Source organism: Streptomyces sp. 150FB (assembly GCF_000818195.1).
In the GTDB taxonomy this organism is placed as follows: domain Bacteria; phylum Actinomycetota; class Actinomycetes; order Streptomycetales; family Streptomycetaceae; genus Streptomyces.
In genome coordinates, this window is the sequence record NZ_JTHL01000001.1 from 4,884,206 (window position 1) to 4,925,105 (window position 40,900).

At 71.3% G+C, this 40,900-nt stretch carries 22 protein-coding genes and 1 pseudogene; 15 read left to right on the forward strand and 8 right to left on the reverse strand.

Annotation, left to right across the window (positions count from 1 at the left end; genetic code table 11):
• The 11 genes from eccD to QR77_RS20970 all read left to right on the forward strand — a co-directional run.
• The coding region (eccD, locus tag QR77_RS20920) for a type VII secretion integral membrane protein EccD (RefSeq protein ID WP_040023564.1) at nt 1-701 on the forward strand (701 nt) is incomplete at its 5' end.
• A gap of 100 nt (nt 702-801) precedes the next feature.
• Entirely contained in the window at nt 802-2,427 is a 1,626-nt protein-coding gene (gene eccB, locus QR77_RS20925; protein ID WP_040023566.1) for a type VII secretion protein EccB, read from the forward strand.
• 177 nt (nt 2,428-2,604) lie between these two features.
• The gene (locus tag QR77_RS20930) at nt 2,605-2,946 is read left to right on the forward strand and encodes a hypothetical protein (RefSeq protein WP_040023568.1); all 342 of its coding nucleotides are present in this window, start codon (nt 2,605-2,607) and stop codon (nt 2,944-2,946) included.
• Between the two features lie 119 nt (nt 2,947-3,065).
• The gene (locus tag QR77_RS20935; protein WP_040023569.1) at nt 3,066-3,386 is read left to right on the forward strand and encodes a WXG100 family type VII secretion target; all 321 of its coding nucleotides are present in this window, start codon (nt 3,066-3,068) and stop codon (nt 3,384-3,386) included.
• A 216-nt stretch (nt 3,387-3,602) separates the two neighbouring features.
• Nucleotides 3,603-4,052 carry a type VII secretion system-associated protein gene (locus QR77_RS20940; protein WP_040023570.1) on the forward strand — a complete coding sequence of 150 codons (450 nt, stop codon included), beginning with the start codon at nt 3,603-3,605 and terminating at the stop codon, nt 4,050-4,052.
• Nucleotides 4,053-4,203: 151 nt separating this feature from the next.
• A complete protein-coding gene (locus QR77_RS49815) occupies nt 4,204-7,350 on the forward strand; it encodes an AAWKG family protein (protein ID WP_040023572.1) in 3,147 nt (1,048 codons plus the stop codon).
• An 86-nt stretch (nt 7,351-7,436) separates the two neighbouring features.
• Complete coding sequence (locus QR77_RS20950) at nt 7,437-7,913, forward strand: YbaB/EbfC family nucleoid-associated protein (protein WP_040028370.1); 477 nt, start codon at nt 7,437-7,439, stop codon at nt 7,911-7,913.
• Nucleotides 7,906-8,256: a hypothetical protein gene (locus QR77_RS20955; RefSeq protein WP_040023574.1), complete on the forward strand. Its 351-nt coding sequence runs from the start codon at nt 7,906-7,908 to the stop codon at nt 8,254-8,256. Before QR77_RS20950 ends, QR77_RS20955 begins: the two co-directional genes overlap by 8 nt.
• A 6-nt stretch (nt 8,257-8,262) precedes the next feature.
• Entirely contained in the window at nt 8,263-26,529 is an 18,267-nt protein-coding gene (locus QR77_RS20960) for a hypothetical protein (RefSeq protein WP_040023575.1), read from the forward strand.
• Nucleotides 26,522-27,157, forward strand: a complete 636-nt coding sequence (locus tag QR77_RS20965) for a type VII secretion system-associated protein (protein ID WP_078876963.1) — start codon at nt 26,522-26,524, stop codon at nt 27,155-27,157. The genes QR77_RS20960 and QR77_RS20965 overlap by 8 nt, the downstream gene beginning before the upstream one ends.
• Nucleotides 27,154-28,443, forward strand: a complete 1,290-nt coding sequence (locus tag QR77_RS20970) for an RICIN domain-containing protein (protein WP_052488945.1) — start codon at nt 27,154-27,156, stop codon at nt 28,441-28,443. Before QR77_RS20965 ends, QR77_RS20970 begins: the two co-directional genes overlap by 4 nt.
• A 123-nt stretch (nt 28,444-28,566) precedes the next feature.
• Here the strand turns inward: QR77_RS20970 and QR77_RS20975 are convergent, their stop codons facing one another.
• From QR77_RS20975 to dnaK, 7 genes are read right to left on the reverse strand one after another with little or no spacing between them, the layout of a single operon-like run.
• Nucleotides 28,567-28,830 carry a UBP-type zinc finger domain-containing protein gene (locus QR77_RS20975; RefSeq protein WP_040023577.1) on the reverse strand — a complete coding sequence of 88 codons (264 nt, stop codon included), beginning with the start codon at nt 28,828-28,830 and terminating at the stop codon, nt 28,567-28,569.
• Complete coding sequence (trxA, locus tag QR77_RS20980) at nt 28,827-29,318, reverse strand: thioredoxin (protein WP_052488946.1); 492 nt, start codon at nt 29,316-29,318, stop codon at nt 28,827-28,829. The genes QR77_RS20975 and trxA overlap by 4 nt, the downstream gene beginning before the upstream one ends.
• A gap of 5 nt (nt 29,319-29,323) precedes the next feature.
• The gene (clpB, locus tag QR77_RS20985) at nt 29,324-31,990 is read right to left on the reverse strand and encodes an ATP-dependent chaperone ClpB (protein ID WP_052488947.1); all 2,667 of its coding nucleotides are present in this window, start codon (nt 31,988-31,990) and stop codon (nt 29,324-29,326) included.
• Nucleotides 31,981-32,376, reverse strand: coding sequence for a chaperone modulator CbpM (locus QR77_RS20990; RefSeq protein WP_078876965.1), 396 nt, complete (start codon nt 32,374-32,376; stop codon nt 31,981-31,983). Before QR77_RS20990 ends, clpB begins: the two co-directional genes overlap by 10 nt.
• Nucleotides 32,373-33,335, reverse strand: a complete 963-nt coding sequence (locus QR77_RS20995; protein ID WP_040023578.1) for a DnaJ C-terminal domain-containing protein — start codon at nt 33,333-33,335, stop codon at nt 32,373-32,375. Before QR77_RS20995 ends, QR77_RS20990 begins: the two co-directional genes overlap by 4 nt.
• Nucleotides 33,336-33,341: 6 nt before the next feature.
• Nucleotides 33,342-33,968, reverse strand: a complete 627-nt coding sequence (locus QR77_RS21000) for a nucleotide exchange factor GrpE (protein WP_040023580.1) — start codon at nt 33,966-33,968, stop codon at nt 33,342-33,344.
• An 8-nt stretch (nt 33,969-33,976) separates the two neighbouring features.
• Nucleotides 33,977-35,914, reverse strand: coding sequence for a molecular chaperone DnaK (dnaK, locus tag QR77_RS21005; protein ID WP_040023582.1), 1,938 nt, complete (start codon nt 35,912-35,914; stop codon nt 33,977-33,979).
• A gap of 294 nt (nt 35,915-36,208) precedes the next feature.
• Between dnaK and QR77_RS21010 the strand changes: the two genes are divergently transcribed.
• On the forward strand, nt 36,209-38,011 hold the full coding sequence (locus QR77_RS21010; RefSeq protein WP_107068963.1) for a helix-turn-helix domain-containing protein: 1,803 nt from the start codon (nt 36,209-36,211) through the stop codon (nt 38,009-38,011).
• A 37-nt stretch (nt 38,012-38,048) separates the two neighbouring features.
• Here QR77_RS21010 and QR77_RS21015 read toward each other — a convergent pair whose 3' ends face one another.
• Nucleotides 38,049-39,068: an LLM class flavin-dependent oxidoreductase gene (locus QR77_RS21015; RefSeq protein WP_040023584.1), complete on the reverse strand. Its 1,020-nt coding sequence runs from the start codon at nt 39,066-39,068 to the stop codon at nt 38,049-38,051.
• Nucleotides 39,069-39,344: 276 nt separating this feature from the next.
• On the opposite strand from QR77_RS21015, the gene QR77_RS21020 reads away from it, so the two are divergent.
• From QR77_RS21020 to QR77_RS48885, 3 genes and pseudogenes are all read left to right on the forward strand, one after another.
• Complete coding sequence (locus QR77_RS21020) at nt 39,345-39,587, forward strand: hypothetical protein (protein ID WP_040023585.1); 243 nt, start codon at nt 39,345-39,347, stop codon at nt 39,585-39,587.
• Nucleotides 39,584-40,384 (forward strand): ABC transporter ATP-binding protein, encoded by an 801-nt coding sequence (locus QR77_RS21025; protein ID WP_078876967.1) that lies wholly within the window; start codon nt 39,584-39,586, stop codon nt 40,382-40,384. Before QR77_RS21020 ends, QR77_RS21025 begins: the two co-directional genes overlap by 4 nt.
• Before the next feature lie 2 nt (nt 40,385-40,386).
• Nucleotides 40,387-40,900: pseudogene (locus QR77_RS48885) on the forward strand (ABC transporter permease); the annotation flags it as partial.

The following is a 40,900-nucleotide window of genomic DNA, read 5'->3' on the forward strand; positions in this document are numbered from 1 at the left end:
ACACACCGTTCTTCCTCGCCACCGCGCTGGTCTCGGCAGCCGCCGCGATCTCCGGTGTGCTGATGAGCGTGCTCGACGTGGCGGTGGACGACGCGGCGAGTGTGGTCGCCGGCCTGGTGGTCGTCGGCGGCGGCTTCGTACCGGCCCTCGCCTTCAAACTGGCCGGCATGCGGATGCCCGCACTGCCCACCACCGCCCAGCAGTTGCAGGAGAACATCGATCCCTACAACGGCCGGGACGTCGCCACCCGCACCGAGCTGGCGAGCGGCTGGATGACGGCGCTGTACGCGGCGACCGGGACCATCTGCGGCGCCTGCCTCATCGCACTGGCCAGGCGGCCCGACCTGCCCGAGGCGCTGACCGCCATCGCGCTGACGCTGCTGCTCCTGCTGCACGGACGCGGCATGGTCCACGTGTGGCAGCGGCTGACGCTGGTGGTGCCCGGCGCCTGGGGCGCGTTCCTGATGATCGTCGGCGCGGCCGGCTCGCTCGGCGCCTCCGACCGGCCCGCGTTCGTCGCCGGCCTGCTGGCGCTGGCCGCCGTCCTCGCCATCCTGTCCTGGACGGTGCCGGGCCGCCGGATGCTGCCGTACTGGGGCCGCGCGGCCGAGATCCTGCACTCCCTGCTGGCCGTGGCCCTGCTGCCGCTGACGCTGTGGACGCTCGGCCTCTTCGGCTACCTGCGGTCGATCATGGGCTGACAGCGGAGCGCGGGGTACGGCGGACAGCCGCCGGCGGTCGTCCGACCGGCCGCGGGCGGGCAGTCGGGTAACACACCAACGGAGCGGCAGGCGGAGCGAGATGCAGTCCAAGCGCGACCAGGTCCAGGCGCACAGTTTCATCATGAGCCGGCTGACGTCCGGGATGCTGCTCGCCGATCCCGACGCGGCCGACAGCCCGCTCGGCCGCACCACCCGGGGCTTTCTGGTGGGCATTCTGATCGCCGTCATGGTGTCGGCCGGAGCGTTCGTCTTCGGACTGCTCGTGCCGGGCGGCAAGACGTCCTGGAAGACCTCGGGCGGCCTCATCGTCAACAAGGACACCGGCGGCCGTTACCTGTACCTCGACGGTCGGCTGCGACCCGTACGGAACTACGCGTCGGCCCGGCTGCTCGGCGGCTCCGACCTCAAGGCGACCGACGTCGGCACCGCCTCGCTGCGGGACACCCCCGTCGGCGTACCGGTCGGCATCCCCGGCGCCCCGGACAACATCCCGGGCGCCGCCGACCTGGACAGCGGTGCGTGGCAGGTGTGTTCCACGGTCGTGACGACCGTGGACCAGCAGGGCGGCGCCCGTACGCCGACCCCGCTGACCTCCGTGGTCGCGGGCAGCGCCGAGGCCGGCGAGGGACTCGGCACCAGCCAGGGCGTCGTGGTGACCGGGCCCGACAAGACCTCGTACCTGGTGTGGCAGGGCAGCCGCCTCAAACTGGACAAGGCGACCGGCGCCGCCGTCTCCCTCGGCTACGGCTCCGTCGCACCGCGCACAGTGACCGCCGCCTTCCTGGACGCACTGGTCTCGGGCCCCGCGCTCGTCCCGCCGGCCGTGCCGGGCCGGGGCGGCGCCGGACCCCGGTTGGAGGGCAACGCCAGCACGGTCGGCCAGGTCTTCCAGGTGCGCGTACCGGGCTCGACGGCGCAGTACTACCTGCTGCGCGAGGAGGGCCTCGTACCCCTCACCGACACCGGCGCCGCGCTGGCGCTCGGCGATCCGGCCACCCGCGAGAAGGCGTACGGCGGTGACTCGCCCCGCGCCGCCGTCCTCGGCACCGACGCGCTCAAGCAGCACCTGGCGCCCGGCAGCGAAGGCACCTCACCGGCCACCGACGGGCTGCCCGTCTCGCCGCCGAAGGCGGTCGACGTACCGGCCGGTGCCTCGGCGTGCGCGCGGGTCGAGCCCGGGACCGGCGGCGGCACCCGGGTGACCACCGTGCTCGTACCGACGGGCCTGCTGGCGCCGGTGGCACAGGTGTCGGGCGCCGAGGTGACCCAGGCCTGTCTGCGCGTCGACGCCGTGATCGTCCGGCCGGGACACGGCGCGCTCGTCCGGGCGCTGGGTGCCGGTGGTACCACCGTCGGTGACACCACGTACCTGGTGGGGGACACCGGGGCCAAGTACCGCGTCCCCACCGCCCAGGCGCTCTCGGCGCTCGGGTATCAGGAGTCGCAGGTACGGGCGCTGCCCTCGCCGCTGCTGGCGATGCTGCCGACCGGACCCGACCTCGACCCGAAGGCGGCCTCCGGCGCCGTGAAACCCACTGTCACGGCGGGGGATTGCGGTTCGGCGCGGGAGGGCACACTCGTGCCGGGCGGGCTGTCCGGCGGTTCGACCTCGGTCCCCGGCAACTCGGTCGCCGGCACCTCGGCCGTGGCCGGCTCCGCCGCCGTCGCGGGCTCGGCCTCCGTACCCGCGAAGAGCGCCCACTGAGACCCGTGGAAAGACCCCTGGAGAGCTGGAGTGCGCCAAAGATGTGGGTTTCCTGGAATGTTCAGCTCCATTTTGGCGCCCAGGCATCATTGCGATTCGAACTCCTGTAACTCTAGGCTCATTTACTAGCTCCGTCCGAAGATTCCGACGCACACCGTGCACGACGAGAGGCACACCATGGCAGGCGATGGCCAGCAGTCAAATGAACAGGCGACCAGGAACGGAATCCAGGCCCTGGAGTCCGCGTTCAGCGGCATCCTGAAGTCCCGGCAGGACGTCGACGGGACCCGCGCCACACTCTCCAGCGGCTACCAGGGCAGTGACGGTGGCCAGTTCGGCCAGCTTCTCCAGCAGTGGGACGACCAGGCCAACGTCATCCTCAAGAACCTTGAGGACATGATCGACAAGCTCAACACGAGCCTCCAGCAGCACAGCAAGACGCAGGGCTCGTCGAACGACGCGATCAACCAGGCGTACAACCAGTCCGACTCGGTCTTCCACCAGCTCACCGGAGCCTGACCGGACCGGAGCCTGACCGGACCGGGTCGCCGGGAGCGGCTCTTCGGTGCCGTCGCGACCCGCCGTTACGACCTGCTGTTACGACTTGACGTCATGACCCGAGACGAGACGAGATCATCATGCCTGACCTGACCGACGGTTCCATCTTCGTCGACTACGCCCACATGGAGAACGCCGCCGACGACATGGTCCAGCAGACCAAGGCGATCGCCAACACACTGTCGTCGCTCGAGGCGGAGCTGGGCGAGCTGAAGAAGACCTGGTACGGCGACGACGCCACGGTCTACACGCAGAAGCAGGCGGCCTGGGACCAGGCCGTGAAGAACATGGAGCAGTTGCTGACCTCGCACTCCAGCCTGCTCTCGGACATCTCGGGCAACTACAAGTACAGCGAGAACTCGCTCTCGCAGATGTGGTCCGAAGTCACCATCGGCCGCTGAGTCTTCGGGTACGGGACCCGGCACCGGGGACCCGCACCCGGGACCCGCACACCGAACAGCACACCGGAAACAGCACACCGCAACAGCACACGGGACCCGCACTCCCACCGGCACCACCGCGCACCGAACGACTCGGTACGGAGTCACTGAACTGTCACCGCCCTTTGCCGCCCGGACTCCGTTGCGCGACGGCGGGCCCAGAAGCAGGAGGATCACATGGCGGATCTGACGCACCTCGACTCGAAGGGGCTTCAGACCTTCGTCGACAACGACGTGGACGGCTTCATGAACGAGCTGGAAGCGATTCGTAAGGACGACCCGGCGGGTGTGCGGGCGCTCCAGAGCATCCTGGCCGGCCGCACCACAGCGGACACACTCCAGGAGAACCAGGTCCTCGCGATCGGCCTGATGGCGGCCGACGACTCCGTCAACGGGAGTTCGCTGATCTCCAAGGTGAAGGACTCGGCGCAGTCCGTGGACGACATCTTCGTGTCGCAGAAGACGCTGTTCAAGGACGTCGACCGGGATCTGCGGGAGACCATCAAGACGCTTCTCAAGACCCAGGGCACCAACCTGTCGTCGATCGAGGGCGAGAAGCTGCTCGACATCTTCTCGGATGTGGACGGCGATCTCGGCGGCGGATCCGGCGGCGGCGATGACAGCTAGCAGCAGCCAGGCAGCACACAGCAAGCCCGTAAGCCCGTAAGGCAGCTCGCCCGCACGGCCGGCATCGCCGGCACCATGAGCGCCGTCCCGTACCGCCCGGTCCACCGCAGGGCCGGCATCCCGATGTCCCCCACCGCACGGAGCCCTCGCCATGCCGGTCACGAACGACCCAGACGACTACTGGGGCAAGGCTGTCACGCTCCTCACCGGTTACGCGATGCCGAGCCGGAAAACGCTCTTCGACAAGCTGAAGAGCAAAGAGGGCATTCCGCTGTTCCGGATGGACATCCAGAGCATGGACATGCGTGCCGTCGCGCCCGAGGACTTCACCGCCATCAGCGGCTGGAACACCCACGACGGCGAGGACTACGACCTCGCCTTCTACACGGCGGGCGGGAACGGCGCTCATGACGGCGGGGTGCAGATGCACCGCGCGCGCATCGTGTTCATCGGCATCCCGAGCGTCGACGGCAAGGGCCACCTCCTCGACACGGGCGAGACCTGGGAGGCCGGCGCCTTCACCGGGCACTACGGCGACGAGTGGGACCTCGGCCCGCTGTCGCAGTACCTCGGCGGTCCCAAGGCGGCGCTGAACGGGCTGCTCGGCGGGACGACTCGCGACGTGTCGTTCAGCGGGCTGGACGTGGCCGACGCCGAGGCGGTCGACCTCGCCTCGTTCGAGCGCACCGCCCAGGCGTTCGACCGGGCCACCCAGTTCTTCATCGATCACGCGAAGACACTGGAGGCCTGGGAGAACTCGATCGGCACCGAGCAGTCCGCGTGGCGCGGGCAGGCGGCCGGGGTCTTCTGGCACCTGATCCACCAGCTCCACAAGAACTACGACAGTTACGTGGACCAACTCGGCGGCACCGACTACCAGTCCAAGAACCAGATGCAGAGCGGCTACCGGCCGAAGTCGCTGTTCGGTGACTCGCTGGCCGGCGCGCAGCAGAACCTGATCACCCAGGCGAAGGCGCTCCAGGACGCGTGGAACACCTGGTCGCAGACGTACTTCTACGACCCGCACCGCATGCTGCTGACCGCCCTGGACGAACTCACCAAGTGGGTCATCGCCAACAACGTGCCCTACATCCAGTCGCACTCGAACATGTCGTACGCCCCGACGTACTCGACGACGGACCAGTTCCAGGAGAACAGCCCGTACGGTCCGCTGAACGACATCAACACCTTCAAGAAGCTCGCCGAGAAGGTTGTCACCGACTGGAACACGCATGTCGACAGTGATCTCGGCAACCCCGCCCAGACGGTGATCTCGACCCTCGGCAATGACTGGAGCGATGCGGGCGGCGACTTCGACGATCCGCTGACGACCAAGGACACGACGACGCTCAGCGAGTCGTACCAGACGGAAGCGGCGGAGATCGCCCAGGAGAAGGCGGACCAGAACCAGCAGGATCTGAACGACAGCCTCGACGGCCTCGGTGACGACCTCAACAACGGGCTCGACGGTCTTGGCGACAACCTGAACGACCTGGGTGACGGGCTCGGTGACAACCTCAACGGCCTGGGCGACAACCTGAACAACCTGGGCGACGGGCTCGGCGACAACCTCAACGGTCTCGGCGACAACCTGAACAACCTGGGTGACGGCCTCGGCAACAACCTGAACAACCTGGGCAACGGGCTCGGCGACAGCCTCAACGGACTCGGTGGTCCCGGACCCGGCACGAACCTCAACGGCGGCGGCCCCCCGCCGGACCTCAGCAACCTCAGAACGCTCAACACCCCGCTCAACGGCCCCGGCGGCCTTCTGGGCGGCGGCCCCGGCGGCGACCCGGGCGGTGGTCCCGGCATGCCGCTCCCGCTGACCAACAACCTGCTCGGCGGGCCGAACGGCACCCCGCCCCCCGTCAGCCTCAACGGTGGCTTGAATCTCCCCAACAGCCGGGTGGACAGCCTCACCGGCCCCGGAGGCGGTACCACCAAGCTGAACGCCGACGGTTCGCTGGAGACGACGTTCCCCGACGGCAGCAAGTCGGTGGTCAACCCGACCGACGGCACGGTGACCACGACGACACCGGACGGCAACAGCACCACCTCGCCGCTCAACTCCGGTGACTCCTTCAAGAATCCGGACGGCAGCACCACCACGCTCAACCCGGACGGGACCCTCACCACCAGGTCCCCCGACGGTACGAGCACCACGATCAACCCGGACACCGGCGCGACGACCACCACCAACCCGGACGGCTCGACCACCACGTCGAACCTGAATCCGCAGGTGGGCAGCTTCTCCACACCGGGCGGCGGTACGTCACACCTCAACCCGGACGGTTCGCTGACCAACACCCTCCCGGACGGCACCCAGGAGACGATCAACCCCACCAACCACACGGTGACCACCACAACACCGGACGGTCACAGCACCACGTCGCCGCTCAACACCGGTGACGCCTTCAAGAACCCGGACGGCAGCACAACGACACTGAACCCGGACGGGACCCTCACCACGAAGTTCCCCGACGGCACGATCGACACGGTGAACCCGGCGACCGGTGAACTCAACACCACGTCCCCGGACGGTACGCAGCACACGTCGAACCTCAATCCGCCCGGGATCGACGGGCTCCCCGGCCCGAAGGACCTCACGAACAACCTGAACAATCCGCCCAGCGACCTCGACCTCGACAACCACCTCCCGGACTCGCTCAACCTGAACTCCCTGGGGAACAGCGGCAATCTGCCCGGCGGCGGGCTGCCGGACTCCACCTCGCTGCTGAACTCCGGCGGGGTCGGCGGGGGCGGTGCGGGGAGCGGGCTGAACGGCTTCGGCGACCCGTCGCTCGACGACTTCGAGGACTACGACTCCACCCCGTTCACCGGCGGCCCGCTCGGCGGCACGTCCAACGACCTCTCCGCCCTGATGGGCGGGCAGCAGGCGCAGCAGGGCCCCGCAGGCACACCGCTCAACCCGATGAGCGGCGGCGGTGGCGGCGGCATGGGCGGCGGCGGTGGCATGGGTGGCGGAGGCGGCGGCGGCTCCAACAACAACGAGCGCGTCAGGAACGTCCTCGGCGGCGAGACGGGCGGCGCTTCGCTGCGCCGGACCAGCTCCAGGGGGGTGCCGGAGGAGGGTGAGGACGTGGTCCTCTCGCGGAGCGGCCGGCCCACGACCAGTTCCGGGAGCCCGATGTACCCGGGCGGCGGTGGGCACGGCGGCGGCCAGGGCGACCAGTCGACCAGCAGTGGCGACAGGGAGCGGGCCGGCTGGGTGCCCGAGGACGACGACGTCTGGGGCACCGAAGGAGAAGGCGGCGCACCGGCGGTGATCGGATGACCGGCGAGGGCGGCAGCGCGGGGAACGGCGTGGGTCCGGGCGCCACCGGGCACACCCAGGACGGTGAGTCCGGCGCCGTACAGGGGATGAACCCCTTCACGGCCTCGGTGGAGCAGCGGCTCGCCGAGGCGGTGGCCGAACTCGAGGCCACCCAGGCCGGAGTGGCGAAGGCGGAGGCCGAACTGCGGGAGGCGTCCGTCACCGTACGGTCGAAGGACCGCGCCGTGGAGGTCACCGTAGGACACCAGGGCGAGCTGATCGGGCTGCGGTTCCTCGACGGCAAGTACCGCACGATGGCCGCCGCGGAACTCGCGGGCGCCGTACTGGAATCGGCGACCCGGGCACGTACGCTGATGTCGCGGCGGGTGATGGAGACCTTCGAACCGTTCACACGGCCCAGCGCCGGTGTGCCGGAGCTGACCGGGGTGGACGTCGACTGGGCGAAGATCTTCGGCCCTGCCGTACTTGACGACCCGAACGCGGAGCCCAGCCGGCAGCAGGGGGCACGGGGACTGCGCGACGAGATCAACGAGGACGCGGAGGACGAACAGCGACATGGGTGAGAGCAACGCGTACTACGCCGACCCGGCCCGTGTTCAGGGCGGCGTACGGCAGATGAACCAGATCAGCTCGCTCGTCGAGGGCCTCGTCGGCGACTTCGTCAGCTCGGCCAATCTGACGCGCGACTGGTGCGGTCAGAGCGACTCGATGGCCAAAGAGCTGATTCCGCAGGAGAAGAAGGAGCGGGACGGGTCGATCGACACCGGCCGCGCGCTCTCCGAAGCGGTGGTCGGCGTCGTCAACGGTACGAACGACAACGTGAAGAACATCCTGACCACCCAGGGCGGCAATCTGGACGCGATCCGCCAGTCCGCGGGTGGCGGGGGACACCGGCCGAGGCACTGAGCCGCCATGGCGATCATGGCCTCCCCGGCCATCAACAACCTGCTCTTCGTACTCATCGGCGAACGGCTGATGCAGGCGAACGAGGACTTGGCGTACGCCAGCCACATGCCGTACAAGCGGCTGGGCCGGGGACTTGGCCAACTGTCGGACCTCATCGAGCAGTCGGTGGTGAGCACGGGCAAGGCGCTGCCTCCTGAGGTGGGGCAGAACTATGTCCGGGCCATGAACACCTTCGTCAACGACGGCGGGACGAACTACCTCAAGGAGTTCGCCAAGCAACTCGACGACGTCGCCGACGGACGTGTCCAGACGTCCTCGAACATCACCGAGTCCAAGTGGCAGATCATCGCCGAGATCATCCGGCTGCTGATCGAACTCGCGATCATCCTGGTGATGTCGATCTTCAGCGGCGGCTCGTCGGCGGGCGAGGCTGCGGTGGCGCGGGCCCGCAGCCGGGTCGTGGTGCTGACGGTGATGGACGAACTGCTGAAGCGTACGCATCTGATGCCGACGCTGAGCGAGTTCCTGGAGGAGGCGTTCCAGACCTTCGCGGTCCGTCTCGCCATGATGGTCGCGGGCCCGGACGGCAGGCGCCCCAAGGGGTTCGACTGGACGCAGATCGCCGAGGACGGCGCGTTCGGCGCGTTCGCCTCCCTGTTCCACGGCGGGATCTCGGGCCTCGGTGACAAGTTCGGCGACTTCTTCAAGAACGGCTTCAAGAACAATTTCGACAACATCCCGAGCCCGTTCGGCAAGGGACCCGGGCACAAGTTCGACCCGCCGAACACCCCGCACAACCCCCCGACGCCGCACAATCCGCCCACCCCGCACCACACGCCCACGCCGCACGGCAGTCCCACGCCGACGCCCCACCACACCCCGGACCCGCCTCCGCACCACACGCCGCCTCCGCACCACACGCCGCCTCCGCACCACACGCCTACGCCGCACAACGGGCCTACGCCGCACAACACCCCCACGCCGCACAACACGCCGACCCCGCACAACACGCCGAAGCCGTCTCCGCGTCCCCACACCGTCAACGGCGGTTCGCCCTGGACCAGGAACCTCCTCGGCAACGCCGGCAACGACAGCAAGAACTTCCTGGCCGAGGGTGGGTCGGAGTCGCTGGCGGAGATCCTCGGGCAGGGCCTGTTCACGGGCAACTGGTCGACCAGTTGGGACACGTTCCTCGGATCGGGTATCAGCGGCAAGGTCGAGTCGATGCTGCACGGCGGAGCCGTCAACACCGGCAACTGGTTCAAGAACACCTTCACGACCGCCCCGCCGACGGTCTCCCACGACAACGCCGACGGCGGCGGCGACAGCAGCCCTGGTGGCGGCGGCGGTACCCGTGGCGGTGTGGGCGGCGGGGCACCCGGCGGCGGGGGCGGGACCACGCGGGGTGCCGGTCCGGACGTCTCGGATTCCGATGTCCAGCAGCCCCCGGACGGCGAGGACGGGCAGTTCACGCCGGTGCCGCCGGTGAAGACCGTGTCCGGCGGGGAGAACTCCTTCGACCCGCCGCCGGCCACGCACGACGGCTCGGGCGCCGGCAACGGTTCCGGTTCCGGTTCCGGTTCTCACAACGGTTCCGGCGTCGGTCCCGGTCCCGGTTCCGGGACACCGAGCAGTACGCCTCCTCCCACTGTCGGCGGGCACGAGAACACGCCGCAGAACAACACGCAGCACGACAACACGCCGACGGACGACGACAACAACCTGACGGACGAAATCCGCGAAAGCGACGGCGAGACCACGCCGGACACCGCCCCGCCGGTCGCGCACCAGCCGGGGAACCAGCCCCAGCAGCAGCCGCCCCCTCCGGCCGTACACACGCAGCCCACGCCGACACCCACGACGTCTTCCGACACGACGACGCACACTCCTCAGCCGGCCCCTGAGCAGGACCAGGACCAGCAGCAGGACCAGGACCAGGACCAGCAGCAGAACGATTCCCAGGACGGTCCGCAGAACCAGTCGCAGAACCAGAACCAGAACCAGCCGCACGACCAGCCGCAGAACCAGAACCAGTCCCACGACCAATCGCACGACCAGTCTCAGGACCAGCCGCCCCCGGCGGTCATCCAGGCTCAGCCCACCCCCACACCAGGTCCCACCCCCGCCGCGTCCACCCCCGCACCCGCACCCACGCCCAACCCCACCCCCGGCGGCGCGCACAGGGGCGGTAACTCCGCGCCCCCGACCGAACACGACTCCTGGCACCAACTGTTCACCGCGCCTCCGGAGCACCACGACACACTCATCCAGGACATCGCCGACCACCGGGGCGACGCACCGCCGACCCCCGCCGAGATCGAGCAGCGCAGGGCCGTCCACGATCAGCTCAGCCAACTCCCGGGCGTCACCGTCGTCGTGGACCACGCGGCGAACTACCGTCACCAGGCAGCGGCGACGATGATGATGGACTCGCTGTACGAGCTGGGTTACCACGGCGACACCACGGTGATCGCGTCCGAGAGCGTGCAGGAGCAGCTCAAGCTTCTGGTGTCGGACGACCTGGGCGGGCGCATCAACTGGCAGACCGACAATTTCGATCCCACCGTCGGGGAGCCGGATCCGCGTACCACCGGTGGCACCGGCCCGGCCGGTGACTCGCTCGTCATCGTCGCGGCGAGCGACCGGCTCGGCGACGACGAGACCGCGCAGAACTTCCTGGACCATCTCGGGGCCGACCGGGCGATCGTACTCAAGCCGTACGCCTGGGACATGGGCCACCGGATGATGTACACCCGGCCTGGGCCGGGCGACGAGGTCACGGTCCACGACCTGGAGAGCCCCTACCCGGGCTACGGGCCCGACGGCACCCCCGCGCCGCCGATCCCGCGCAACGACCAGGTGCTGCAAGCGCTCGCCTTCGCGTTCTCCGACGTGCCGTCGGCGCCGCCGCACATATCGACGGTCTCGGACGGCGGCGGTCTTCCGAACCGTCCACACAGCCCCGCCGTCTCCGACTCGGACGCGGACTCGGACGGCGTGCGTACGCCGCCGCGCACGGAGTCCCCGGCTCCGGACTTCGACCGTTCGCCCACGCCGGAACCCAGGACCGTCACGACGTCCTCCGCGCCGGCCCCCGTCACGAGCCCGGCCACCGACGGCCACTCCGCTGACAACCGCGGCGAGGACTCCGAGGACTCCGACGACGGGCTCGACATCGACATGGATCTCTTCGGAGACTCCATGACCGGCACGCTCGTCGACAGCGACGGGCCCATGGACCAGGGGGACACCGGAGATACGTCCGGAGATACGTCCGATGAGACGGCCGAGGAAACGCCCGAAGAAACGGGCGGAGTCGAGACGGAAGGGCCGACGCCGCTCTCGACGTTCCTGCCGGAGGACGCCTGGTGGCGGCTCTACATCGACCCCCGCCATCACACCCAGGCGCTGGAGGCCTTCAACCGGGATCCGGAGCGCTACGGCGACGTCGGGCGGTATTACGACGAGGACCAGTCGCCCGGGTTCCAGGCGAGCATGGTGTCGGCCTACCGCGCGGCGCTGGACGACGTGGACGCCGTGTCGCAGCGCATGGACTCACAGGTGTACGAGGGTCTGCACAACCTGGTCACCAGCAACTTGGGCAGGCCGTTCTGGTGGTCGGGCGGCGCGACCACCAACTTCCCGCTGCGCGCCCAGGACTTGAGCCCCGACCTGCTGGAGGAGACGCTGCTGGGGCGCCCGCTGGTCCTGGACCTGACCACGCACAACTGGGCGGCGGGGCGGGTGAACGTCCAGCCGGTCACCATCATGAGCCGGGTGCACTTCGCCAATCCCGCGATTCAGACCAACTACGCCCTGGGCGAGGCGCCCGCTCTGGTGGACGCGGTGTTCACCCGCCACTACGACGAGGTGGCGCAGGCCCGGACCGACGCTGACATCCTCGGCTCCATCGCGAGAACGGTGCGCACACTCCAGGTCATCCACCCGTTCAACGACGCCAACCGCCGGCTGAACGTGCAGTTGTTGCTGCCCCGGCTGCTGCTGGAGCAGGGACTTCCGCCGGTCATCTCCGACGATCTGCACCATCTGTTCCAGGGCGGCAGCTCCGTCCCCCAGATGGTCACCTCGCTCCAGGCGGCCATCGACGCGTGGTCGCCGGACAGCGACACCGACAGCGACACCCACAGCGACGCCGACAGCGACTCCGTTTCCGGTGGGACCCCGCCGCCGACCACCGGCACACCGCCCCCCACCGGGACGGGGCCTCAGGACAGGCGAACGCCGCCGCCGCCCGGCGTACGTTCGCTGGACGGCGACCGCCTCGTCCCGGACAGCGAGGTGATCAGCAGGCCGGTGACGGGCCCCGACAGCGAGGAGGTCGGCAGCGCTTCGTACACCGACGCGGACTGGTCGAAGCGCCGGACGCGCTTCCCGCTGGTCGTCGGCAGCGACACCTATGTCGACCGCGGCACCTCGGCCTCCGTACCGACGACCCCGCCGAAGGCGACCCCCTGGCACGGTACGAAGTCGACGTTCTTCGGCGGCCACGGGAAGCCGACCCGGGTCGCCCTCGCGCGTGCGGACGGCTCGAAGGTACGGGTCAGCGGACGCGAGCTGGGACGTTACCTGGTGCGTAACCAGGATCTCGGTCCGGACGACCGGCGCATCGTGCTGTACGCCTGCTCGACGGGCAAGTCGCCGGAGCACGGCGGGCTTTCGGTGGCCCAGCATGTGGCGAATGTGACGGGCCGCGTGGTGCACGCGCCGACGACCGACGCCGGTTCGGCTGTCGCCCCCGGCGGTCAGGTGCGGCCGATCCTGTACGCGGAGCCGGACGGGACGCCCGGTACGTGGATCGCCTTCACCCCGGAGCCCTCCGGCGCGGCGCTGGAGGCCATGGCCGCCGCCGCCGGTCTGCACGAGGGGCCGGGGCCGGTCGATCCGTGGACGCGCACCCGTACGCTGCAGTTGGTCAGGACGCTGCGCGGAACGTTCGGCACGGACGTGGAGGACTCCCCCGACCACCCCGCCCTGCTGCGCGGGCTGGCGGCGCTGGACGGCCTGCGCTGGAACGCGGGCACCGACGGTTCGCCGGCGAAGCACACCGCGGGGCGCATGACCCCGGACGTACTGCGCGCCATCACGCGGGACGTGCACGGGCTGCCCGAGGGTGCCGAGCAGACCCCCGCGCACTGGGCGGGCGTGCTCACGGCAGCGGGCGCGGTCGCCACCGCCGACCCCGGCGCCTCGGTGGACATCCTCACGACCCAGCTCCCCGCGCCGGTGGACGTGGCAAACACAGGTGACAACTCCGGTACGGAGGACAGGCCTTCCGCGACAGCGTTTCCCAGCGCGACGCCGGTCTTCGACGAGCAGCGCGACGGCGAGGACGGCACCAAGGACGACGCAGCCGACTCCGACCCCGATCGCCTGCACATCGAAGCCCGGGGAGACCGGCCGGCGCTCGACGAACGGCCCGTACCGCCCGACGGTGACTGCTTCTTCACCTCGGTCATCGTCGGCATGGCGCACCAGCACCCGGGCTCCCCCGTCTCCCGGATGTCCGTACGGCAGTTGCGTGACACGGCGGCGCACTGGCTGGAGGAAACGGATGCCCTGGACGCCGTACTGGAGAGTCAGCGCCCGCTCGACGTGATCGTGGAGGACCTCGACCGGCCGACCATGGCCGCCCTGCTCGGCGTATCGGCGAAGCGGCCCCTGGGCGAGCTACGCGAAAGCCTCCAGGTGGAGTTGGTCGCGGGCGGCCCCGAGGCGGAGCACCTGTGGCGGGACCTGGTCGACATCAACTACCCGCGGTGGGCGCCGCACGCGCCGTCCCTGTCCGAGCTTCAGGGGGCCACGGTCCGGGCGTTGACCGTCCAGGCGGTCCGGGATGTGAACCAGTGGGGGACTCCGTTCTTCGAGCGGGCGCCCGAAGCGCTCGCGATGAGCCTCGGGCTGGACATCGTGCCGGTCAACACCGACGGAACGTCCCACCACCTGCTCGGTGACGGCCGCGACGACCTTCCCACCCTGCACGTGCTGTACAACGGCACCAACCACTACTCGGCGCTGACTCCGGCCCAGGATCCCGCTTCCCAGGATCCCCCGGCCCAGCAGCCTCCGTTCCTCGACCCGGTCGTCTTCGCCGAGGGCAAGCGGCTGCTGGCCGAGGGCGGCGGCAACTGGGAGCGGGCCAAGCACACGTACCTCGGTGAGGGCAGGACCGGGACGATGCGCCAACTGATCGACTTCCGGAAGCAGTACGTCGACGGACTGCTCGCCGACGTCCTCGCCCCGCACCCGGAGGTCAGCCACGCGGCGGTCGGCAGTACGGACCTCACCTCCGACTACGACGTCACACTGAGCGGTCCCGGAGACACCGCCGTGGCCGACGAGTTCAACCGGCGCTTCCGTGCGGACTGGGGCAGGGAGGCGGCGACGGTCTTCGACACCAACATCTATGCCAACGCCTTCCTGCCGGAGAAGCCGCTCCCCGGCGCGGGCCGCAGGCCGCCCGTCGCCGGTGTGTCGGGGCCGGGCAGGCGGGCGATCGCGTACACCCAGGACGTCGCCGCGCTGTCCAAGGTCCGGCTGTACATGACCGAGGCGCAGTGGAAGGCGTACACGGCGCGCGTGGAGGACCTGCTCTCCTCCGACCACGGGGCGCGGGCCGAGGCGCGGGTCCGCCACACGGCAGCCGACGCGCTGGTCGGGCGGTCGGCGGACGACCTCGACCTGGCGAGGCGGGCAGGGCCGGAGCAGGGTGACCAGGCGGACCTCACGGTGCGGGCGAAGAACGCCCTCTACCTCCAGCAGCTCGACGAGGCACGGGGGTTGGAGCGGCGGTACTACGCGCGCCGCCGCGCGAGCCTGCAACTCGACGAGGCACGGGCGCTGGACTCGCTCGCCCATGCGGTGCAGGAGCGGACGAGTTCCTCGCTCACCCATGCGATGGAGGCGTACCACTCGCAGGGCGCCCTGCTCGACGTGGTGGCCAACCAGCAGGCGGGCGGGGCGGTTCCGCTGTCGCCGGCGCAGCGACTCCAGTCGATGAACGAGCAGTTCGGCGACTTCCTCAAGGACCTTCAGCACTACGGCGACAACAGCGGCGCCGCCTTCTACCGGTCGGCCAAGTACCTGGACCGGCTGATGTCCGCCGCGCGCGGCACACTGGCCGGCACGGGCGCCGGACGGGGCGAGGGCGCGACGGCGGGGGACGAAGGGTTCCGGAAGAGCCTGGAGCTGCTGTCCCGGCTCTCCCCTCCCGGCGGCGGCACACTGCTCGCCATCCGCAAGGGGACGGGCGACTACGCCGAGATGCCGACGGGGGAGCGCGGCACGACCGCGATCGCGACGGTCGAGTCGGTCCTCGGCGAGACGACCGGCACCGGCGAACTGCGGGACCTGGTCACGGGTTTCGTCGCTTCGGTCAACGCCCTGGCGCGCCCGGTCACGCACGACTCGTGGGATGTGACAGTGGGCGGCCCGCGCGACGAGAGCGAGCCCCCGCCGACCCCGCCGGCGGACGACCCGAACGACCCGGATGACCCGGCTGACCCCGACGATTCCGACGACGACCCGGATGATTCCGACGACGAATCGGACGATTCCGACGACCACTCGGACACGGCCTCGGACCCCGACCCCGATCCGGACCCCGACTCGGATCCGGACCCCGCCCCCACGCCCCCGAAGAAAGTACGGTTCGCCGAAGGCACGAAGCCCCCGGCCCCCTCCGGCGACGAGCCCGCCAAGCCCCGCACCCGGCTCGAAACCGGGCTCCGCGTCCACCGTCCGCCGCGCATCGACCGGTCGTTCCCCCGGCCCTCCACCACCGGCCGCCCGGTGGTGTTCGCCGACGGCAGCAAGCTGCCCTCGTACCTCACCGGCGACGGCACCGGCGACGGCACCGGCGACAGCCGCTCCGGAACGTACGGCCAGGCCCATGTCACCCTGCGCGGCCGCGACTTGGCGCTGAGCGAGATCGCCAAGGAAGCCGGCCTCTCCCGCACGGGGAACGACGGGCAGGCCGAGGCGCTCCAGGACCTGGAGCGCGCGATGCGCGACACGCCGTGGGTCCTGCACGGCGACGGTTACGAGACGCCGGCCTTCAAGGACGAGCGCGGCAACGTCCGGGTCCTGCGGATCAGCACCAAGCCGCACGGCAACTGGGAGCGGTTCAGCGACGGTTACGGCTCCCCGTTCAAGTTCGACCGGGGGCAGCGCAGCCAGGTGGCGACCGGTGGCACCGCCTCGCAGAGCACCGCCTTGCGGATGGCGCCCGGCTTCTCCCTCGGCCCGCCGTCCGGTGGTGTGGCCGCGTACGGGCGCCTCGGCGGTGCGCTCGGCTACGCCCGCTCGTACGACTACGCCATGCAGAACCAGACGCTGAGCCAGGCCGAGACCCGGATGGGTGACGCCTCCCATCTGCATCTGGACGACGTGCTGTACGAGGCGCAGCTCGTCAGCCCGGTGGCGCCGAAGGCGCCGACCCCCTATACGCACCACTTCTCGTTCACCGTGCGCAACGGCCTGTCGGTGCGGCTCTCCGACAGCGAGACCACACCGGGCGCGCGGGGACGTGTGCCGCGTGAGATGGAGCTTTCGGACGCCTCCGACTACCGGCTGGTTCGCACCGAGGGGTACGGGTCGGTCAAGTCGATCCGCGACTGGGCGCTGAAGCGCGTCGGCGCCGACCCGGGCAGCGCCGCCTATGACGAGATCGCTCACTTCTTCACCACCGAGAACTTCCACCGGATGTCGGACCGGATGTCCCACGGCCAGGTCACCACCGGCCAGTTGCAGGGCGAGGGCCGCAAGCAGCCACCGCTGGGCGCCTTTGTCGTGGACAAGGTGGTGCCGGGCCACGCGACGCTCCTGACCGAGACCGCCGCCGCCGAGATGCGCCTCACGATGCAGCAGGTGGTCAAGGCCGAGCGCACGCTGTCCAAGACGTACAGCCAGGAGCTGAGCGCGAGCATCGGACCGAGCGCCGACCTGACGACGTTCTTCGGGGCCGGTGCCGGACTGCGGGCCATGATCGGTGCGTTCGGGCGGTACGCGCGCTCCACCACGCACGCCGCGACCTTCGGCGGCTCGGGTACGCGGAAGATCGTCGGCCAGGCGAAGAAGGTGCCCACCAACCTGTATCTGGTGAACAAGACGGTGTACGTCCGCAAGACCGGCGACACCGAGGCCAAGCCGTTCACCACCTGGAGCCTCGACCGGATGACGGCGACCGAGGCGCGCCGGCTGGCGGGCTGGGACGACGGTACGGAGCTGCGCGGCCGCAACGACAACACGCCCTACGCGCCCGTCTACCTGACCCCGGACCGGCCGACGATGCTCGGCATGAGCCGGCCCGAGGCGTTCGTCCCCGACACGTCGGCCGAGAACCCGCCGCGCTCGCTGCTGGAGGACTTCACCGACAAGGTCATTCGGGCCGCCGCCGCCAAGTACCCCGGAATGATCGCGCCGTTGTCGGAGCTGGGTGATCCCTCCGACAGCCGCTGGCATGACGCCGAGCGCTACCGGATGGCCCTCCAGAACACCCTGGCCGTCATGAACACACTGTCGCACCACAGCATGGCGGGCAGCCTGGAGACCGTGGTGACGACGGGCCTGCGGATCAGCCTGATCGCGCCGGGCCGCTTCACGCGCGCCTATCGCTATCTGTGGATCGACGGGACGCTCACCGACCGGCGCTACGAGGGCACCCAGAACGACCTGCGGGTACGCGGCAGCGCGCCCGGCACCGAGCGGCTGGACGGGTCGCAGAACGTCGTCCGGGGCTACGAGGGCGGCTTCGACGCCTCGCTGGCCGTACGGGACTCCGTCGTCGACGCCGTCAAGGGCCCCCAGAACATCGGCACCCTTCAGGTCGGACCGCGCTGGGGCCGGCAGAAGGGGCGTAGGACCGGCTACGGCTCGACGGTGTCCTTCGAATCGCTCAGCATCAGCACCGCCCCGTCCCATCTCCACTCGTACCAGTTGGAGCTGACCGCCGAGATCGGTGGCTACCGGCGCTTCCGCAACCTGTGGCGCGGGACCGCTTCGCTGGGCCTGCTCGGTACGCGGTTCTTCGTGCGCAAGGAGGCGAACGCCGACCTCGTGGGCGGTACGGCCGGTGACCCGGTCGCCGGCAGGGTCGTGCTCGCCGTACCCGACGAACACACGCCCACGACCGACCCGCACCAGGGCCGGGCCGCCGCACGGCCGCCGGTGATCAGCACACTCGACGGGCCGACGGCGAAGGCGATGGCGACCGGCGACGGCCCGGGGGCCGCGCGGCGAGACCCGGCGCATCCGTTCGGCGACCTGCCCTTCACGGTCGTCGGGGTGGGTGCGCACGAGGAGTTGGGCGAAGGCGCCGAGCAGGTCATGAAGGAGGTGTCGAACGATTCGTGGCACTTCAGGGAGGTCGGCGCCCCCGCGCACGAGTCCATGGTCAGGCCCTTCGATTCGCAGTACCTGACGGCCGGCTTCGACCAGTCGTCGGGCCCCGCGGGCACCCGGATCAACGGCCTGTTCGGCGCCGGTCCCTATCTCAACCGGCTCGGTGTGCTCGTGCACCGCATGCGGGTGCTGTCACTGCGGGTGGTGTCGGAGCCGGTCGGGATCGAGACGGAGCAGACGCTCAGCAGCGACACCCAGGCGTCCGGGGGCGTCGCGCGCATCCAGACCTTCAGCGTCGCGGGCACCGGGTCCGCGATGCACTCGCACCCCGTCGGGCCCACCGTCGCGGGGAACTACGGCCTCCTCGGCCGGTGGGGCCGGACCCGTGGTCTGACGCGTACGGTCAACCGTACGGTCACCGCCGAAGTCGGCCCCGAGGACAGCAGCCCCAAGGTGCTGGTCGTCGGCGACACCGAGCACCAGATCGCCGGATCGGTGCGCGCCGACGGCCTGCTCGCGCCGGCGCACACGCTCCTCACCTGGACCCGTCAGCACTGGGTGGGGCGGCAACTCGGCTTCGCCGCCGACTGGTTGGGGCATGTCAGCGAGAAGACCGCGCACCGCCTCGGGCTGCTGAACGACGGTTTCGGCGAGGTGCCCCGCTACACGGAAGCGTCCTGGAAACTGCCCGGGTGGCTGCGGGAGAACCCCTTCGGCTCCTACCCGGTGAACTCGCTCGACACCACCGAGGTGCTCGCCGGCTTCGACCGGAAGCTGCGGGACCTGGGCGTCGACGACATGAGCCGGGACCGGGTGCACTCGCTCGTCACCCCGCGCGCGATCAGGGCCCTGCGCGAACGCCTCACCTCGGGCGGGGTGAAATCCCGTACCCGGATCGGCGGACCGGGTGTGCGCACCGTCCGTATCGGCGGCCGCACCGCCCAGCTCACCGTCGAACTCGTCCCGGGAGAGCCCGAGTTCGACGGGCTCGGGCACAGTACGTCGCTGAGCGACAGCCGCTACGCGACGGAGACCAGCGAGAAGTCCCGGTCCAGCACCCGCACCAAGGCGATCGGTGTCAGCCTGAGCGAGGGGGCCAGGACCGGGAACGACGTGGTCACCGCCGCCGGACCGACCTACGGGGAGCAGGGGGCGAGCACCCAGCAGACCACCACGGCACGGTCCTCGACCCGGATGCGCTACGGCTACTTCATCACCAACGAGCCGTACGCCGAGTACCTCACCGGCTACCGGCTGCGGCTGCGGCTCGACCTCGGCGGCGGCCGGTCCGTCACGGAGGAGGGCGAGGTCGGGCGGATCAGGGAGCAGGTGCCGATCAGCCTGAACACCCCGGTGACCGATGCCACCACCGCCTCGGACACCACCAGTGCCCCCGTCGCGCCCCCCGCTGACCCCGCCGCTGATCCTCTCGGCACTCCTGACCTGCCCAAACTGCCTACCTCCGCGACCCTTTGGCGCCCCAAGGACGTCACCAAGGAGAAGATCGACGCGTGGCGTGCGGCCGGGAACAAGGACGGTTCCGGCAAGCCGCCCGTCCTGCCCGACACCGGCTTCCATGTCCGCCGCGTCGTGGGCCTGGACGGACTGCGGGCGGCCGCCGATCTCGCGGTGGCCCGCTCGTACGGCGCCACGTTCGCGCGCGGCGCCACGGGGAAGCTCGACGGCGCCGATCTGGCCAAAGCCCTTGAGAAGGCGACCGACACCGGTCTGACGCGGCCCGGCACCGCTTCGTCGCTCGCCCTGGGCGACGGTCTGAGCAGCTCCTTCGTCTCGGCGTTCTTCCCCGACACCATGGACAGCGACGGCTACCAGGTGGCCGGCCTCAACGAGGACACCTTCGCTGGGGGCGCGCAGGGCGACTACCGCGTTTACACGCGGCCCGACTTCTCGGCCGCCCGGCTGCTCTCCGTGGCACCCGACTCCAGCATGTACGACACCCTGCGCAGTACGTCGGCCCGCGATGTCGACGCAAGCCGCAGCGGCTCGCAGCAGCCCACTCTGGGCGGCGGCCCGATCCTCGCCAGCGGTGTTTCGGGCGCGGCGCAGCCCGGCATCTCGGGCGCCGACCTCAGCGGCACCGAGCTTTTCAGCATCCGGCGCACGGAAACCACGGCGGGACAGGCCACACCCAAGCCCGCCACCGGCCGTTCGTTCCTCTTCGCCATCCCGACGACGTGGCTCGGCGTCGCCGATGTCGAGCGGTCCTTCAAGGACAGCGCGCCGATCTCGTGGCTGGGCGAGCATCTGGGTCCCTTCGGCCATGTCAGGCCCGGTCCACAGGCTGTGGAGACGGAGAGCCAGGTCCTCGCGTGGATCCGGGAGGACGTGGCCAGGGAACTCGGCCTCATCAACGACGGCACCTTCCCCTCCCAGGTCTCCGACGCCTGGGACGCGGTCGTGCAGGCGAGCACCGCCTGGGTCGCCGCCGACAAGGCGTACTGGGCGGCGCGCAGGAAGATGCCCGCACTGGGCACGGCCCACCACGACGCGAACCGTGAATTCATCCTCTCCAAGGGCGCGTTGGACGAGGAGAAGGCCAAGCACGGCCCGGACTCGGAGCAGGCGGAGCGCGCGCGGGTACGGGTACGGGAACTGCGGGCGGCCCTCCTGGAGCAGCGCGCCGATCTCACAGCCACCTGGCGGGAGATGGGCGAGCGGAAGGCGGAGGCGGCGGCCGGCGCGACCGAGTTCCACCGGGTACGGGCGGAGACTGACCGGCTCACGCGCTGGCACACACTGCCGGCCGGGGCCACACCGGAAGCCGTGCCCGCCGTCGCGTCCGACGCCACGCCCGAGGGCGCTCCGAAGGCCACGGACACGGCCGATACCCCGCTGCGGCAGGGCGTCGCCGAGCCGAAGCCGGTCACCTATCAGGCGCCCGATCCCACGGGCGACCCGAAGGCGGCGGCGGAGACCCCGGCCCCGACCCCGGCCCCGTACACCGAGCAGCCCGGCGTCAACGGCACACCCGACACGCTCACTTCGCCGGACGGGCAGACGTACACCGTCCGTGATGTGCGCGAGGACGGCGACGCGTTCTACCACGCCGTGGCCGAAGGGCTGCATCACGCCGATCCCGAACTCCTGTCGGGACGTGTGCCGGTGAGGAGGCGCCCGGAGACGATCAGCGCGCTGCGGGCCCTGCTCGCCGACGAACTCCACAGTCCGGACAACACGGATCTGCTCGCCTACCTCGCGCCCGACACCACGGACACCTTCTCGGCGCAGGAGCTGGCGGACGCGGGCGTGACCTTCCCGGAAGGCAGCCCGGAGCAGGCCGAGTTCACGGCGGACGGACATGTGCCGCTGCACGCCGTACTCCCGGCGGGGCAGCGCGCCGGGCTCGGCGACGCCCAGCTCCGCAGGGCGGGCCTCGCCGACGGCGACGCGGGCTGGGACCACAGCGGCGCCGATGTGCTGCCGGCCCTGGTCGCGCGTACGTTCGGCACGCGCGTCACCGTCGTGCGGGCGGACGGCGGTCACCAGGACTTCCTGCCCAAGGACAAGGCGTCGGGCGACCGGACCGGGCCGCATGTCGTGCTGCGTCTCAAGGACCGGCACTACCAACTCGCCGTCCCCGACGGTGTCGTGGGGCCGCCGAAGCCTCTCGCCCCGCCACCGGCGCCCACCACCACGACGGTCCGCCATCCGCTCGCCGACACGTCGGGGGAGACCGCCACGTCCGGCACCGCCTCGACCGACGACCCGCTGTACCAGCCGCGTCCGAAGGTCGCGCACAGCGAGGCGCCCTGGGAGGCGCCGGCCGGTGCCTACCGCGTGACCACCGGAACCGGGGGCAACGCCACCCTCACCGGACCCGACGGCGTCGTCCACGACCTGGTGGAGCCGACCGGCGACGGGAACGGCTTCTGGAGCTCGCTCGCCACCGCCCTCCATCCCGACCGGCCGCGTGAGACAGCGGCCATGGTCGAGAGCAGGACGGTGCCGCGGTTCACGACCCTGGACCGCGACACCCCCTTCACCGCCGACGAACTGCGGTGGGCCGGCATCACGCCCGACCCCGCCCAGCGCGAGCGAATCCTGCGGGACGGTGGCCGCATCCCCGCTTCGATGAAGCTGTCCTGGGCCCAGGAACGGGCGCTGATCCGGGCCCAGATCTTCACCGGCCGCAACTGGGGCGACGGGAACGACGGGGCGGCGGGGCTCGCCGCGCAGATGGCCGCCGACATTCACCGGGTGACACTCACCGTGGTGGCCGAGGACGGCACGTCGACGGTGTACGAGCCCGACCGGCCGGCGGGGGAGCGGCCTGCGGGCGACCGGCAGGTCACGCTCTACCGGCGCGGCGGCGAATACCTGCTGGCAGCGCCGCGTCCCGCCGCTGAGGAGACGCCCGTACCGCCGAAGCCGGTGGTCGCGGTCGAGTCCGAGCCGGTGGTCGAGCCCAAGCCGGTCGTCGAGCCGGAATCGGTCGTCGAGTCCAAGCCGGTCGTCGAGCCGGAGCCGGTACTCCAGGAGCCCGGCCCCCTCACCGAGGCCGATCTCACGGACGCGATGCGCGAGCGGCTGACCGGCCCCGCGCTCCTCGACACGACCGTCACCCAGGACGACGCCCAGGACCTGCCCCACAACGCGAGCGCCAAGGCGGCCTGGTCGCTGGAGCCGACCACCGCGATCCCGCTGCGCGACCTCGGACTGAGCGAGGTCGAGCTGGCCCAACTCGTACGGAACAGGCCCACGTTCGACCCGGAACTCGCTCAACTCCTCGACCCGCCACCGCCGTCCGTCTCCCCTGCGGACGACGTCGAGCCTGACCTGCCGGCGGCGGCTGAGACGGACGCGGACCCGGGCCCCGGCCCGGACACCGAGGCCGAAGCGGACGACCCCGAGCATTCGGCGGTCATGCCTCCGGCCCGCCACCCCTCCGACGAGCCGCGCCTGCGCAAGGGCCCGATGGCCGACGACCCGTTCGACGGCGACCTTGAGCTGCACCGCCGTATACGCGTGCTGCGCAAGACCGTGCAGCAGCGCTTCGACAGGGCGGAGGCCGGCGACCCCGACACGCCGTCCGACGAGCGGCTGCGCCAACAGGCCGCGACCGTACGGATGGTGCAGGAGATCGCCCGGCTCGGCGACGCCCTGCGCGAACGCGATCTCGGCCCGTACCTCCGCTCCCCCGACCCGGATCTGCTGGAGGGGCTCGAAATCCGCGGAGACCGGATCCGGGAGCTGGAGCGCTCCGCCAAGCGGCACACCGCCTCCTCCGCTCTCCGTTCGGGTGTCACCGGTGAACTCGCCATCTGGCGTGACCAGGTCGCCGAGATCCGCGCCGAACTCGACCGCAGGGCGGCGCCCGACGACAGCCAGCGGATGGTGCCCTCCGCCGCCGACCTGGAGGTCGCGCGGCTGCTGCTCTCCGACGAGGATCCGGAGGACGTGCTGCAGAAGTTGTGGGAGCGGGCGTCGATGCTGTCCGACCGCGTACGGCGACTCGACCCCGAACTGGGCATCGGCCCCGATCCCCACCGCGACACTGATCAGGCCCCCGCCTCCGACGCCGAGCGCGCCTCGGCCCTCGCGGTGGCCCGGCATGAACTCGTGCGGGCCGACGAGGACTTGCGTACGTACCACCCGCTGGCCCGGCTCACCGCCGTCTGGGACCGGGTGGGCCCGGAAGCGGCGGCAGCGCTGGTCATGGCCGAGCGCCGCTCGCGGGCGTTCCGGGACCGCGACCTCGCTGACGCGGCGAAGCGGCTTCGGAGCGCCAAGGAGCCCTGGGGCGCGGGATATCCGCCGCCCGCCGACGAGCCGGACGGGATTCTGGAGCAGGCGCACGAACACCTCACGGACGGAACCGCGCTGGTCAGCAACGTACGTCTCGACTCCCCGCTGCCGGGGGACGGTTCACTGCTGGACGCGCTCACCGACGACCCCGGAGCGCAGCTCGGCCCGCTGCTGGCCCGCTCGTTGGGCGCCGAGGCCGCCGACGATCCCCGGAACGGGACGCTGCCCGCAGCTCTGGTGTCCAAGCAGTTCCAGCGCTCCGGCGACCGGCGCTCCGGCGGAGCGGTCATCCACTGGAAGAAGGACGTGCGCGGCCGTACGGTCCACTCCCCGGCGTCCGAGGGCCTGACGGAGCCCGGTGGCCCCTGGCACGGCTCGACCATGTCGTCCCTGTATCCGCTGCTGGCGCACGGCGACAGCCGGGCCGTACGGCTGGCGCTGGCCGAGGCGTCCGGCTTCACCCAGGATCTGGAACTGCTGCGGACGACGGACGCGGGGCGCCCCGCGACCGAGGCGCACTTCGGGGCGCTGATCCTCGGCGAGCTGGGCTGGGCGGACGTGTCCAAGGTGGTGCTGACCCACTGGGACGACGCGTCGAAGGCCGAGGGGCGGCGGAACATGGCAGCGCTCAACGACTTCGCCCAGCGGCACGGTTTCTCCTTCCGCGCCAAGCTCGTTCGTGTCCCGGCCGAGGCCCCCCGGCCCCCGGACCGGCCGGACGAGGCCGACGCCACCGACCGGACCACTCCGCTCGTGACCTCGCTGACCGAAGGAGCGGGCGACGCGGCGCGGGTGACCGGCCGGGACTTCACACCCTTCCCCGAACGGTCGGCGACTCCGTTCACCGGTATCGCCTCCGACCGCATGCACCTCGCCGGGCCGGTCGTTCCGCCCTACGGGCGAACGGCACGCCACGAACTCAAGGCCGTGGCGGCGCCGTGGCGGAACGACTCGGCCAGGAACCCCGGTTGGGCGCCCCAGCCCGAGCCCTTCTTCATCAGGGCGCTCGGCGACCAGGACCGGGTCACGGTCCAACTCGCCGACGGCACCACGCAGAAGCTCACTCCCGAGGAGTTCGCGGATGTGCTGGCAGACGACACCGGAGTACGCGACGCCCCGGCGGGCGCGCCGCTCGTCCTGCTGATTCCGCGCGGCGGTGCCGGCGGTCTGAACCTGCCCCGGCTGATCGCGGCCCGTACGGGCAGGCCCGTCTGGGCGTTCAGCGGACCGCTGGAGGTGTTCCCCGGCGAGAACGGCGGCCGGCAGCGCATCACCCACTTCGCCACGCCGGGCGACCTGGAGCCCATCGGCGGCTGGACGCTCAGCCTGCCCGACGACCTCGGGCAGCCGGGCAGCACCGACGCCGAGCACACCGGACTCCTGCGGACCTCCGAACGGGAGATCCTGACGGACTCCGACATCGCGGTCCGCATGATCCCCGCTCCGACCCGCAGGCCCGTCGGCCGGTCCTCGCACACCCCGTCCGACCAGGCGAAGCGGGAGGACATCCAGGAGTCGATGTCGACGCGGACCCTCTTCTACCAGGGCGTCGCGGTCGGCGAGCGGCAGACGGCACCGATTCCGGGGACCGAGCGACCCGTTCCGTGGAACAACCTGCCGGCGGGCGTCACACCGTACTTCTTCAACGCCCACGGCAGCCCGGTGACGGCGCTCCTCCACACCTGGAGCGGACGCAGCGTAAAGGTCGACGGCACACAACTCGGCGGATACCTGAAGCGTCGTCGCAGCCTGTCGCGCCTTGCGCCGGAGGCCCCGGTCGTGTTGGTGTTGTGCTCGGTCGGTGACAGTGAGATCGGCGGTGACATGACGGTCGCGCAGCTTGTCGCCGACGAGTTGGGCCGCGTGGTGTACGCGCCGAGCGGAACCACCACTGCGGCGCTGGTGGTGGAGCCCCGGCCGGACGGCACACCCGGAAGCTGGCGACGGTTCGAACCGCGCCGCTCCCGGGGCGACGGCGACGGCGCCGACGGTGACGCGTCGGACGACGACCTGACACCGACACCGTCACGCTCGACAACACCGAGGCCGACCCGGGCACCGACCCCGGCCCCGGCCCCGACACCAGTGCCCGTGCCCGTACCGGCGGGTCCCACCGACGAGGACGAAGGAGTGGCCACCCGTGAGTGATCAGCAGCCGCCGGCGAACGACGACGACGGCGCGGCGCGGGCGCTCCCCGACGTCCCGGAGGACATCGCCGCGGCCGCGCGGCTGGCCCCCGACCACTGGCTCGGCGCGGTCGACCCCGCGTGGCGCGGTGAGGGGCCCCCGCCGGAGTGGGCCGTGGTGGGCGAGTGGCGTTCGGGCATGGACGGCGGTGTGGTCGAGTGGCGTGACAACGACGACTACCGTCCGTCGCCGGCCACGCTCGGCTGGCCGGAACCCACCGACCCGGTGGACGAGGCGGTCCAGCTCGCCTCCACGGGCTACGGGCCCGAGGAGGACGTGACCCGCCTGCTGGCCTCCGCCGAAGTGGCCGTGCTGCTCGGCCCGGACGGCGGGCCGCTGGCCGCCCGTACCCCCGACGGCTCGGCCGTCGTCCCGATCTTCACCTCGGAGAGTCACCTGCTGTCCGTCGGCCAACTGGCTTCCCGGATACTGCCCATGACCGATGTCGCCGGACAACTCCCCGAAGGACACCGGGTGTACGTCAACCCGACAGGCCCGGTCAGCATGGTGGTCGACACCGAGGCACTCGTCGCCGCGCTTCAGGCGCTCACCCCCGCCCCCACGACGCCTACCGAAAAGATGCCATGACAGACGAATCGACGGAAACGGCCGGTAAGGAAAAGTCACAGACGGCGTCCCGGACCGCGAAGCCGGAGCCGAACCCCGAGGCGCCGGCCGCCGAGAACACCTCACCTGCCGCGACCGCCAACACACCGCCCGCCCCGGCGGCTGCGCCCGGGATGACCTCCGGACCGGCGGCGGCCCCGCCGCGCGCAACGGACTCCGAGGCCCCCGAGAACGCTGGGAAAGCCGAAGGACCGGACGATCCCGAGGAGGTCGACGAAGCCGACGAGCCGGACACCGAGCAGCAGGCGGCGGAGGCCACCGCGACCCCGGAGTCCGGCCCCGACAGCGGGGAGACGGTACCTGGCACGACAGAGACCACCGCCGCTGCCGAGACCTCCGCCGTGGCCGCGACCGACACCGCGACCGTCGACGGACGGGGCGCCACGGCGACCGCCACCCAGACCCGCGCCGCGTCCGCCGGTACCGCGACGCTCACCCGTACGAAGGTCACGACCGGCCGTCCGCACAAGAGCATGCTGGCCGCGGCGGCGATCGCCGGCGCCCTGCTGATCGCTGTGCCGTTCCTGGTCAGGGGCGGTGGCGGCGACGAGGGCCGGCCGAACAAGCCCGTCTCCACTCCGGGCACCCTGCTCGGCGGCGCCGCAGGTGCGGTCATCCCCGGCGCGTTCGACTCCGCTTCCCCGTCGCCCCGGCCGGGCGGCTCGCAACTGCCGAAGGGGTCCACTCCCGCAGCCGGTGCCCCGCACGCACCGGGCGCCGGTGGTGCGAAGAACTCGGCCTCCCCGAAGAAGAGTTCACCGGCGAAGCCGAAGAAGAAAAGCACGTCGTCCGACAGCAAGGGGGCTCCGAAGACGAGCAAGCCCGCCCCACACCACGCGACGACGAGCAACTCGGCCGCGGTGGCCGCCGTCGGTATCTTCAGTCACGCGTCGGGCCGCTGCATCGACGTGCCCAACGGGAGTTCGGCCAACGGCACCCGCCTCCAGATCTGGGACTGCACCGGTGCCTCCTGGCAGAAGTGGCAGATCCGCTCCGACGGCACCATCCGCTCGCTCGGCAAGTGCATGACCCTCAGCGGCGGTTCGAGCGCCAACGGCACCCCCATCGTGCTGTCCTCCTGCAACGGTTCGGCGTCCCAGCGCTTCTCGCTCAACGGCTCCAGCGACCTGGTGAACCTCAACGCCGACAAGTGTGTCGACGCGAAGGACCAGAACACCGGCAACGGCACCGTCCTCCAACTCTGGTCCTGCGGCGGCACGGACAACCAGAAGTGGGACCGGCGCTGACGTAACCCCGTACCGGACTCGTAGGGGAGTCGTAGGGGACTCGTACGGGACGGACCCGGCGCGCGGCACACCAGCGCGCCGGGTCCGTGCTGTGGTGTGCCGACCAGTGGCGGGCGACCGGCGTCAGACCAGCGACTCGTGGACGAAGCACCAGCGCCAGTTCTCACCGGGCTCGTACGACTCGACGATCGGGTGTCCGACCGTGCCCGCGTGGGCGCGCGCGTGCTTCAGCGGCGACGTGTCGCAGCAGCCCACATGGCCGCAGGTCAGACAGAGCCGCAGATGGACCCAGGGGGTGCCCTGGCGCAGGCATTCCTCGCAGCCGTCCGGTGTGCGGGGGATGACCGGCCGTACGAGCGAGAGGTGCCAGTCGGTTTCGGCGGTCATGGTGTTCGCTCCTTGTCCCGAGAGCCGGCCCGCCGGCCGGCTATGGCCTGTTCCACCCAGGAACGCAGCGCGGGCGCCGGCGCCGCCCCGGCCTGCCGCGCGATGACCTCCCCGCCGTCCAGCACGAGAAGCGTCGGTATGGCCTGCACCTCGAAGCGGGCGGCGAGCTGGGGCGACTGGTCCACGTCGACCTTGACGAGCTTGATCACCCCGGCCAGGTCCCTGGCGACCTCTTCGAGCGCGGGGCTGACCATCCGGCAGGGCCCGCACCAGGTCGCCCACATGTCCACCAGGACGAAGGGCGCGGCGCGTTCGGCGATCTCCGCGAAGTCGTCGTCGCCCGCCGCCACGATCCAGGGCAGCGCGGAGTGGCAGTCGCCGCAGCGTGGCGTTCCGGCGGCGGCGTCCGGCACCCGGTTCCGGTGCCCGCAGGACGGGCAGTCGGTGATCTGCGACCCCTGCGACCCCTGAGACTTCTGCGATTCCATGGTCCTCACACTCCCTGTGGCACGGGTTCGGGCCGCCGGTCGCTGTCGTCGCCGGCGCCTTCCCCCTCGTACGCGATGACAAGTTCGCCGTTCCTGGCGTCGATCTGGACGGTCGCGCCGTCCTCGACGTCGCCGCGCAACAGCGCCCGGCCGATGAGGGTTTCCACCTCGTGGGAGATGTAGCGGCGCAGCGGCCTGGCCCCGTACACCGGGTCGAAGCCCTGCCGCGCGATGAGTTGGCGGGCCCCGGTGGTGAGGTCGACGGCGATACGGCGTTCGGCGAGGCGCTCGCGCAGCCCGTCGAACTGCAACTCCACGATCTGCTCGATCTGGCCGAGGCCGAGGGGCTTGAAGAGCACGATGTCATCGACGCGGTTGAGGAATTCGGGCCGGAAGTGGCCGCGCAGTTCGCCCATGACCAGCGAGCGGGCCTCCGACTTGATCTCGCCGTCGGCGGTGACACCGTCAATGAGGTGGGCGGACCCGATGTTGGAGGTCATGATGATCACTGTGTTGCGGAAGTCCACCGCCCGGCCCTGCGCGTCGGTGATGCGCCCGTCGTCCAGGATCTGGAGGAGTGTGTTGAAGACATCGGTGTGTGCCTTCTCCACCTCGTCGAACAGGACGACGGAGTACGGCTTGCGCCGCACCGCCTCGGTGAGCTGGCCGCCCTCCTCGTACCCGACGTAGCCGGGAGGAGCGCCGACGAGCCTGCTGACGGTGTGCCGCTCCTGGTACTCGCTCATGTCGAGGCGGACCATGCTCTCCTCGGAGTCGAAGAGGGCGGCGGCGAGGGTCTTGGCCAGCTCCGTCTTCCCCACCCCGGTGGGTCCGAGGAAGATGAAGGACCCGATCGGCCGGTTCGGATCGCGGATGCCGGAGCGCGCCCTGATGATGGCGTCGGCGACCAGCCCGGCCGCTTCGTCCTGGCCGATCACCCGCTCCTGGAGTATCTCGTCGAGGCGGAGCAGCTTCTCGCGCTCGCCCTCCTGGAGGCGTGCCACCGGGATGCCGGTCCACGCGGCGACGATCCCGGCTATCTCGTCGTCCGTGACCACCTCGCGGAGCAGCCGCGAGCCGCCCTGCTTGGCGCCGAGTTGCTCCTCCTCGGCGGTGAGCCGCCGCTCCAGCTCGGTGAGTTGGCCGTACCGCAGCTCGGCTGCCCGGTTGAGGTCGTATTCGCGCTCCGCCTCGTCGGCCTCGCGGCGTACGCGCTCCAGCTCCTGCCGCAGGTCCTGTACGCGGCGGATCGCCTGGCGCTCCGCCTCCCACTGCGCCTGCTTCGCGTCGGCCTCGCCGCGCAGGTCGGCCAGTTCGCGCCGGAGTTCCGCCAACCGCGCCTGGCTGGACGCGTCCTCCTCCTTGGAGAGCGCGGCCTCCTCGATCTCCAGGCGGGTGACGCGGCGGGTCAGCTCGTCGAGTTCGGCGGGCATGGAGTCGATCTCGGTCCGCAGCCGGGCACAGGCCTCGTCCACCAGGTCGATGGCCTTGTCGGGCAGGAACCGGTCGGAGATGTAGCGGTGGCTGAGCGTGGCGGCGGCGACCAGCGCGGTGTCCTGGATCCGTACGCCGTGGAAGACCTCCAGGCGTTCGCGCAGCCCACGCAGGATGGAGACGGTGTCCTCCACGCTCGGCTCGTCCACCAGCACCTGCTGGAAGCGCCGTTCGAAGGCGGCGTCGGTCTCGATCCGCTTGCGGTACTCGTCCAGTGTGGTGGCGCCGATCATGTGGAGTTCGCCACGGGCCAGCATGGGCTTGAGCATGTTGCCCGCGTCCATGGCGCCTTCGCTCCCGCCGCCCGCGCCGACCACGGTGTGGAGTTCGTCCACGAAGAGCAGGATCCGCCCGCCGGCGGCCGTGACCTCGTTCAGGACGGCCTTGAGCCGCTCCTCGAACTCGCCCCGGTATTTGGCGCCGGCGACCAGTGAGCCCATGTCGAGGGAGAAGACCGTCTTGTCCCGCAGCCCTTCGGGAACGTCGCCGCGCACGATGCGCTGCGCGAGCCCCTCCACGATGGCCGTCTTCCCGACCCCGGGGTCCCCGATGAGCACCGGGTTGTTCTTCCGCTTGCGGCTGAGGATCTGGGTGACCCGGCGGATCTGGGCGTCCCGGCCGATGACCGGGTCGAGGGTGCCGTCGCGCGCCTCGGCGACGAGGTCACGCCCGTACTTCTCCAGCGCCTCGTAGGCCCCTTCGGGGGTCGCCGACGTGACGCGCTGGTTCCCGCGTACGCGGCTGAGCACCGACAGGAACGACTCCTCGGTGACGCCGTACTCCGTGAGCAGCCTCCCCGCGGCCGTCGCCGGACCCTCGCCCGTGAGGGCCAGCACGAGGTGCTCGACCGAGACGTACTCGTCCCGCAGGCGCTTCGCGTGCTGCTCGGCGGAGTCCAGCAGCCGTGCGAGCCGCTGGGTGACGAAGACCTGGCCGGGCGAGGCCCCGGGCCCGGTGCTCCTCGGCCGCCGGGACACCTCGGCGTCCACGGCCGTACGCAGCGCCGCCGTGTCGGCGCCGGCCTGTTCGAGCAGGCGGGGCACGAGTCCGTCCCGCTGGTCCAGCAGGGCGAGCAGCAGATGCTCGCCGTCGGTCTCGTTCTGGCCGAGCCGCACGGCGACGGCCTGGGCGTCCTGGAGGGCTTCCTGCGACTTCTGGGTGAGCCGGTTCATGTCCATCGTTGCTGGTCACTCCTTGCACCGCTACGGCGCAGCGCGGTCTCGAGAAGGCTGATCCGGTCGAGGAGGTCGACCACCACGCCAAGTGACGCGTAGTTGAGGCAGAGGCCGGACCGCAGGCGTTCCATCCGGGCGAGCACCAGCGGGGCGTCCTGGGCGAACCTGAGCCGTCCCCCGGCGTCCCGGCGCGCGTCGAGCAGGCCGAGGGCGACGAACTTCCGTACGAGGTCGGGATGGAGCCCCGAGTGGCGGGCGACGACGTCGAGGGTGAGACCCGGGAGCGGTACGAGGGCGTACACCGCGCGGACCTCTTGGACCTCGGGGACCTCGCGGACGTCACGGCGGGCCTCGCGGGCTTCGCGCGCCTCGCGGTGCGGAGTGGTCATGGCGCCTTCCTCGGGTCGAAGTCGGAGACGTCTCGGAGCTGTTCGAACAGTTCACGCTCCCGGTCGGTGGGCTGCTTGGGCACCATCACGCGCAGCTCGGCGTAGAGATCGCCGTCCGTGCCACGCGGGTTGGGCAGCCCCTCGCCGCGCAGCCGCAGCCGGCGCCCGCTGGAGGACCCGGCGGGGACGGTGACCTGGGCCGTGCCCTGCGGTGTGGGGACAGGGAGGGTCGCTCCGAGGGCCGCTTCCCAGGGGGAGAGCGGCAGTTGTACGGAGAGATCGCGGCCATCGACGCGGAAGGTGTCGTCGGGTGCGATGCGTACGCGCAGGAACAGGTCGCCCGCCGGCGCCCCCTCGCTGCCCCGGCCGCCCTGCCCGGCGAGCCGGATGCGCTGCCCGTCGGTGACACCTCGCGGGATGCGGACGTCGTACGAGCGCCGGCCGTCCGGGCCGCCGAGGGTGATGCTCCGGTGACCGCCCTGGTACGCGTCCTCGACGCTGAGGGTCAGCTCGGCCTCCTGATCGGCGCCCGGCACCCGCCCCCGCGCGCCTCCGGCGCCGAACATCCCGCCGAAGAGGTCCTCGATGTTGATGCCGGAGGTGTCGAACCCTTCGTCGTCGTCGAATCCCCTGACGAACCGGACCCGTGCCCCTTCGCCGCCGCCGGACGTCGTCCAGCCGCCGCCGCGCGGGCCGGCACCCGCGCCGGCGCCCACGCGCTCGTCGTAGTCCTCAGGTATCTGCCGGAAGTCCGCGCCGAACCGGTCGTAACGCGCCCGGGTCTTGGGGTCGGAGAGCACGCTGTAGGCCTCGTTCAGCTCCTTGAAGTGCTCCTCGGCCTCCGGGTCCTTGTTGATGTCCGGGTGGTACGCGCGGGCCAGGGTGCGGTAGGCCTGCTGGATCTCGTCGGCGCTCGCCGAGCGCGGCAGTCCGAGGACGTCGTAGAGGTCGCGTGCCATGGCACCTCACTCCTGCCGCTTGCTGACCACGGCGGTCATCGGGCGGAGCTGGCTGCCCGCCTCGCCGTAGCCGGGGCGCAGCACCTCGATCACCGTTCCCGGCTCGGCTTCGGGGTCCTCCGCCACACCGACGGCTTCGTGCAGGAGCGGGTCGAAAGGCACACCGGTCTGCTCGATACGGGGGTAGCCGAGCTGCGTGAGGATGGTGACGGCCTGGTCGCGTACGGCCTTCACCCCGTCGACGATCGAGCCGGGGTCGGACTCGGTGGCGTGGGCCAGGGCGAGGTCGAGGTTGTCGACGACCGGCAGCCAGGCGGCCGCGACCCGGGCGCGTTCGGCGGCCCGTTCGCGTGCGAGGTCCTTGACCTGGCGTTTGCGGGTGTTGTCGAGGTCGGCGAGGGCCCGCATCCAGCGGTCGCGGAAGTCCTCGGCGGTGGGTTCGGGTGCCGGTTCCGATGCCGGTTCGGGTTCTGGGGCCGCTTCGGGCGTGGGCGCGTTCTCCGGCGCCGTGTCGTCCAACGGCTCCTGGGTGGCGGCGGGTTCGCCCCGTACGCCGTTCTCGTCGGGCTCCCGGGGCCGGGGCTCCTGGGACTGTTCGGGCGGCTCCGCCGCCGGCTGCTGGTGTGTGGTCACGGCGCGCCTCAGCTCTTGTCGAACTCGGCGTCGATGACGTCGTCGTCGGCGCCTTCCTTGTCGGCGGTGTCGTCCTGCGTGTCCCCGGGCCGCGCACCGTCCGTACCGCCACCGGCCGCGCCGCCACCCGCCGCACCGCCGGACCCCTGGCCCGTCTGGTGGGCGCCGAGCGCCGCGTGCATCTGCTGGAGTTCGGAGGTCAGCGACTTCGCCCTCGACGGCTCGGCCTCGTCCCGTACGGCCTGGCGGGCGTCGGCGACCAGCATCTCCGCGCGGGACCTCTCGTGTTCGGGGGCCGCTTCACCGACCTCGCCGAGGCGCCGCTCCACCTGGTAGGCGGCGGCGTCGAGTTCGTTGCGGGCGTCGACCGCCTCGCGGAGCGCCTTGTCCTCGCCACGGTTGCGTTCCGCCTCGTTCACCATCCGCTCGACCTCCGCCTGGTCGAGGTTGGAGCCCTCGCTGATGGTGATGGACTGCTCCTTGCCGGTCGCCCTGTCCTTCGCCGTGACGTTGAGGATGCCGTTGGCGTCGATGTCGAAGGTGACCTCGATCTGCGGCTCGCCCCGGGGCGCCGGGCGGATGTCGGAGAGCTGGAAGCGGCCCAGAACGCGGTTGTCGGCGGCCAGTTCGCGTTCGCCCTGCACCACCACCACATCGACGGCCGGCTGGTTGTCCTCGGCGGTGGAGAACGTCTCGGAGCGCCGTACGGGGATGGTGGTGTTGCGCTCGATGATCTTCGTCATCACACCGCCGCGCGTCTCGACCCCGAGGGAGAGCGGGGTGACATCGAGCAGCAGGACGTCCTTGACCTCGCCCTTGAGCACCCCGGCCTGGATCCCGGCACCCACGGCGACGACCTCGTCGGGGTTGACGCTCATGTTGGGGTCCTTGCCGCCGGTGAGGCGGCGTACGAGCGACTGCACGGCGGGGATCCGGGTGGAGCCGCCGACCAGGATGACCTCGTCGATGTCGTTGTCGGTCACCTTGGCGTCGGCGAGCGCCTGCTCGACCGGGCCGAGGCAGCGCTCCACGAGGTCGGCGGTGATCTGCTCGAACGTCGAGCGCATCACGGTCTCGGTCAGATGCTTCGGGCCCGCGGCGTCGGCGGTGACGAACGGCAGGCTGACCTGCGTCTGTGTGACCGAGCTGAGTTCCGTCTTCGCCTTCTCCGCGGCCTCGAAGAGGCGCTGGAGCGCCTGCGGGTCCTGGCGCAGGTCGATGCCGTTGTCCCGCTGGAACGCGTCCGCGAGATGGTCGACCAGCGCCCGGTCGAAGTCGTCACCGCCGAGATGGCTGTCGCCCGCTGTGGAACGTACCTCCACGACGCCGTCCCCGACGTCCAGGATGCTCACGTCGAAGGTGCCGCCGCCGAGGTCGAAGACGAGCACGGTCTCGTGCTCCTTCTTGTCCATCCCGTAGGCGAGCGCGGCGGCCGTCGGCTCGTTGATGATGCGCAGCACTTCAAGACCGGCGATCCGGCCGGCGTCCTTGGTCGCGGTGCGCTGGGCGTCGTTGAAGTACGCGGGTACGGTGATCACCGCCTCGGTGACCCGCTCACCCAGGGATTTCGCGGCGTCGTCGGCCAGTTTGCGCAGCACGAGCGCGCTGATCTCCTCGGGCGCGTACAGCTTGCCGCGTACGTCGATACGGGCGACTCCGCCCTCGCCCTCGACGACGTCGTACGCCACGGCCTTGGCCTCGTCCGATATCTCGTCGTAGTGCCGGCCGATGAAGCGCTTGGCGGAGTAGATCGTCCCTTTGGGGTTGAGGATGGCCTGGCGGCGGGCCAACTGCCCGATGAGTCGCTCCCCGGAGTCGGTGAAGCCGACCACGGACGGTGTGGTGCGGCTGCCCTCGGTGTTGGGGATGACGTCCGCTTCGCCGCCCTCCCACGCCGCGATCACCGAGTTGGTGGTGCCGAGATCGATTCCTACTGCCTTGGCCATGGGAACGCTCCTCAGGGACAGCCGCGCGGGCCCGTGACCCGGGCGCGGTCGAGTGCGGGCGGGCCGCCGGGTCGGACGGTCCCCCTACGATCCGAGGGTCGCGCGGGGCGGGCGGCGGAACCTGGCCCTGGGAGGTCGAAATCCGTGCCGCCGCTCGGCTCGGCAGGGCAGCCGTACGGCGCGGGGGCGCTCATGTGCGGGGGCGCGGGGGATGAGCGATGCTGGGTGACGGGGATGGGCGAGCGAGCCGTGACGCGGCGTGCACACCGCTTCGCAGAGGGGCGTGATCAGGCGATGGACTCAGCTTCCGTGGGCCCTGGACGCCAGGGCTCCGCGCCCTCCGCGCACAGTCGCACACCGGCCCGCGGCTCACCGGCCGCGCTCCCGCTCCCGGGAGGGCGGGACGGGGACCACCTGTCCGAGCTGTCCGACCTCTACGGGCTGTTCATGCTGCCGATGGCGACCCCCGACGGGTGGGAGGAAGGCAGCGTCCTGCGCCGCGCGATGTCGTCCGTACCCCGGCTCGGGCCCTGCCGGGCCGAGGCCTGCTACCGGCTCGGACAGCGGGGCCCGGCGATCGCAGCGGGCGACGAGCCGGCGGCGGAGATCCCGCTCGCCGAGCAGTTGGCGGGGCTGGACCGGCGCGACGGAGCGGTCAGCCTGCGGGACCGGGACCGGGCCCGGGACCGGGACCGGGTCTGGGCGAGGGCCTTCGTGCTGTGCGGCTCCGACGGGCCCCTCGGGTTCCTGGTGGTGAGCGCGCCGGCGGAGCCGGACCGGAGCGAGCTGTTCCTTCTCGGCGCGCTGGCCCAGCAGACCGGCCGGGCGCTGGCCGAGGTCGCGGGGCGCCACCGGGACCAGGAGCGGGCAGGCGCGCTCCGGCGGGCGAACGCCGACAAAGCCGATCATGAGGCGGTCAACGCGCAGCTCGCCGAGCAGCTCGTGGACCTGGAGATCCAGCGCTCGGTCCACGAGGTGCTCAGCAGGGCGACCATCGATGCCGAGGGCGTCGACGGCATCGCGAAGGCCGTCCACGGGCTCACCTCGCTGCCCGTCGCCATCGAGGACTGCTTCGGCAACCTCCACGCCTGGGCGGGCCCCGGCCGGCCGGATCCGTACCCGAAGCCGCGTCCGTTGCCGCGTCAACAGCTCCTGCGGGACGCGGCCCGCGAGAGCCGGCCGCTGCGCACGAAGGACGGGATCGTCGGCCTCGCCCGCTACCGGGGCGAGACGCTGGGTCTGATCACCCTGGTCGACCCCGGGCGGCGGGCGGGCGAACACGAACTGTTCGCACTCGATTACGCGTGCACGATGCTCGCCCTGGAACTCGCCCACCGGCGCAACCTGGCGGAGGTCGAGCTGCGGCTGCGCCGCGACCTGGTCGACGACCTCGTCACCGGAACCGACGACGCGGGCGCCGTCGCCCGCGCCGAGGCCGTCGGGCACGACCTGCACGGCCCGCACCACCTGGCCGTCGTGCGGTGGACGGGCCTGCCGTCCGACGAGGCCTTCAGCCGCGCCGTTTCTGGGGCCTGCCGGGCGCTGGACCTGGCGGTCCTTCCCGCGCGGCTGTCGGGACGAGAGGTCCTGGTGATCGCGGGCCCGCCGCGCGGCGACGCGCTGTACGCGGGCCTGGCGACGGCGCTCGGCTCACCGACCGGCGCGGTGGGACTCAGCGGCGCCGCCGAGACACCGCACGACCTCCCGCGCGCTTACAAGGAGGCGCTGCGCGCCCTGGAGCTGCGGACGCGCTCGCGACGCCCGTACGGCAGCACCTCGTTCGAGCAACTCGGGCTGTACCGGCTCCTCAGCACGGGGAACGACTACCACGAGGTCGAGCGGTTCGTACGCGAATGGCTCGGCCCGCTGCTCGACTACGACACCAGGCGCCACGGCGACCTGGTGCTCACGCTCACCCAGTACTTCGCGTGCGGGGGCAACTACGACGGGACCGCGGCGGCGCTGGGCGTCCACCGCAGCACGTTGCGCTACCGGCTGCAGCGCATAAAGGAGATCAGCGGCAGGGACCTGGGAGACGTGGAGCACCGCTTGAACCTCCAAGTGGCGACGCGCGTATGGCAGATCATGAGCGGCTGACCCGTCGGCGTGACCCGCCTCCGGCGCACAGCAGACGTCAGGCGGCCGGGCTCCAGCCCAGCGCGGGGCCGAGTCCGGTGGCGATGTCGGTGAGGATCTGTACGTAGTCGTCGTGCTCGAAGCTGAACGGCAGTGCGAACGCGACCTCGTCGACCTCGCGGAACGCGGCGTGGGCGTACAGCCGTTCAGCGATCTCGGCCGAGGAGCCCACGAGGTCGGGCGCGAACATCATGCGCATCGGGCCCTGGGGCTTCTCGGTGCGCGGCGTCCGCTTCAGCGCGTACTCCTCGTACTTGGCGCGCTGCGCGGGCGAGGCGTTGTCGGTCGGAATGACAACGAGCCCCTGCGAGACGCGGGCGCGCTCGCCCTCGGGGTGGTGGGCGCGGAACGTCCGGATGTGCGAGAGCTGGATCTCCGCGAAGTCCTCGGCCTCCTCGGCCTTGACAACGCTGCTGGTCAGGAAGTTCATCCCGTGGTCACCGGCCCACCAGGCCGACCGCAGGCTGGCGCCGCCGTACCACATGCGGCGGCCGAGGCCGGCGGCCTGCGGCTGGACGCGGTCGGAGAAGACCTCGAAGCCCTCGACCCCGCTGAAGTCGGTCGCGGGTGTGCCGCGTACGAAGTCCAGCAGCCGGCGGACGCGCTCGTAGCTGAAGTCCTCGGCGTTGGCGGTGTCGGGGTAGAGCGCGTGCTCGACCTTGTCGTAGTGCATCGGCGGGCCGACGCTGACGCCCGGGTTCAGCCGGCCGCCGGACAGGATGTCGACGGTCGCCAGGTCCTCGGCCAGCCGCAGCGGGTTCTCCCAGCCCAGCGGGATGACCGCGGTGCCCAGGTCGATACGGCTGGTGCGCTGCGAGGCGGCGGCCAGGACGGCGACGGGGGAGGAGATGCCGTACTGGAGGTGACGGTGCCGCACCCACGCGCTGTCAAAACCCAGCTTCTCGCCCAGCTCGATGATCTCCAGCGTCGACTCGTGTCCCCGCCGGGGGTCGGCCTGGTCGAACAGCCCGATCGTCAAGAACCCCAGCTTCCGCAGCGGTTCCGAGGTCAGCGGCACAGCGCTCCTCCATCGTTCAGGGCAGCTCTGCCCACCACCCAATTGCCCGATGATGTCAGGTCACTCGGGCCCCGTACCGACCGCCCCGCACCCGTCCGTACCGACCGCCCGGTACTGGCCGTCCGTGCCGGCCGCCGGGCCCGCGCGGCCCGGCGGGTACAGCCTGCTGTACCCCGAACAGGGGCGCTGGCGGGCTCGGCGGCGGGGGGTCGCGGTTCGTAGCGTCGGTGACGACAGAGAGAGCCCCCCACACGGGGAAACAACAGGGAGCGCACCATGACGAACACCGACCCCTACGGCCTGATCGGCGCCACCGGGACCCCTGACGGACCGCCGCCCGACGCCCAGCGGGCCGGTGTGGTGCGGCCGCTGCTCTGGGTGCTGTTGGTGATCAGCGCGGCGGGCAACATGGTGGCCTCGTACGGCGCCGCCGGCACGTCGGTCCACCTCGCCTGTGGTGTGGTCACCGCCCTCTGCGTGGTCGCGCTCGTGACGCTGCGTCTGCGGGGCCGGCGATGAGTACACGACTCGGGGAAGCAGGGGCCCGGGCCGGGGCGGCCGGGGCCGGGGCGGGGGCCGGGGATTCCGTGGTGGCTGCCGTACCCGCCATCGCGCTGAGCGATGTCAGCAAGACGTATCCGGGAGGCGTGACCGCCCTGCACGGGGTGTCCCTGACCGTGGAGCGCGGCACGTTTCTCGCCGTGATGGGGCCCTCGGGCTCCGGCAAGAGCACCCTGATGCACTGTGCGGCGGGGCTCGACGTACCCACCGGCGGGAGCGTCCGCATCGACGGTCAGGAGATCGCCGGGCTGAACGAGACCCGCAGGACCGAGCTGCGCCGCGAGCGCGTCGGTTTCGTCTTCCAGTCCTACAACCTGGTGCCCTCGCTCAGCGTCGCCGACAACATCACACTGCCGCTGCGGCTGGCACGACGCCGCCCGGACCAGGCGTGGTTGGGGGCGCTGATCGAACGGGTCGGACTGGGGGGCCGGTTGACCCACCGGCCCGCCGAACTCTCGGGCGGCCAGCAGCAACGGGCCTCGATCGTAAGGGCGTTGGCGGCCAAACCCGCCGTCGTGTTCGCCGACGAGCCGACCGGCGCACTGGATCTGCGCAGTGCGCATGATGTGCTGAAGCTGCTCCGTGACCTCGCCGACGACCTCGGTCAGACGGTGGTGATGGTCACCCACGATCCGGCGGCTGCCGCGCAGGCGCACCGGGCGGTGGTGATGGCGGACGGCCGGGTCGTGGACACCCTCGACGATCCCACCGCTCCCCAACTGGCCTCCCGGCTCATCGCGTTGGGAGAGAACTGACCATGCTGCGTCTCGCGACAGAGATGGCCAGGCACCGGATCACCGCCCTGCTGGCCGTGGCGTGCGCGGTGCTCGGAGCCGCTGTACTGCTCACCGCCACCGGCGTGCTGGCCGAGTCCGGCCTCCGCTCCCACCTCCCGGCCGGCCGGCTCGGCGGCGCCGATGTGCTGGTCTCGGCCGATCAGAGCGTGCACCGCCCCGGTGACCTGCCGCTCGCGCTGCCGGAGCGCGCCACGGTCCCGGCATCGCTGACCGGCCAACTGGCCCGGATCCCGGGCGTCACGGCCGTCGCCGCGGACATCAGCTTCCCCGCCGGGCTCGTCGACGCGCGGGGCCGGGTCGTACCGGTCGCCGACGCCCGTACGGCCGGGCACGGCTGGTCGTCGACGGAGCTGCTGGACCACCCGCGCGTCGAGGGCGCGGAACCGAAGGGTCCCGGCGAGGTCGCCGTGGACAGCGCCGTCGCCGCCGCCGCCGGTGTGAAGCCGGGCGACCGGCTCCGCGTGGTCGCGGCCG

Coding starts and splice junctions, on each gene's coding strand:
- eccB (WP_040023566.1), top strand. CDS start 802: ATGCAGTCCAAGCGCGACCAGGTCCAGGCGCACAGTTTCATCATGAGC.
- QR77_RS20930 (WP_040023568.1), top strand. CDS start 2,605: ATGGCAGGCGATGGCCAGCAGTCAAATGAACAGGCGACCAGGAACGGA.
- QR77_RS20935 (WP_040023569.1), top strand. CDS start 3,066: ATGCCTGACCTGACCGACGGTTCCATCTTCGTCGACTACGCCCACATG.
- QR77_RS20940 (WP_040023570.1), top strand. CDS start 3,603: ATGGCGGATCTGACGCACCTCGACTCGAAGGGGCTTCAGACCTTCGTC.
- QR77_RS49815 (WP_040023572.1), top strand. CDS start 4,204: ATGCCGGTCACGAACGACCCAGACGACTACTGGGGCAAGGCTGTCACG.
- QR77_RS20950 (WP_040028370.1), top strand. CDS start 7,437: ATGAACCCCTTCACGGCCTCGGTGGAGCAGCGGCTCGCCGAGGCGGTG.
- QR77_RS20955 (WP_040023574.1), top strand. CDS start 7,906: ATGGGTGAGAGCAACGCGTACTACGCCGACCCGGCCCGTGTTCAGGGC.
- QR77_RS20960 (WP_040023575.1), top strand. CDS start 8,263: ATGGCGATCATGGCCTCCCCGGCCATCAACAACCTGCTCTTCGTACTC.
- QR77_RS20970 (WP_052488945.1), top strand. CDS start 27,154: ATGACAGACGAATCGACGGAAACGGCCGGTAAGGAAAAGTCACAGACG.
- QR77_RS20975 (WP_040023577.1), bottom strand. CDS start 28,830: ATGACCGCCGAAACCGACTGGCACCTCTCGCTCGTACGGCCGGTCATC.
- trxA (WP_052488946.1), bottom strand. CDS start 29,318: ATGGAATCGCAGAAGTCTCAGGGGTCGCAGGGGTCGCAGATCACCGAC.
- clpB (WP_052488947.1), bottom strand. CDS start 31,990: ATGGACATGAACCGGCTCACCCAGAAGTCGCAGGAAGCCCTCCAGGAC.
- QR77_RS20990 (WP_078876965.1), bottom strand. CDS start 32,376: ATGACCACTCCGCACCGCGAGGCGCGCGAAGCCCGCGAGGCCCGCCGT.
- QR77_RS20995 (WP_040023578.1), bottom strand. CDS start 33,335: ATGGCACGCGACCTCTACGACGTCCTCGGACTGCCGCGCTCGGCGAGC.
- dnaK (WP_040023582.1), bottom strand. CDS start 35,914: ATGGCCAAGGCAGTAGGAATCGATCTCGGCACCACCAACTCGGTGATC.
- QR77_RS21010 (WP_107068963.1), top strand. CDS start 36,209: ATGGACTCAGCTTCCGTGGGCCCTGGACGCCAGGGCTCCGCGCCCTCC.
- QR77_RS21020 (WP_040023585.1), top strand. CDS start 39,345: ATGACGAACACCGACCCCTACGGCCTGATCGGCGCCACCGGGACCCCT.
- QR77_RS21025 (WP_078876967.1), top strand. CDS start 39,584: ATGAGTACACGACTCGGGGAAGCAGGGGCCCGGGCCGGGGCGGCCGGG.